47 protein-coding genes and 3 tRNA genes (1 of these 50 running past the window's edge) are annotated in these 57,671 nt (G+C 48.1%); 21 read left to right on the forward strand and 29 right to left on the reverse strand.

Translation table 11 applies throughout. The features are described from left to right. The 3 genes from QL234_RS24905 to QL234_RS24915 form a co-directional block, all read right to left on the reverse strand. A tRNA-Glu gene (locus QL234_RS24905) sits at positions 1 to 73 on the reverse strand. A 37-nt stretch (positions 74 to 110) separates the two neighbouring features. Continuing rightward, positions 111 to 186: transfer RNA gene (locus QL234_RS24910), tRNA-Glu, on the reverse strand. Between the two features lie 44 nt (positions 187 to 230). After that, a tRNA-Ala gene (locus QL234_RS24915) sits at positions 231 to 306 on the reverse strand. Between the two features lie 690 nt (positions 307 to 996). Between QL234_RS24915 and QL234_RS24920 the strand changes: the two genes are divergently transcribed. Then, positions 997 to 1,914, forward strand: a complete 918-nt coding sequence (locus QL234_RS24920; RefSeq protein ID WP_281560466.1) for a gluconeogenesis factor YvcK family protein — start codon at positions 997 to 999, stop codon at positions 1,912 to 1,914. Between the two features lie 199 nt (positions 1,915 to 2,113). On the opposite strand, the gene dcd is transcribed toward QL234_RS24920, so the two are convergent. Continuing rightward, the gene (gene dcd, locus QL234_RS24925; protein WP_281560467.1) at positions 2,114 to 2,713 is read right to left on the reverse strand and encodes a dCTP deaminase; all 600 of its coding nucleotides are present in this window, start codon (positions 2,711 to 2,713) and stop codon (positions 2,114 to 2,116) included. Positions 2,714 to 2,769: 56 nt separating this feature from the next. Beyond that, complete coding sequence (gene apbC / locus QL234_RS24930) at positions 2,770 to 3,879, reverse strand: iron-sulfur cluster carrier protein ApbC (RefSeq protein ID WP_281560468.1); 1,110 nt, start codon at positions 3,877 to 3,879, stop codon at positions 2,770 to 2,772. Between the two features lie 181 nt (positions 3,880 to 4,060). Here apbC and metG point away from each other — a divergent pair, with 181 nt between their 5' ends. After that, complete coding sequence (gene metG / locus QL234_RS24935; RefSeq protein WP_281560469.1) at positions 4,061 to 6,124, forward strand: methionine--tRNA ligase; 2,064 nt, start codon at positions 4,061 to 4,063, stop codon at positions 6,122 to 6,124. A gap of 62 nt (positions 6,125 to 6,186) precedes the next feature. Here the strand turns inward: metG and QL234_RS24940 are convergent, their stop codons facing one another. The 4 genes from QL234_RS24940 to QL234_RS24955 form a co-directional block, all read right to left on the reverse strand. Next, entirely contained in the window at positions 6,187 to 6,819 is a 633-nt protein-coding gene (locus QL234_RS24940) for a response regulator transcription factor (RefSeq protein ID WP_281560470.1), read from the reverse strand. Continuing rightward, the gene (locus tag QL234_RS24945) at positions 6,812 to 8,785 is read right to left on the reverse strand and encodes a histidine kinase (protein ID WP_281560471.1); all 1,974 of its coding nucleotides are present in this window, start codon (positions 8,783 to 8,785) and stop codon (positions 6,812 to 6,814) included. Before QL234_RS24945 ends, QL234_RS24940 begins: the two co-directional genes overlap by 8 nt. Then, positions 8,757 to 9,935: a sugar ABC transporter substrate-binding protein gene (locus QL234_RS24950; protein ID WP_281560472.1), complete on the reverse strand. Its 1,179-nt coding sequence runs from the start codon at positions 9,933 to 9,935 to the stop codon at positions 8,757 to 8,759. The genes QL234_RS24945 and QL234_RS24950 overlap by 29 nt, the downstream gene beginning before the upstream one ends. 440 nt (positions 9,936 to 10,375) lie before the next feature. Further along, on the reverse strand, positions 10,376 to 11,239 hold the full coding sequence (locus tag QL234_RS24955) for a hypothetical protein (RefSeq protein WP_281560473.1): 864 nt from the start codon (positions 11,237 to 11,239) through the stop codon (positions 10,376 to 10,378). A gap of 315 nt (positions 11,240 to 11,554) precedes the next feature. Between QL234_RS24955 and QL234_RS24960 the strand changes: the two genes are divergently transcribed. The 9 genes from QL234_RS24960 to QL234_RS25000 all read left to right on the forward strand — a co-directional run bounded on the left by QL234_RS24960 (position 11,555) and on the right by QL234_RS25000 (position 20,322). Then, positions 11,555 to 12,550, forward strand: coding sequence for a rhodanese-related sulfurtransferase (locus QL234_RS24960; protein WP_281560474.1), 996 nt, complete (start codon positions 11,555 to 11,557; stop codon positions 12,548 to 12,550). Positions 12,551 to 12,641: 91 nt separating this feature from the next. After that, positions 12,642 to 12,911 (forward strand): TfoX/Sxy family DNA transformation protein, encoded by a 270-nt coding sequence (locus QL234_RS24965; protein WP_281560475.1) that lies wholly within the window; start codon positions 12,642 to 12,644, stop codon positions 12,909 to 12,911. A gap of 398 nt (positions 12,912 to 13,309) precedes the next feature. Continuing rightward, a complete protein-coding gene (locus QL234_RS24970) occupies positions 13,310 to 14,833 on the forward strand; it encodes a pre-peptidase C-terminal domain-containing protein (RefSeq protein ID WP_281560476.1) in 1,524 nt (507 codons plus the stop codon). Between the two features lie 231 nt (positions 14,834 to 15,064). Beyond that, positions 15,065 to 15,271, forward strand: coding sequence for a hypothetical protein (locus QL234_RS24975; RefSeq protein ID WP_281560477.1), 207 nt, complete (start codon positions 15,065 to 15,067; stop codon positions 15,269 to 15,271). Between the two features lie 326 nt (positions 15,272 to 15,597). After that, positions 15,598 to 15,804 carry a hypothetical protein gene (locus QL234_RS24980; protein WP_281560478.1) on the forward strand — a complete coding sequence of 69 codons (207 nt, stop codon included), beginning with the start codon at positions 15,598 to 15,600 and terminating at the stop codon, positions 15,802 to 15,804. Between the two features lie 205 nt (positions 15,805 to 16,009). Then, entirely contained in the window at positions 16,010 to 18,136 is a 2,127-nt protein-coding gene (locus QL234_RS24985; protein ID WP_281560479.1) for a cation:dicarboxylase symporter family transporter, read from the forward strand. A 103-nt stretch (positions 18,137 to 18,239) separates the two neighbouring features. After that, positions 18,240 to 18,641: an Rcs stress response system protein RcsF gene (gene rcsF, locus QL234_RS24990; protein ID WP_281560480.1), complete on the forward strand. Its 402-nt coding sequence runs from the start codon at positions 18,240 to 18,242 to the stop codon at positions 18,639 to 18,641. Next, positions 18,642 to 19,361 carry a tRNA (N6-threonylcarbamoyladenosine(37)-N6)-methyltransferase TrmO gene (tsaA, locus tag QL234_RS24995; RefSeq protein ID WP_281560481.1) on the forward strand — a complete coding sequence of 240 codons (720 nt, stop codon included), beginning with the start codon at positions 18,642 to 18,644 and terminating at the stop codon, positions 19,359 to 19,361. A 37-nt stretch (positions 19,362 to 19,398) separates the two neighbouring features. Further along, positions 19,399 to 20,322, forward strand: a complete 924-nt coding sequence (locus QL234_RS25000) for a DMT family transporter (protein WP_281560482.1) — start codon at positions 19,399 to 19,401, stop codon at positions 20,320 to 20,322. 39 nt (positions 20,323 to 20,361) lie between these two features. On the opposite strand, the gene QL234_RS25005 is transcribed toward QL234_RS25000, so the two are convergent. Further along, on the reverse strand, positions 20,362 to 21,540 hold the full coding sequence (locus QL234_RS25005) for a GNAT family N-acetyltransferase (protein ID WP_281560483.1): 1,179 nt from the start codon (positions 21,538 to 21,540) through the stop codon (positions 20,362 to 20,364). A gap of 11 nt (positions 21,541 to 21,551) precedes the next feature. Further along, positions 21,552 to 22,811 (reverse strand): amidohydrolase family protein, encoded by a 1,260-nt coding sequence (locus QL234_RS25010; RefSeq protein ID WP_281560590.1) that lies wholly within the window; start codon positions 22,809 to 22,811, stop codon positions 21,552 to 21,554. Positions 22,812 to 23,155: 344 nt separating this feature from the next. Here QL234_RS25010 and QL234_RS25015 point away from each other — a divergent pair, with 344 nt between their 5' ends. Genes QL234_RS25015 through QL234_RS25025 form a run of 3 tightly spaced genes read left to right on the forward strand, consistent with a single transcriptional unit; the run spans position 23,156 to position 27,867 of the window. Next, complete coding sequence (locus QL234_RS25015; protein ID WP_281560484.1) at positions 23,156 to 23,911, forward strand: transporter substrate-binding domain-containing protein; 756 nt, start codon at positions 23,156 to 23,158, stop codon at positions 23,909 to 23,911. Positions 23,912 to 23,948: 37 nt separating this feature from the next. Next, positions 23,949 to 25,208 (forward strand): urea ABC transporter substrate-binding protein, encoded by a 1,260-nt coding sequence (gene urtA, locus QL234_RS25020; RefSeq protein ID WP_281560485.1) that lies wholly within the window; start codon positions 23,949 to 23,951, stop codon positions 25,206 to 25,208. Further along, positions 25,201 to 27,867 carry a hybrid sensor histidine kinase/response regulator gene (locus QL234_RS25025; protein ID WP_281560486.1) on the forward strand — a complete coding sequence of 889 codons (2,667 nt, stop codon included), beginning with the start codon at positions 25,201 to 25,203 and terminating at the stop codon, positions 27,865 to 27,867. Before urtA ends, QL234_RS25025 begins: the two co-directional genes overlap by 8 nt. Positions 27,868 to 27,901: 34 nt before the next feature. On the opposite strand, the gene QL234_RS25030 is transcribed toward QL234_RS25025, so the two are convergent. The 16 genes from QL234_RS25030 to xdhA all read right to left on the reverse strand — a co-directional run bounded on the left by QL234_RS25030 (position 27,902) and on the right by xdhA (position 45,264). Then, positions 27,902 to 28,654, reverse strand: coding sequence for a transporter substrate-binding domain-containing protein (locus QL234_RS25030; RefSeq protein ID WP_281560487.1), 753 nt, complete (start codon positions 28,652 to 28,654; stop codon positions 27,902 to 27,904). Positions 28,655 to 28,769: 115 nt separating this feature from the next. Continuing rightward, entirely contained in the window at positions 28,770 to 29,486 is a 717-nt protein-coding gene (locus tag QL234_RS25035; protein ID WP_281560488.1) for a M15 family metallopeptidase, read from the reverse strand. A 69-nt stretch (positions 29,487 to 29,555) separates the two neighbouring features. Next, positions 29,556 to 30,167, reverse strand: coding sequence for a DUF3750 domain-containing protein (locus QL234_RS25040; RefSeq protein ID WP_281560489.1), 612 nt, complete (start codon positions 30,165 to 30,167; stop codon positions 29,556 to 29,558). Next, positions 30,136 to 30,603: a PaaI family thioesterase gene (locus QL234_RS25045; RefSeq protein ID WP_281560490.1), complete on the reverse strand. Its 468-nt coding sequence runs from the start codon at positions 30,601 to 30,603 to the stop codon at positions 30,136 to 30,138. The genes QL234_RS25040 and QL234_RS25045 overlap by 32 nt, the downstream gene beginning before the upstream one ends. Before the next feature lie 180 nt (positions 30,604 to 30,783). Next, positions 30,784 to 31,809 carry an adenosine deaminase gene (locus QL234_RS25050; RefSeq protein ID WP_281560491.1) on the reverse strand — a complete coding sequence of 342 codons (1,026 nt, stop codon included), beginning with the start codon at positions 31,807 to 31,809 and terminating at the stop codon, positions 30,784 to 30,786. A gap of 108 nt (positions 31,810 to 31,917) precedes the next feature. Continuing rightward, positions 31,918 to 32,544 carry a TetR/AcrR family transcriptional regulator gene (locus QL234_RS25055; RefSeq protein ID WP_281560492.1) on the reverse strand — a complete coding sequence of 209 codons (627 nt, stop codon included), beginning with the start codon at positions 32,542 to 32,544 and terminating at the stop codon, positions 31,918 to 31,920. Positions 32,545 to 32,722: 178 nt separating this feature from the next. After that, positions 32,723 to 34,903, reverse strand: a complete 2,181-nt coding sequence (locus tag QL234_RS25060) for a malate synthase G (protein WP_281560493.1) — start codon at positions 34,901 to 34,903, stop codon at positions 32,723 to 32,725. Positions 34,904 to 34,983: 80 nt separating this feature from the next. Then, complete coding sequence (locus QL234_RS25065) at positions 34,984 to 36,183, reverse strand: urate hydroxylase PuuD (protein WP_281560494.1); 1,200 nt, start codon at positions 36,181 to 36,183, stop codon at positions 34,984 to 34,986. 132 nt (positions 36,184 to 36,315) lie between these two features. Next, positions 36,316 to 37,614, reverse strand: coding sequence for a guanine deaminase (gene guaD, locus QL234_RS25070; protein ID WP_281560495.1), 1,299 nt, complete (start codon positions 37,612 to 37,614; stop codon positions 36,316 to 36,318). A 138-nt stretch (positions 37,615 to 37,752) separates the two neighbouring features. Then, entirely contained in the window at positions 37,753 to 38,253 is a 501-nt protein-coding gene (locus QL234_RS25075; protein WP_281560496.1) for an ureidoglycolate lyase, read from the reverse strand. A gap of 29 nt (positions 38,254 to 38,282) precedes the next feature. Next, on the reverse strand, positions 38,283 to 38,624 hold the full coding sequence (gene uraH, locus QL234_RS25080) for a hydroxyisourate hydrolase (protein ID WP_281560497.1): 342 nt from the start codon (positions 38,622 to 38,624) through the stop codon (positions 38,283 to 38,285). 10 nt (positions 38,625 to 38,634) lie between these two features. Continuing rightward, positions 38,635 to 39,144 (reverse strand): 2-oxo-4-hydroxy-4-carboxy-5-ureidoimidazoline decarboxylase, encoded by a 510-nt coding sequence (gene uraD / locus QL234_RS25085; RefSeq protein WP_281560498.1) that lies wholly within the window; start codon positions 39,142 to 39,144, stop codon positions 38,635 to 38,637. A gap of 37 nt (positions 39,145 to 39,181) precedes the next feature. Beyond that, positions 39,182 to 40,213 carry an allantoicase gene (alc, locus tag QL234_RS25090; RefSeq protein WP_281560499.1) on the reverse strand — a complete coding sequence of 344 codons (1,032 nt, stop codon included), beginning with the start codon at positions 40,211 to 40,213 and terminating at the stop codon, positions 39,182 to 39,184. 289 nt (positions 40,214 to 40,502) lie between these two features. Continuing rightward, a complete protein-coding gene (gene xdhC / locus QL234_RS25095; protein ID WP_281560500.1) occupies positions 40,503 to 41,426 on the reverse strand; it encodes a xanthine dehydrogenase accessory protein XdhC in 924 nt (307 codons plus the stop codon). Positions 41,427 to 41,429: 3 nt separating this feature from the next. Further along, the gene (gene xdhB / locus QL234_RS25100; RefSeq protein WP_281560501.1) at positions 41,430 to 43,811 is read right to left on the reverse strand and encodes a xanthine dehydrogenase molybdopterin binding subunit; all 2,382 of its coding nucleotides are present in this window, start codon (positions 43,809 to 43,811) and stop codon (positions 41,430 to 41,432) included. Next, complete coding sequence (gene xdhA, locus QL234_RS25105) at positions 43,804 to 45,264, reverse strand: xanthine dehydrogenase small subunit (protein ID WP_281560502.1); 1,461 nt, start codon at positions 45,262 to 45,264, stop codon at positions 43,804 to 43,806. The genes xdhB and xdhA overlap by 8 nt, the downstream gene beginning before the upstream one ends. A gap of 404 nt (positions 45,265 to 45,668) precedes the next feature. Between xdhA and QL234_RS25110 the strand changes: the two genes are divergently transcribed. Beyond that, positions 45,669 to 46,877 carry a phosphopentomutase gene (locus QL234_RS25110; protein ID WP_281560503.1) on the forward strand — a complete coding sequence of 403 codons (1,209 nt, stop codon included), beginning with the start codon at positions 45,669 to 45,671 and terminating at the stop codon, positions 46,875 to 46,877. A 214-nt stretch (positions 46,878 to 47,091) separates the two neighbouring features. Beyond that, the gene (locus QL234_RS25115) at positions 47,092 to 49,329 is read left to right on the forward strand and encodes a TonB-dependent receptor (RefSeq protein ID WP_281560504.1); all 2,238 of its coding nucleotides are present in this window, start codon (positions 47,092 to 47,094) and stop codon (positions 49,327 to 49,329) included. 294 nt (positions 49,330 to 49,623) lie between these two features. Here the strand turns inward: QL234_RS25115 and aroG are convergent, their stop codons facing one another. Next, a complete protein-coding gene (aroG, locus tag QL234_RS25120) occupies positions 49,624 to 50,682 on the reverse strand; it encodes a 3-deoxy-7-phosphoheptulonate synthase AroG (RefSeq protein WP_281560505.1) in 1,059 nt (352 codons plus the stop codon). 212 nt (positions 50,683 to 50,894) lie between these two features. Between aroG and QL234_RS25125 the strand changes: the two genes are divergently transcribed. Both QL234_RS25125 and deoD read left to right on the forward strand, forming a co-directional pair. Continuing rightward, positions 50,895 to 51,065 (forward strand): XapX domain-containing protein, encoded by a 171-nt coding sequence (locus QL234_RS25125; RefSeq protein ID WP_281560506.1) that lies wholly within the window; start codon positions 50,895 to 50,897, stop codon positions 51,063 to 51,065. Positions 51,066 to 51,192: 127 nt separating this feature from the next. Beyond that, complete coding sequence (gene deoD / locus QL234_RS25130; protein WP_281560507.1) at positions 51,193 to 51,897, forward strand: purine-nucleoside phosphorylase; 705 nt, start codon at positions 51,193 to 51,195, stop codon at positions 51,895 to 51,897. A gap of 89 nt (positions 51,898 to 51,986) precedes the next feature. On the opposite strand, the gene QL234_RS25135 is transcribed toward deoD, so the two are convergent. Continuing rightward, positions 51,987 to 55,166: a TonB-dependent receptor gene (locus QL234_RS25135; RefSeq protein ID WP_281560508.1), complete on the reverse strand. Its 3,180-nt coding sequence runs from the start codon at positions 55,164 to 55,166 to the stop codon at positions 51,987 to 51,989. 379 nt (positions 55,167 to 55,545) lie between these two features. Between QL234_RS25135 and udk the strand changes: the two genes are divergently transcribed. The 3 genes in view from udk to deoC are tightly spaced (at most 16 nt apart) and all read left to right on the forward strand, a layout consistent with a single transcriptional unit that may run on beyond the window. After that, on the forward strand, positions 55,546 to 56,208 hold the full coding sequence (gene udk / locus QL234_RS25140; protein ID WP_281560509.1) for a uridine kinase: 663 nt from the start codon (positions 55,546 to 55,548) through the stop codon (positions 56,206 to 56,208). Between the two features lie 16 nt (positions 56,209 to 56,224). Further along, entirely contained in the window at positions 56,225 to 57,472 is a 1,248-nt protein-coding gene (locus QL234_RS25145) for a NupC/NupG family nucleoside CNT transporter (RefSeq protein WP_281560510.1), read from the forward strand. A 9-nt stretch (positions 57,473 to 57,481) separates the two neighbouring features. Beyond that, a protein-coding gene (gene deoC / locus QL234_RS25150; RefSeq protein ID WP_281560511.1) for a deoxyribose-phosphate aldolase crosses the window boundary here: on the forward strand, positions 57,482 to 57,671 show its start. It continues 581 nt past the right edge of the window; only the first 190 of its 771 coding nucleotides appear in the window; it begins with the start codon at positions 57,482 to 57,484; its stop codon lies beyond the right edge, outside the window.

Consider the following 57,671-nt stretch of genomic DNA (forward strand, 5'->3'; position numbering starts at 1 on the left):
CATCCCTAAGGGGATTCGAACCCCTGTTACCGCCGTGAAAGGGCGGTGTCCTAGGCCTCTAGACGATAGGGACACAGCTATTCAATGCGTACTCGTTTCGATTTAAAAGTTGGCATCCCTAAGGGGATTCGAACCCCTGTTACCGCCGTGAAAGGGCGGTGTCCTAGGCCTCTAGACGATAGGGACACAGATGACACTTTTAAATCTAAACACCTTATCAAAAGATAAGATGGTGGAGCTATGCGGGATCGAACCGCAGACCTCTTCGCTGCCAGCGAAGCGCTCTCCCAGCTGAGCTATAGCCCCGTTTTCTTGCTTAGCAAGTTGACCTACCTACTTGCTGAAAACGAGGCGCATTCTAAGCAGAGGCCTGCTTGGTGTCAACACTTATTTCAAAAAAACAGGGAAAAATATCAATCTTTTGGTTTGAGTGCTCAGTTAAGAAGCATCTTGATTATTTTTTGTATAATCAAGCGCTTATGTGTATGATTTTTATACTCACCCTTGCCGGGTTTGTCCTTTCTCCTTAGTAAAACCCGCTGTTTAAGGCCGCTTTTAACTCAGATGAAAATAAAACAAAGACAACCGCTATTAAAATAACAATACTAAGCTCTTCATTTTTAACTTCTTTACCCTTGTTATTACCCCCTACGCTTTATTGGCAGACAAATATCATAATAAGCACGCATGCATAACAATCGATACCGCCCTGCCCCATAGCCGCAACTTCCTCAGTCTTTCCCCCTGAATATGGAAAAGCTCTTTTCAATATTAAGCGGCTATACTTTTACTACTTGTAGATATTTTTAAAACGCGTTAACCCGCCTTATCCCTGTTTAAGTAATAAAGCATCAGTTCATGGGTAAATTCTCGCCGTGTAATATGCTGTAATCCGATGTAAGGGTTCTTTGCTTTATTTTTATAGCGGTTACAGGTAAGGTTGACTCTTATTTTTGACGGGTTAAACAACCTCATTGAGCACGTAACAACTATTATATGCAGCTAAACAAGCTAAATATTGTCGCCATCGGCGGAGGCCATGGATTAGGGCGGGTGTTATCGACACTTTCATTTATGAGGGATCAACTAACAGGTATAGTCGCCACCACAGACAACGGCGGCTCCACCGGGCGTTTAAGAAAACGCAGCAGTTCCATCGCCTGGGGCGATTTGCGCAACTGCCTGACCCAACTGGTAGAACACGACTCTGTCGGCAACCAACTCTTTAACTATCGTTTTGACGGCCAGGATGAACTGGGCGGCCATAACCTGGGTAACCTGATTTTATACGGTCTCGACCAGGTGCAATCGCGCCCGTTAGACTCTATTAAACTGGTGCGTCGTCTGCTCAGGGTGAAAACCCAGGTATTTCCGATGTCGGAAACCCCGACAGATTTAATGGCCTTTTACCCACAAAGACGCTGCCGTGTCGGCGAGCTCTCGGTGGACGAAATGCCGATCATGCCGAAAAACCTGATGCTGGCGCCTCTAGTGAAATCCCTGCCCCAGTGTATTGAAGCCATTGAAAATGCCGATTTGATCATTCTCGGTCCCGGCAGCTTCCTTACCAGCGTGATCCCGCCGCTGCTGGTACGTGATATCGCCAATGCCCTGTGCAAAAGGCGCGGCCACAGTGTTTTTATCGAAAATATTGTCGCCGAGAAAAGCCCGGCGGCAGCCTTGTCTTTGCCGGAGAAGCTGGACTGGATAGAAACAAATGTCGGTTGTTTGCCGATAGATACCGTGATTTGCCAGGATAAGGAAGTATACTCTCCCCGGGTGAATATGATTTACCGGGATCTGACCTGTGATGCCGTGCCCCATCATCACGATAAGGAAAAGCTGGTGGCGGCGTTAATGGAATGTGCCAGCCAGTTGCCGGAAACAACCCGGCTTAAAGCAGCTCAGAGGTAAATCTGTCATGCCTGTTCATCCATGAACCCATGACATACATTACATCCTGAAATCGTCATTCCTGTTCATCCATGAACCCATGACATACATTACATCCTGTAAATAAAAAGAGCCGGTCAAAGCCGGCTCTTTTTATTTAGACATTTTATTTTGCCATCACCGGCTATTGTGCCGTTAAAGACTACTCAGCCGTTGAGGACTACTCAGCCGTTGAGGACTCATCCTGACTGATACGGCTGGCAACAGCGCCCATTTGTCCCTTGTACTTGGCATCGTTACGCTTATTATAAGGGTGTAATGCTTTAGACGACATGGTTTCAAAGTTCAGCGCGGCAATCTTCATCTTAGGTCTTAATGCCAGCGGCAATTTACCGCTGTTATAAAATTCTAGTACGATCTGTCCGGACCAGCCGGGATCGATACGGTGCGCAGTTACATGCACCATAAGACCTAAACGCGCCAAAGAAGAGCGGCCGTCTAACCAGCCGACAATATCATCGGGTAAAGTCACCGACTCATAGGTGACGGCAAGCGCCAGTTCGCCGGGATGAAGAAAGAAGGCTTCACCGTCGGGGATAAAGATTTCTTCACTCATCACCGAATTCATCGCCTTTTGCATTTCTTCTCTGGGCCCGCTTAAATCAATATAAGGCGCGGTATGATCCTGAAAAACGCGAAATTCATTGCCCAAACGAATATCGACACTGACCCCGGAAATCATGCTGGCACTTGGGGTCGGCGAAATTTGAATTTTACCGTCTTTAATATGTTGTTCTATGTCCTGATCACTTAATCTCATAAGGTCTTCTTCTTGGTTTAATCCCTATTTATACTTTAATACCCGAAGCCTGCCAGCTAAAGCGTGACGATTTCTGCGGTATTCGGGCTACGGCTGTCTAACTGATAAAATAACTGCGCCGCCATATTGCGGGCTATTTTACGGTAAAGCAGGGCAATTTCACCAGCGCTATTTTCTATTATCTCAGATTTCCCCAAATCGGCATCTTGCCTGATGGCAATATCCAAAGGTAACTGACCCAATAACCGGGTTCTATAGCTGGTGGCAATATCGCCTCCCCCGCCCTGGCCGAACAGGTGGGATTTTTCGCCGCAATGCTCGCACAGGTGATAACTCATGTTCTCCACCACGCCAAGCACCGGCACCTGCACCTTATCAAACATCACTATGCCCTTGGCGGCATCGGCTAAGGCAATATCCTGGGGCGTGGTCACCACCACAGCCGCCGCTACCGGTACTTTTTGCGCCAGGGTCAGCTGGATATCACCCGTACCCGGCGGCATATCTATCAGTAAATAATCTAAATCAGACCAATCGGTTTCATTCAGCAGCTGGCTAAAGGCGGAGCTGGCCATGGGGCCGCGCCATACGGTGGCTTCTTCATCCGGCACCAAAAAGCCGATAGACATGGCCTCTAAACCCTGTGCGTTAAGCGGGGTCATGAGTTTGCCGTCTTTGGAAGTGGGCTTTTCGTTTTTCAGCCCAAGCATAGTAGGAATGGAAGGGCCATAAATATCGGCATCCAATATCCCCACTTTCGCCCCTTCCGCCATCAGCGCATAGGCGAGATTGACCGTGGTCGTCGATTTCCCGACACCGCCTTTACCCGAGGCAACAGCGATAATATTACCGACATTGGCAATCTCATGGCTTCTTACCGGCCTCACCTGCAATTGAACATCAAAAATAACCTCGGTCTGCAGCGCTTCACTGAGGTTATCCGCCACCTGGGCCAGTTCAAAGGTACAGGGAAATGGCACCGTCAGCGCCACGGTGATTTTTTTCCCCTTGCCGGGCAAGGAAATATTAAAGTCCGTGCACAGGGACAAAATGCCGTCTGGAAAAATGTCTGAGCGATACTCAGCCAAGCTATCCGCAATAAGTTGCTTGATCTCATCGCTGCTTAGCGCTGTTTCTGCTTTACTGGAAAAAAACTTACCGAACAATTTAACCCACCGAGAATAGGTTCTATTCAGCCTTATATCCTATGTAGGGGCAATACATTTAACCGTGATCACCACAGGCATAAGAAAGATTGAATAAAACGTAATAATTATTAATGAAAATAGACCTTAAATTCTGTACCATTCCCCCCACGATTACCATCAAAATAATATTAACCTTTATATGTCAGTAGAAAAGACTATGGAACAGCCGTCAACATCAACGCCGGCAAAGCGTAAAATACTTGCCACCTGTGCCCTGCCCTATGCCAATGGTTCTATTCATTTAGGCCACATGTTAGAGCATATCCAAACCGATATCTGGGTACGCTTCCAGCGAATGCGCGGCCATGAAGTCTATTTCGTTTGCGCCGACGATGCCCACGGCACGCCGATCATGCTTAAAGCCCAGGAGCTTGGCATGACCCCGGAAGAGATGATTGCCGGTGTGCGTGAAGAGCATATGGCGGATTTTAACGATTTCTATATCAGCTTTGACAATTATCATTCCACCCATTGCGACGAAAACCGCGAGTTGTCGGAAGAGATATATAACCGCCTGCACGCCAAAGGCCATATTAAAACCAAAGTGATCTCCCAGTTGTACGATCCGGAAAAAGGCATGTTCCTGCCGGACCGTTTCGTGAAGGGCACCTGCCCGACCTGTAAAAGCGAAGATCAAAACGGCGACAGCTGCGACAGCTGCGGCGCTACCTATTCGCCGACAGAGGTGATCAACCCGCGCTCTGTGGTTTCTGGTGCGACGCCGGTATTAAAAGATTCCGAGCACTACTTCTTCGACCTGCCGGCTTTTGGTGAAATGCTCAACGACTGGACCCGCAGCGGCTCGTTGCAGGACGAAATGGCCAACAAACTTGGCGAGTGGTTCGAGCAAGGCTTGCAGCAATGGGACATCAGCCGCGATGCCCCTTATTTCGGCTTTGAGATCCCCAATGCCCCGGGCAAGTACTTCTATGTCTGGTTAGACGCCCCTATCGGTTATATGGGCAGCTTTAAAAACCTGTGTGACAAGGCCGGTATCGACTTTGATACCTACTGGAAAAAAGACTCGGATGCCGAGCTTTACCACTTTATCGGTAAAGACATCATCTATTTCCACAGCCTGTTCTGGCCGGCTATGTTAGAAGGCGCCGGTTACCGCAAGCCGACTTCGGTTTACGCCCACGGTTTTGTTACCGTAAACGGCGCGAAAATGTCTAAATCCAAAGGTACCTTTATTAAAGGCCGTACCTATTTAGAGCATTTAAACCCGGAATACCTGCGTTATTATTATGCCGCCAAGCTCACCAGCCGTATCGATGATCTGGATTTAAACCTGGAAGACTTTGCCCAGCGGGTAAATTCAGATTTAGTCGGCAAGGTGGTTAACATCGCATCCCGTTGCGCCAGCTTTATTACCAAGCGCTTTGACGGCATGTTATCCACCAACATCGACAATCAGGCACTGGCAGACGAAGTGATGGCCGCCGGCGACAGTATCGCAGCCCATTATGAAGGGCGTGATTTTGGCCGGGCAATGCGTGAAATCATGGCGCTTGCCGATAAGGTCAACGAATATATTGCCGTAAAAGAGCCGTGGCAGCTGGTGAAAGATGAAAGCAAGCAGCAGGAAGTACAGGATATCTGCTCGCTGGGCATCAATATGTTCCGTACCCTGATGACCTATCTTAAGCCGGTACTGCCTAAGCTGGCCGAAAGCACCGAAGCTTTCCTGAACGACACCCTTGTCTGGGAAGGCCATAAAACCCTATTAACAGATCATAAAATCAACAAGTTCAAAGCCTTATTGCAACGAGTTGATATGGATAAAGTAAACGCCATGACAGAAGCATCAAAAGAAAGTTTAACCGTTGAGACTAAAGCGCCGCTAACCGGCCCGTTAGCCGACGATCCGATTAGCGAAGAAATCCAGTTTGACGATTTTGCCAAAATCGATTTACGTGTCGCGAAAATCGTCAAAGCCGAGCATGTCGAAAAAGCCGATAAATTATTACGCCTTGAACTGGACTTAGGCGGCGAAACCCGCCAGGTATTTGCCGGTATCAAGTCTGCCTACCAGCCGGAAGATCTTGAAGGTAAGATGACGGTCATGGTGGCCAACCTGGCACCGCGTAAAATGCGTTTTGGCATGTCCGAAGGCATGGTGTTGGCCGCCGGCCCCGGCGGTAAAGATTTATGGATCTTAAATCCGGAAGAAGGCGCCCAGCCGGGTATGCGGGTGAAATAACCCCAGAACCCTTTAAAAACTCTCAGGCGAGCTTAGGCTCGCCTTTTTTATTTCATATTGCTTTAGCCAAAACCATTTTTTACCGCATAAATCGCGGCCTGAGTCCTGTCGCTTAACTCCAGCTTCGCCAGCAGGTTACTGACATGTACTTTGACGGTTTTTAAACTGATGAAAAGCTCATCGGCTATCTCCTGATTGCGCAATCCCTGCCCCAAAAGCGCCAGAATTTCTACTTCCCGCCGGGTCAATGCCTCCCCTTTGTGTTTTTTTGTCAGCCCAACCGCCAGCTTTGCTGCTACTTCAGCTTGAATATAGTGCTCACCGCCGGCAACTTTACGCACCGCAGCGACCAGTTCATCACCGTCTATATCTTTGAGCATAAACCCTAAGGCACCAGAGGCAATCGCCTGATTAACTTTAAGCTCGCCGGAAAAGCTGGTCAGTATCGCCACCCGGGTAGTTAATCCCCTGCTTTGAATCTTATTCAGGGTTTCCAGACCACCTCCCCCGGGCATGCTTAAGTCCAGTAAAGCAACATCCGGAGCATATTTTTCAATTAACTCGAATGCCAGGCGACCATTGTCGGCCTGAGCAACGATGGCGATATCATCTTCCAGCTCCAACAGGCGGGCTATGCCCTGGCGTACCACATGGTGATCATCGGCTATCACTACACTTATTTGCTTATCAGGCATTTAATATTTCCTTTGTTGACTGGCTCAGGAGTGTTTTCCCGCTCATGGCCAGCTGCCAGTTCAAATTAATCTCGCTGCCCTGGTTTTGGACACTGACGATGGACAGCCCGGCATTAATGTCACTGGCACGCTCTTTCATCATGATTAACCCCAGCGAGCTGTCATGGCATTGTCCGGGCTCAAAACCTATACCATTATCTTTGATCGTCAGGCTCAATAAATTATCCTTGATGCTCAAGGTTAAATTTACTTCTGTAGCGCCTGCATGTTTGACTATATTGTTAAAGGCTTCCTGGGCAACCCGGTAAAAAGTAAGCCTGACATTATCCGGCAACACAGGCTGCGCTGTAATAGCGCTCGAAAGAGTAAAATGCTTTCTTTTTTCAATACGTTTAACCAAGCGGGCCAACAAAGTCGGCAGATCGTAGCTGGCAGACAAATCCGGCCTGAGTCCGCTCAGTACGGCGCGCATTTCAGACAAGGCCGACTGGGTCAGAGCGCCCAATTCATCCAGGTATCGACGCGCCAGTTCCGGATCTTTGTGCCATAACTTACCCGAAGTTTTCGCCATCAGGTTGACTGAAAACAGGGTTTGGCTGACTTCATCATGTAAATCCCGGGCAAGCTGTTGCCGCTCTTTCAGGGCTATTTGCGATTTATCGCGGATAAAACGCTCCCTGGTAGCCACAGCCAGCGAAACCTGGTGATTTAAAGCCGATAACGTAGAGAAATCAACTTCCTCTTCTATCTGGTCAATATCGGGGACATAGACCTCTACCAGCGCCAATAAGCGGCCATTTTCGGTTAATGGCAGCAAAAGAAAGTCATCGCAAATATATTCACACAAGCTAGATGCTTGTGCCGCGCTTGCCGCCCGGAGACAATGAAATTGCCGGTAATATTCCCCGGCATGCTCCGTTAGTCTGTCAAACAATCGGGTGCAGAGATCACTTGCTGCTTTGATATCGGGCAGCTCGTCAGTATAAAGTACAACCGCCACTTCCCTGCCCGGAAACAGTTTTTGATATTGCTGCACGATCAACGGGTAAAAGTTAGCGGCATACAACCGGGTCATCAGAGTTTCACCCGCCAGAGCCACCAGCTCCAGCTGCCTTATTTGGCTAACGGATGCCAACAGGCGTGCTCCGGATTCACTTTTCGATCGTGACAAACCTTCCTGCATATGATTGACGGAAAGCATTAGGGTCGCAAGCTCATCTTTGCCCGAAGACGGTAACCGGACACTGAAATCTCCCCGGGAAATCCTCCTGGTGACACCCAACAATTTATCGATAGGGATCAGTAAACTCTGGCTGACCTTGATGCCCGCCAGGGCACTGAAGAAAATCATCAAGCTCGCCAGCAAGGCGGCAATATAGAAGGCAGCTCTTTCTTTACTCCTGGCAAGTTCGGCATGCACACTCGCTTCATTCTCCAGAGTCGCCGTTAATGTTTTAATCACCGACAGAATATCCGCCTTATATGTTTTACTTTTCTTCTCCCACAAAAATAAGGCGCTGCTGGGGAAACCATGACTGAGCAAATTAAAATATTGCCGGGTTTCCCCGATAAATAAATCATGCCCGGCAACCAGATGCTGCAGCTGCCGGCGGATATCCGGGCTTAACTCTCTGGCAGATATGGCCGCCACGCTATGCTCGAACTGCCCCAGCACCCGGGAATATTGTTCCAGATAAAGCGGATCTTGGCCAATAAGATAGGCACGTATCAGTTCATTTTCTTCGCTAAAAGCCACATGTAGCTGATGTATCTGCTTGTGCAGCTGGTGATCTTGCCGGGCCACAACCACATAATGCTGATGCACCCGGCTGACAAAATATAAACTGGACAAGGCGATCAGTAACGACAGCAACACCGACAGCATAAAGCCGTAGCGGATCCGGGCCCGGATAGACAGCCGGTGATCTAAAAAACGGTTAATCCCCCCCATTGAGCCCTTCAACATCTTGTTTTACCTGCTGCATTGCCCGGTCAAAATCACCTTTGTCCAGCAAAACCTCATTGAGATGCCTGCTGAGGATATCGTCAATTTTCCCGTCATTGACATAATCGACTTTCTTTATTCCCAGCAAGGTTTCCTTGATAAAAACCCGGGCATGGGCAGGATCTTTTAACTGGCTGAACACACGGGAGCGACTAACCGATTGACGTGAGGGCATCATGGCCCCTGATTCGGTAAAAATGGCCTGACCTTTCTGACTCGCCAGCCATTTCAAAAAACGCCAGGCGGCGGCCTTTTTCGCTGATTTTTCACTGATAACATAACCGGCACCGCCAATTTTATTCACCCGCACCTTTCCCCTGGGTAAACCCGCCACTGCCCAGTTAATTCCCCGATACTGCAAAAGCTCGGGCACTACGGCATGATTACCGAACAGCATGGCAGCCTGTCCGCGGGTAAAATAGCGAACCGCCTCGGACGTGGTGACATCAATATACTGCAACGGGCTTGTTTGCCGGATAAGCTTAACAAACCAGGCAAGCGCGGCAACACCTTCGGGGGTGTTCACCATATGTTCACGGGAGTAAGGCTGCTGATCGGCAGCACTCAGGGTGTTTTGCCACATAAGCATAGGCAACCAGTCGCGGGAATGAGCCACTCCATATTGCTGCTCCCCCGGCCGGGTTAATAAATTGGCCGTGGTAAAAAACTCATCCCAACTCCAGTTATCTTGCGGATAATCCAGCCCGGCCCGATCAAAAAGGTTTTTATTATAAAAAATGACCTTAGTATCATTATCCCTGGGAAAACCATAAAGCTCCCCCCGATACCGGAACAAGGATAACAACTGCGGATAAAAATCACCGGTATCGTAACCATCTTCTGCGATCAAGGGCTCAAGAGAAGCCAGATATCCCCGCTCAATATAACGTTGAACAGAGGTAAGAAAAAGCACGTCAGGCGGATTATCCGATAGCAACCAGCCATCGACATGCTGAAAATATTCTGACCAGGGCTTATGCAGGGAGTTAACCTTGATATCCGGGTTTTCTGATTCAAAGACTTCTATGATGCGTTCATTGACCCGCACTTCCCAGGGGTTGCCCCAGTAAGACCAGGTAATGGAAACCTGTGCTGTTTTTTGCCCGGCCATGAGCGTGCCGGGCAGCAGAGCGGTCAAAAACAACACGGCAGTAATCACTGCCCGGATAAAAAATCTCCCCTTTGTAAAAGGAACCAATGTTAAAAATAAGAACCTGACCACAGTCCTTCCCTGAACCTACTAGCATAATGAACAGGCATCTTATGCCAGTTGTACATATCGTGCAAGATCATCGAACTTGTATAGCATCATAGCGGTAAAGAGCGCATAACATACAGGGGAAGGAATAAAAATAAGGGAGAAAAAGCCCCAACAAGGCAGTAACAGTTACCGGCCTTGCAGGCACTAAAAGCCACCAGGGAGAGGTAAGCTGTGCCTGCGAGGCCTGTAAACCTCCTCAGGGGAGATGGCTTGTGACATCACAATAACAGTCAGGTAGCACATATCCGGTGGCCCGTTTTAGGGAGCAGGCTCACCGGGTTTGCCCACGGCTATAAAAGCCTGGTGTCATAATTATGACTTAAGCTCCACACCGGCCAGCCACCTTGCGCCACTTTTACCGCTATCATATACGCCACTTCCCGTTCAGAGCGCTGCGCAGAAGAAGAGCTTTTCCACTCATTTTTAAAATGTCCCGGGGTAGAATATTTGGTAATATCCCATTTGTCGCAAATATTATGGCTGGTTGAAATGCCAACCGCCTGCGCTGTTACCTGCAGACTTACGGTGGAACAATTACCGACATCCAGATCGGCTCTCGGATTCCAGTCGACCCATTGCATGCTGTCGCTGTTAGAAGCTTTGCTTGCTTCCAGTGTTGCACTGGTCAAGCCCCAAATACTTTTCCCTTTCGCGGTGGCATAGTGCTCCAGCTGAAAATAATCGTAATTACTGTCACCGTCCCCGCTTAATTTATGCACTTTATAACAACTGTCAATCCAGCCGGTACTGCCCTCATAACGGGAGAAACAGTTATGTGCCTGCATTCCCCAGCTGCCTGCCTGTATTTGCCGGAGTGCTCCTTTTGAGGCTTTATCCGGTGTTTCTACAACTAACTGAAATTGCGAACCGCTTTCACCGGCCTTACCTGTGTCATAGGTATCAAATGTCATCGATTTCACTGACTTTGGTGTCTTGGTGACCAGAATACTGCCGTCGGCAAGCCTTTTGGCTTTAATGTTATTGACGTCGCCATATTGTCCGGTTAACTCGAACCAGCGCTCATTGGCCTGACTTTTAATATCAAGCATATCCGCCGGCAACCGCGCGCCATTGCTATCGGACAAGGATTCATTCGCCTGAACTGCAAAACAGCTAAGCATGGCTACCGTCACTGGCAATAATGTGTTTTTCATTCTCTTTCTCCTTTTGTTGTCTATGGTTATGGGCGCTTGCCCAATGCAGTCATTGTCACAAAAGCCAAACTATCCGGGATCTGTCTTCGGACCGAATTTATCTAGGCCTTGAGACCTAGATAAAATAAACCGGATAACAAAAATAGATTTTGCCGGAAACTCGTCCGGGCTGTTGCCTTACGATAAACACAGACACACAGGAAAGGTGTTATTAGCAAAGATTTTTTCGGCCTGTACACTTAATAATGCCTGGGCTATAATGCGCGCCGAATTTTTAGCACCGGATTTACGATCCGATCAGCAGTAGGAAAAAAGATGTCACAATATGTAGTATCAGCCTTATATAAGTTTGTTACCCTGGAAAACTTCGAACAAATGCGTCAGCCGTTATTAGCCGTTATGGAAGACAATGAAGTACGCGGTACCCTATTACTTGCCCTTGAAGGTATCAACGGCACCATCGCCGGACCTCAGGCCGGTATCGACACTGTGCTTAACTGGTTAAAAAGCGACGAGCGCTTAGCCAACCTGGTACACAAAGAGTCTTACAATAACATTTGCCCGTTTAAGCGCAGCAAGGTCAAACTGAAAAAAGAAATCGTCACTATGGGTGTGGAAGGCATAGATCCGAAACAGGTCGTCGGCACCTATGTTAAACCTAAAGACTGGAACGCCCTAATCTCAGATCCGGAAGTTTTCCTGGTTGATACCCGTAACGATTATGAAATTGAAATCGGTACCTTTGAAAATGCGGTAAACCCTAATACCGAAACTTTCCGCGAGTTTCCACAGTATGTCAAAGACAACATGGATCCCGCCAAACATAAAAAAGTGGCCATGTTCTGTACCGGCGGCATCCGCTGTGAAAAATCAACCGCTTATATGAAAGAGCAAGGTTTTGAAGAAGTTTATCACCTTGAAGGCGGTATTTTAAAATACCTGGAAGAGGTACCGGAAGCCGAAACCATGTGGCAAGGAGAATGTTTTGTTTTTGACGACAGGGTTGCCGTTGACCATCAGCTGAATAAAGGCCAGTACGACCAATGTCATGCCTGCCGCATGCCGATCACCGAAGCAGACAAGACCCGTGAAGCTTATCAAAAAGGCGTCAGCTGTCACCATTGTATCGATAAGGTCAGCGACGAGCAGCGTGCCCGTTATGCCGAGCGTGAAAAGCAGATGGAGCTGGCCAAACAACGCGGTGAAGCCCATATCGGCAGCGATGCCAAGAAAAGCCTGGCATTAAGAAAAGAGGCGAAAAAAGCCAAGATAGCCGAACAGAAAGCCCAGCAACAGGCCAAAGCCGGCTAGTAGCGCTTTCCAGGGTAAGGTAGCAGCACCACTGTTGCCTTACCCATTTTTATCCCCCAGCACTTAGTTTTTCACTTTAGCTATCAAAGTTATGGTAAAAAGATTAAGGGATCTCAAAGGTTTTGGTCCCAAAAGTGAAGCAGTTCTGGCACAAGTCGATATCCACAACGTTGATGACTTTATGGCCACCGATCCCTACCAGCTCTATAAGCAGTTAAAAGAAACCGTTGAAGGCACAGGATTAAACTTCCTTTATGCCATTATCGGTGCCCGGGAAAATTGCCACTGGCAATCAGTAGCTAAAGAACAAAAAACCGCCATTTTACTCCGCCTCGAAGACATGGGCCTGGCGCCTAAATAACCATGAGCAGAGAGCTTATGATCAAATTATGCTCAGGCAGTTTTCAGACAAATCGCATAAATAACGCCAAAACCCGACATTTTATTCAGACATTTCCCTGAAAAACAGAAAATATTCTTGGCAAAATATTCCTTATAAACAGCGGCTTTCAGCCTGGTTCAGCATTTTCGTGTCGCTTTAGCGCGAAATTTTGTCGCCTTTTTGCTAGTCATAAATAATCAACAACTTATCGTAATAAGCGCTGCCGGATGTTAACAGGCTAAATCATTTTTATTACATTTTGATTAAACCTACATGAATATCCGGAAGCAGGTTGAGAAGCCACTGCTTGACGGTGGCAATTAAGAATATCCAAAAAAATAAAAACTCAGGATAGTTGTTATACAAAGGAAGATAAAATGAACAAATTTAAACTTAGTGTGATCTCAGCAGCGTTACTGACCATGGGCATGCAGGCCCAGGCAGCGACTGACTTATTCTCTCCAGCAAGCAATGCCGAAATGAATGCCGTGCAAACATTAAAGGCAGATGTTAACAAGCGCAGCCTGTTTCACATTAACAAAGGAGCTTTAAAGCAAAGCACTAAAAGCTTAAATATCCAGCTTGATGACCAGCTCAATATCGAGTTCGACAGAACCAAGGCCAACATGAGCAAATCCGGCTCCATGATTTGGCAAGGTGAAGTTTCTTCAGAATTTTTAAGCCTGAACAGCAATGCCGATGCATTAACCAAGCAGCAAAACTCTGCTATTTTAGTTGAGCGTGACGGCACAGTGACCGGTACTGTACGCTATGAAGGTAAATTATACCGCATCCGCTCAGTAGGCCAGGGCAATCACTCGGTTGAGCAAATCAACGAAGACGTCTTTAAAGATCACGCCGATGATTATGTAGAGCCGGCAAGTGCCAGTTTCGATGCTTCTTCACAGCCCACAACCTTAGCCGCTAACCCGGTTATCGACGTGCTGGTCGTCTATACCTCAAAAGCCGCCAGCCTGTCCGGTAACATTTCGGCTTTGATTGATCTGGCTGAAACAGAAACCAATAACGGTTACAGCACCAGTGGCGTTAACGCCAGCGTCAATATCGTGCATACCGCGCAAGTCAGCTATACCGAGCACAGCAATTCAGAAACCGACTTAAACCGTTTAGCCGCCACCAACGACGGCTACATGGATGAAGTACATACCATGCGTGACACCTATGGCGCCGATATGGTGGTATTGGTACATGACACCAATGGTTACTGTGGCCAGGCAGATGCCATTTATGCCAATGCTTCAAGCGCCTTTGCCATCGTCGATTATGACTGTGCCACAGGTTACTACTCTTTCGGCCATGAATTAGGTCACCTGCAGGGTGCCCGTCATAACCCGGAAAATGATCCGACAAATTCCCCGTTCTCTTACGGTCATGGTTACCAGGATCCAAACGGCAACTGGCGTACGGTGATGGCCTATAACTGTAGCTCAGGTTGTACCCGTCAGTTATTCTGGTCTAACCCGAACAAAACTTACGGCGGCACAGCCACCGGCACCAGTTCGCGCAGTGACAATACCCGGGTATTAAATGAAACTGCAGCCACCATGGCGGCCTTTAGAACTGCCGGTGCGCCAAGTGACTGGACCACAGTAAGCCACAGCAATTTATCTGCCAGCAGCAAAAACTGGGTACGTTTTGAGCAAGAGATCCCGGCAGGCACGACTCAGCTGGTAGTGGATATTACCGGCGGTAGCGGTGATGCCGATCTGTATCTGCGCAGCGGCAGCGCCCCGACCACAAGTTCATATTCTTGTCGTTCATGGGATTACGGTAATACCGAAACCTGTACTATCAACAACCCAAGTGCAGGTACCTGGCATATCGGCATTCATGCCTACTCAGCCTTTAGCGGTAACAATATTACCTGGAAGTACAAATAAGCTTGTTTGCACAAGTTTTAAGTTAACTAAGACTTAAATGAAGCAAAGCCGGACCTTCGCTGTCCGGCTTTTTCTCTCGCCTCCCCCAGGCTTTACGCTTAACCCCTCACCAAATAACACAACCTAAAAACACTATGGCTACAAATTAAAGACAATATTTACACATGGTTAATGTCTGTTATGATGCCAAAGGTGTATTATTTACACGATTTAATAAAAAAGGAGTTAACAATGAAATTATCATTAAATAAAAATAAATTAAAAACCCTTTCTCAGGACAAAAACGTTTTACCTGCCGAAGCGACCATGCAAATAGGCGGCGCTGCGGTAACGGTTTGGACCCGTGACGGAGGCTGTGAAGGTCCTTTCACCGGTCAATGTACTGACACTTGCCAGGGCAGTGTTGGCGCTACCTGTGCTACCTCTAACCAGTGTTAATAGCATAATGCTTTCGGCTCTAAACGGTTTTCGTTTAGAGCCAACGACAGTAAAATCAGCCACACCGCAAACCTTAGTCCCCTTTTCGCTAGCAAGTAGAGATAAAGCCGCCCTTATTTTTCAATATGTTTCATCACTGTAAACAACCGCCCTTAGCACTAACTTTATGAACCAGGGAGCTGGTCGGATATTATTAGCCCTGTTTTTTCTTTTGCACCAGCTATATAGAAAAACAAATAAGCAACACACCATTTACATGGTATTAATTTCTGCTATGATGTTTCCGTGCATTTTTTACACGGTTTAACATTAAAATGGAGTTAACAATGAAATTAACCTTGAATAAAAAAAAATTAAAAACCCTTTCCAAGGATAACAATGTTTTACCTGCCGAAGCGACCAGACAAATCGGCGGAGCTGCAGTAACGGTTTGGACCCTTGATGGTACCTGTAATGGCCAGTTTACAAATCAATGTACTGACACTTGTCAGGGCAGTGTTGGCGCTACCTGTGCTACATCAAACATGTGCTAATTAACACTTTCGGGTATATACGGTCAAAACGTATATACCCTTTTTGCGAAGCCTTAACTAACAAGCACAAATCCCTTCTTTTCCTGAAACACACTACTATTAGTTCTCTCCTGTTTTTAAATCGCCCGGTTTCAGGGTAATTTACTGGTGTATTTCCCTTTTTTCTTTTAAGGTTCACTGTATTGTTACCTATTTCAAGCTGGTTATGCCGTTAAGCTCTCTTCCCCTGTCTGTTAAAATTCTTTTCACCATGGCATTGGGCCTGGTTATCGGCGGCATTAGCCAGACCGAAGTGCCGGCTATCGGCGCGCTGGCCGACACCTTTGTAACTTTATTGCAAATGACCGCCTTGCCCTATATTGCCCTGTCCCTGATTGTCGGTATCGGCGGACTATCGCCCTTGCAGGCGGGTAAAGCCTTTAAACAAAGTCTGCTCATTTTGGTCCTGCTGCTCTTTATTGCCCTGATCTTTATCTTTTTAACGCCGCTTGCTTTTCCAAACTGGCCAAATGCCGACTTTTACAGCCCGGGGGCGATAAAAGCACCGGACGAATTGGAGCTGATCGCGTTATTGATCCCCGCCAACCCCTTTTATGCCCTGGCCCATACCATAATTCCCGCGGTCGTGCTGTTCAGTATTTTTGTCGGTATCGGCCTGATGTCGGTGAAAGGTAAAAGACATACTTTGTCGGTATTAACCAGCTTACAGGCGGCGGTCGCCAACATCAGCAATATGGTGATGCGCTTTGCCCCGCTCGGGGTCTTTTGTATCGCCTATCGCGCGGCGGCCACCATAGAGGCAGCACAAATTGACGGCTTGTTTGTTTATATCATCAGCTCCACCCTGGTAGTCGCGCTATTGTCATTTGCGGTATTGCCCGCCACCGTTGCCCTGCTTACCCCTTTTAGCTACCGCCAGCTGGTCAAAGCTTTTCGGGAAGCCATGGTCACTGCTTTTGCCACCGGCAGTTTTTTTATTGTTATCCCGGTGCTGATCGAAAAGACCAAAGCACTGCTGGCACAAAACCAGGCAAGTTCGTCATCGACCAGCCATAACGCCAATATTGAAAAAGTGCCCGGTATTTTAATCCCGATTTCCTTTAGCCTGCCGGTGGGTGGGAAATTACTGGCAATTCTCTTTACCCTGTTTGCCGCCTGGTTTTCCGGCGCCTATATTTCATCGGGGGATTACCTGATGCTGCTACTCGCCGGTTTACCCCAGTTATTTGGCACCAGTACCTTGGCCATGCCTAAGTTGCTGGAATTATTTAATGTGTCCGCCAGCATGTTTGACTTTTTCATCGTTGCCGAAAACCTGATCATCGGCCGTTTGTCTGCGGTTTTATCTGTGAGCTTCGCCACTTGCCTGCCGCTGCTGCTCGCCTGTGCCATGAATAACACCATCAAGGTAAAATGGCGCTATCTGGGCCGCAACCTGATGATTATTCCCGCCGTTTCCATCGTGTTATTTTTATCCTTACGCTTTGGTTTTAATGAAATCGGCCACCAGTACCAGGGTTACGACAACTTTATCAACCGCGATTTTTTGCACCCTGAGGTCAAGAGCCGCAATCTCCCACAGGCACAGGAGCAGCTGTTAAATGCCCGGCCTTTTACCAGCGTATTAACCCGGATCAAGCAAAGAGGTTTTATCCGTGTCGGTTATTTCCGTGACGATCTGCCCTACGCCTTTCACAACGGCGAAGGCAAATTGGTGGGCTTTGATATTGAAATCATGCACCTTTTGGCAACCGATCTCCAGGTAGAGATAGAGTTTGTTAAAATTTACCATCACCAGGCGGCTGCCCTGCTTGCTTCCGGCTACCTGGATATCACTTCAGGGATCCCGGTGATCCCGGATAACCTCAGGGAATTTACCCTGACGGCGCCATACAGCCAGCAATCGCTGGCGTTTTTGGTTAAGGATGAACGCCGCAGCGAATTCGTCCGCTGGCAGGACATTACCGCACGGGAAGATCTCACCATAGGCATACCGGAAACCTTCTTTTATCAAAATGCCGTACAAAGATATTTTACCCGGGGCAAGGCCTGGGAAATCGCCAGCCCGAGGTTATTTTTCCGCGATCAATATCAGCATATAGACGCCATGTTATACGGCGCTGCCGCCGCATCCGCCTGGACTTTGCTCTACCCGGATTATACCGTGATAGCCCCCAAACCTGTGCTGCCGCCTTTGGCCATGGCTTTTCCCATCAATAAAAACGATCAGGAATTTGAGCTCTTTATGCGTAACTGGATAGCCATGAAGCAGAAAAACAATAGCCTGGCAAGGTTATTCGATTACTGGATCGGCGGTAAATCCCCCAAGTAACCTACCGCCGGGATCATGACCCCCGGCGACAAAAGTCCGTAGCGGTTTTTTCGCGGCAGAAAAACCTGTAAACTAGGGCCTTAAATTATTTAGTAGGTTATTTATGCTCTCTCGGAAAATACCATCTCGGAAATTGACCGTCACCTTTAGTTTCCTTGCCGCGGCCCTGCTTGGCGGATGCAGCAGCCAATATCAAGTGTCCACCAACCTGGATGAGGAAAACTTTAAAGAATACTTCTCCCCTACCCGGGTTAAAATTTACCAAAGTGAGCAGGAGTTTCCCGGGGACCACAGATATATCGGCCTGGTGGAAGGCCAGGATTGCCAGCTAAAACCCCATCATGCCGCCGCAGATGAAATCAACGCCCGTACCGAGGCAAGACGTCAGGCAGATGAAAAAAAGGCCAACGCGGTGATCTTTACCGGCTGCACCGACATAAAATCGGCACAATGCATCAGCTTACGGGTATGTTATGCCAAGGCTTACCAGGTGCTCGGACAATAAATGAATCAACAAATTACCCTGGATATCATAGGTTACGTCAGCTCCCCCTATAAAGAAAAATTTGCCATCCCGCGCCAGCCGGGTATTGTCAGCGCAGCCAAGGGCCATATCGAGTTAACTGGCCAGGCCAATAATATCGAACTGGTGCGCGGACTGGAGCAATTTAGCCATCTGTGGCTGATGTTTATTTTCCACGGCACCTCGGCGCAAGGGTGGAAGCCGCTGGTGCGGCCGCCGCGCCTGGGGGGCAATAAAAAACTCGGCGTGCTTGCCACCCGCTCGACCTTCAGACCAAATCCGGTAGGCATGTCTGTGGTGAAACTCGAAGATATCCGGTTGGATAACAAAAGCGTAAAACTCGAGATCTCGGGGTTGGATTTGCTGGATCAGACGCCGATCATTGATATCAAGCCTTATGTGCCTTATTCCGATGCCCTGTATGAGGCCAGTGCTGGCTTTGCCCAAGACTCCCCTGCCGATAGCCTGAGCATCAGCTTCTCAAGCCAGGCAAAGCAAGATCTGGCGAAGTACCACAAGGCTTATCCCGAACTTGAGCAGCTGATCAGCCAGGTATTGGCTCAAGATCCGCGCCCGGCCTATAAAAGCGGCCAGGCAGACGACAAGCGTTATGGCATGCATTTACACCAGTTTAATATCCTGTGGCAGATGACGGATCTGACCCGGGCAGAAGTTATCGCCATAGAAAAAATCGCCGGTTAAGCCGACTGATAAGCCGTATTTAAAAAAGAAACAAACCATGAAAACATCCCAAGGTATACAAGCCAGACAAGGCTTAGAATTAATCTTGCTCGCCTCGATCTGGGGCGCTTCCTTTATGTTTATGCGTATCGGCAGCCCGGAGTTCGGTCCTGTGCTGTTTATGGCGATGCGCACCCTGATCGCCAGCTTATTGTTAGTGCCGTTATTATTTCTTTATCGCCAGCAAAAAGCGCTGAGCGGCCAATGGCCGAAACTCTTTATTGTCGGGGCGCTCAATACCGCGATCCCTTTTGTGTTATTCGGCTATGCCACCTTAACCCTGTCGGCGGGGCTGACCTCTATTTTAAATACCACCACCCCCATGTTCGGCGTGCTGGTTGCCTATTTATGGTTTAAAGACAAACTCAGTCTCAATGCTGTCTTTGGCATCATACTCGGCTGCCTTGGGGTTTATTTACTTATGTATGACAAGATAGCGGTCACGCCAAATCCGGGGGAAGAGAGCAATATCCTGTTACCGGTACTGGCGGTGATGGGAGCCGCTTTGTGTTATGCCATCTCGGCAAACTTTACCAAAAGGTACTTAAGCCATATCAAACCCCTGGCCCAGGCAAGCGGCAGCCAGCTGGCGGCAACAGTTTTATTGGCGCCCGTCAGTTTATTTTTTCTGCCGACAAGCATGCCCTCGCCTTTGGCCATTACTTCGGTGGTGCTGCTGGGTACCGTTTGTACCGGCATCGCCTATATCATCTTTTTTAGGTTGATCGCCGCATTGGGGCCGGCCAATGCCATGTCGGTAACTTACCTTATTCCCGTCTTTGGCGTATTCTGGGGCGCATTATTTCTTAATGAAGTGGTCACCACCTCGATGTTGCTTGGCGGTGGCTGTATTTTAACCGGGGTTGCGCTGATCACCGGGGTGATTAAGCTTAGCAAGAAAAAATCGGCTGCCAAGGCTTGATGCTATAAGCCCGCCTTCCTTCTTCGGCTTAGCACCGGGTTATTTTGCTTTAAAAGGTAACCTGGTGTGCATCAGCTGATAATACCCCTCAAGGTAGGCATCTTCCTGCTTGAGAAAATCGCCGATGGCGGCATTAAAGTCCGGCCGTAATATCTGGTAAGCACCATAAGTAAACACCGGGGTAAATCCCCGGGCCACCTTATGCTCCCCCTGGACCCCGGCGTTAAACCGGTTGAGCTTATGCCGGATACAATAGTCTATGCCCTGGTAGTAACAGGTTTCAAAGTGCAGGAAATCAAACTCCTGCTCGCAGCCCCAATAACGTCCGTAAAGGGTTTGCTGATCGCGAAAAAACAGCGCCGCGGCAACGATTTTATCCTGCTGTTTGGCAAAGAGCAGCAAGAGATTGTCCGCCATGGTTTCGCCAAGCACAGTGAAAAAGTCTTTATTTAAATAACCATAGTGGCCGGAGCGTTTAGCATAGGTTGCCTGGTAAAAACGTAAAAACTGCTGCCATAACCGGGCATTCATTTCTGCACCGCTGAGCCAATGAAAACGGATCCCCGAGGCAAACACCTTATCTCTTTCTTTTTTGATATTTTTACGCTTACGTGCACTCATTGTTGCAAGATAATCATTGAAACTGGCGTATTCCCTGTTAAACCAGTAAAACTGGACATCCCGTCGTGGCAGCCAGTTATTTGATTGCAACAAGGCCCTGGTATGGGCTTGCTGCGGGTAAAAGAAACATTGCACGGTTTGCGCGTTAAGCTCCCGGGCTTTATCCAGCAGGGCCCGGGTTACCTGTTGGGCAATTTGCTGATGGTAAAGCCGGTAATCATCAGCAATAGCCAGGCGTTCACCCGCCACCGGAGTAAAGGGGATGGCACTGACCAGCTTAGGGTAATATTCAAAGCCGTATCTTTGATAAGCCTCGGCCCAGGACCAGTCAAACAGATATTCGCCAAAAGAATGAGACTTGATATAGAGCGGCATCAATGCCGCTACAACGCCGTCCTGGCGACTTTTAACCACCAGGTGTGAAACCTGCCAGCCAGTGTTAGCACCAACACAGTCTGACTGCTCCAGCGCCGATAAATAAGCATGGCGTACAAAAGGATCCCGGCGCTGAAAAAGGCCATCCCAAATATCTGCACTTACCCGGGAGATAGCGTCCAGATATAAAATATCAAAACCAGTTTCTTGCTCAACAGCCATGGCAACGGGTGCTAGCTTTTCTCATGTGCTTTGACCACTTTGCCTGCTTTCATCACAAAATCAACACTGAGCAAGGCGCTGATGTCTTCAAGCGGGCTGGTGTCCGTGGCGATAATGTCTGCCAGCTTGCCTTTTTCAAGCGTCCCTAAGCTGTCCTGGTAACCGATCAATTTGGCCGCATTAACCGTCGCCGACTTTAAGATCTCCGCGGCGCTCATACCGCCCTCAAACATCAGCACCGCTTCTCTGGCATTCTCGCCATGCCTGGAAACGCCGCTGTCGGTGCCAAAGGCAATATTGACGCCTGAGCGCTGCGCCCGGGAAAAGTTCTTCAACATGTCACCGCCGACACGTATCGCCTTGGTTTTAATGTCATCAGACATAAAGTCAGCTGTTTTCGCCATGGTCACCACAGTATCCCCCGCCAGCAAGGTCGGCACCAGGTAGGCGCCGCTTTGCTTAAATAAGCGGATGCTTTCTTCATCGGCATAACTGCCGTGTTCTATGCTGTCGACCCCGGCACGCAGCGCCGCATTGATGCCCGCTGCCGCATGGGCATGGCTGGCCACTTTTCGCCCTAAACCATGGGCGGTTTCCACCACTTCTTTCAGTTCACCATCCGTCATCTGCACCCCGGTGCCGGTATTGGTATCGGATAACACGCCGCCGGTTGAGGTAATTTTGATCAGATCCGCACCGAACTTGATCGCCCGGCGGGTGGCCCGGCGACAGTCAAAAGGGCCGTCACAAACGGTTTTGGCGGTAAATTTCTCTAATAAGTCTGCCCGCATACCATCAACATCGGCATGACCGCCGGTGATAGAAACCCTGCCGGCGGCAATAATTCTCGGACCGGACACCCAGCCTTTGTCAATGGCATCCCTGAGGGCATAAATTTGCTCGGGTTTGGCACCAAGGTCACGTACAGTGGTAAAACCCGACATCAGGGTTTTCTCGGCAAAAAATACGCTTTTCATGGCAACATCGGCATCGGATAAACGTAAGGTTTCACTGTCATTATTCGGCCCTAACTCCCCCTGGAGGTGGACATGCATATCCATTAATCCCGGCATTACAAAAGCCGAAGATAAGTCGATTAAGTCGGCATCATCGGCAAACTTGTCCAGAGATAAATATCCCGGAAAAACCCCGGTGATTTTACCGTCCGTCACCACTAAGGTTTGCTGCTTTAAAGGGTCCTGCCCCGGCACAGCCAGTAATTGCCCGGCATGGATCACCTTCACTTGCGCCAGACTGGTGGCCGGTAACATAGTGAACAATAGACAGGCTGCCGCCGACAGCAGAGATTTACCTGGAGATGAAAAAGCTAACATCAGTATTCCTTTAACCGCTTATTTGTTGATTAAGTCCCCAAGATAACAAGATTTTAACTAAATAAAAAGCCAAAGCATTTGGCTGTAGCCTGCCCCGGGCATCAGCGCTAAAAAACGGTTTGAGGCGCACCTTAACCTGCCCCTTTGAGTGAAACCGCTGGTTATAATATTCGACTATACTCTAGAGGAGTAAACGCCAGGTACAATCAGGCGCAGCAATCCCAGTCATTTAAGGGATCAGAGTCGGGATATGCGAGCCAGAAATTTCAAAGGGCAAACCCATGTTAAAACAACTCGTGATCCTACTGATATTACTCAGCTCCCCCAGCTATGGCGATGTTGTCACCATACGCGCCGATGAATGGTATCCCGTCAATGGCAGGCCGGGCGCAGCAAATCCCGGTTATATGATTGAAATAGCAAGAAAGATCCTTATCGAAAATGGCCACAGCCTGGACTACCAGACCCTGCCCTGGCGCGGCAGCTTAAAAATGGTGCGTAAGGGCCGCTATGACTGCGTGGTCGGCGCCGATCACAATGACGCCCCCGACTTTGTCTTTACCAAAGAACCCTGGGGCTTTATCAAACCGGTGTTCTATATCAAAAAAGAAAGTTCCTGGCGTTACCAGGGCATAGACTCCCTGCGCAATATCCGCCTCGGGGTCATCGGCGATTATGCCTATACCCAGGTACTCGAAGACTATATCGCCCGCAATAAAGATACCGACAAGGTGCAGATTGTTTTTGCCAATAAGGCCTTAAGGCAAAATATCGGTAAGCTGATGTCCGGCAGACTCGATGTTGTTATTGAATACGATATTGTCATGGATGCGAAACTGCGCGAACTCGGCCATGATAAGGATATTATCTCCGTGGGCAGTATTACCGATGGCCAGCCTCTTTATATCGCCTGCTCTCCCAATAAAGCCAACGCCAGGGAATACATCCGGTTATTTGCAGAGGGCTTCAGCAAAATGCGTAAAAATGGCGAATTAGCCGGCATTTTACAAAAATACGGTCTCAAAGACTGGCAGTAATCAGCAAATAGCCGGCAACTTCCCGGTGGCAGCAGCAATGCAAAAGCACAGACAAATAACAACATTCATCCTGTTCACGCTTGTTTCAATAAGCACCCTGATACTATCCTGCAGCGATGATAGCGGCCAACCAATCAAAGTCGGTATTCTCCATTCCCTGACCGGTACCATGGCCTTTAGCGAAAAAGACCTGGTTGATGCCCTTACCCTGGCGGTAGAAGAAATTAACCGTTCAGGGGGCGTGTTAGGACAGCCATTACAGCCGGTGATCGCCGACGGTGCTTCCAACTGGGATCAATTTGCCAGCAAGGCCAAGCAGCTGATTGTCCAGGACCAGGTGCCGGTGATTTTCGGCTGCTGGACCTCTGCCAGCAGAAAAGCGGTAAAACCTGTGGTAGAGCAATATCAGCATTTACTCTTTTATCCGGTGCAATATGAAGGGCTGGAGCAATCCCCCAATATTATCTATACCGGTGCAGCCCCCAACCAGCAAATTATCCCCAGTATCCACTGGGCGCTGGAAAACCTGGGGCAAAGAGTTTACCTGCTCGGCTCTGATTATATTTTTCCCCGGGCCGCCAATATGATCATCAAAGATTTATTGAAAAAACGGGGGCTCACTCCTTTGGCCGAAGTCTACCTGCCCCTGGGTTCAAACGATGTTTCCTCGGTCATCAGGGATATCCGGCAGCTAAAGCCTGATCTGATTTTTAATACCATCAACGGCGACAGTAATATTGCCTTTTTTACCGCCCTGAATAACTTAAAACCTGCCGATAACAAAAGTACCTCGCCGGAGCACGATGTCACCAGGCCTACCGTGGTCTCTTTCAGCATTGGCGAACCCGAAGTTAAAACCATCGGCAGTAAGTTGCTGGCGGGTCACTATGCCGCCTGGAATTATTTTCAAAGTATTAACAGCCGGGAAAATATCAATTTCGTTCACGCTTTTAAAAGCCGCTTCGGGCAGCACAGGGTCATCAATGATCCTATGGAATCTGCCTATATCGGACTTTATCTCTGGGCTCAGGCGGTCACGGCAGCCGGTACCACAGATCCCAAAAGTGTCAAAGCCGTTATGGCCTACCAGAGTTTTAAGGCACCGCAGGGAGTGGTATCCATTGATGCCCCCACCCAGCATTTATGGAAAACCGTCAGGATCGGCCGGGTACTTAACGATGGCCAGTTTAAAATCGTCTGGTCAAGCAAGACCCCGGTAAGGCCGGCGCCCTTTCCTTCTTATTACAGCAAAGACCAGTGGCGAAAACGCCTGGCCTTACTTACTGCCAATGAATAAGGTTCCGCTTTCCTTTAAACTCTTCTCCTGGCTGTTGATATGCGCCGTCATACCCACCAGTTTGCTGGCGCTGTTATACTTAAACTCTTTTGAACAGGCATTTTTGCAGCAAAAACAAGAGAATTTATCCCAGATGGCGGACCAAAAAGTTCGTCAGATAGAAAATTATATCGCGGGAAAAATTGGCGATGCCAGTATGCTGGCGCAGTTGCCGCAAACGGTCAATATTATGCTCAGCCCGCAGCACTTAAAAGGCAAGCAGAGCTTAGATAAAGCCATATTAAACGACTTTTACCAGCAATTTCTCCAGCGCGGTTACCTCAACCTGATGCTACTCTCCCCTGCCGGCAAGATAATTTTAAACTTGCAGGACCGGCAGCTAACGAAAAAAAACATTGATTCGGATTTACTTAATAACAGTGCTTTGGCCCAGGTATTCCAACGGGCGACCTATTTTCTTGAGTCCTCTTCTTCCTCGTTTGAATTTCTCCCCGCCAGCAAAAACTCGGCGGCTTTTATTGCCGCACCGATCTTATACCGGGAACGGTTATCCGGTGTTTTGGTGTTGCAAATCGATAACCGGATCATTGATCAGGTAACAGCAGATGTCAGCGGCTCAATATTAAGCCGGGAGGTTGTGGTAGCAGCCCGCGACCATGATTTTTTTTCATTTCAGTTACCGGTAAAATACGATGAAAACATCCTGGTGGGGCAAAAGTTGCGCATTGCCAAGGCTACATTTCCCCTGAAAAAAGCCATGGATGGCATAAGGAGTGTCACAGTAACCACAGATTATCGCAATGTTAAAGTTATCGCCGCTTCCCGCTATATACCATCGATACACTGGGGCCTGGTATTAAAAGAAGATCTGGCAGAAGCCATGGCGGTTTTTCAACAGATGCGTACGCTTGCCCTGGTGATCCTGCTGCTTATTTTGCTCAGTGTACTGGTGATCGCCGGTTACCTGGGGCGGTCAATTGCCAAACCGTTAACTGCCATGGCCGAGATCAGCCGATCTATTGCCTCAGGCAATACCCGGATCCGGGTTGAGCCTCAGGGCTTCAAAGAAAACTATGAACTGGCATTATCTTTTAACCACATGTCCGATCGCTTATTCAATGCCCAAGATAAGCTCGAGCAACAAGTTCAGGAGCTTAATCATTTAAACCGGCAACTTTCAAAAGAAATTGATGAGCGAAAATTTGCTGAATTGGGATTAGTCCAAGCCAAGGAAAAAGCAGAGTTATCTAAAGAGCAGGCCGAACTGGCTCAACAGGAAGCTGTCGCCGCCAATAAGGCAAAATCTATTTTCCTGGCCAGTATTTCCCATGAAATCCGCACCCCGATGAATGCGATTTTGGGCTACACCCAGATATTGCAGCGGGATCAGGGATTAAATGTTGACCAGCGCCATTCCTTATCCGTGATCAACCGATCAAGCGATCACTTGCTGGCCTTGATCAATGATATTTTAGACCTGTCAAAAATCGAAGCCGGTGCCGTTGAAACCGTCAGCCAGGTATTTGACCTGGTAGAGCTGATCCAAACCCTCAGTGATATGTTTAAACTTAAAGCCGAACAAAAAGGGCTTCACTGGCAGGTAGAGACAGATTTTTCGCTGGAGCAACTGCCGGTGATCGGCGACCAGGGAAAGTTACGGCAAATACTGATCAACCTGGTGGGCAATGCCCTTAAATTCACCGATAAAGGATTTGTCCAGCTGGCAGTATACTCGGTTGAAAATGATCGCTTTAACTTTGAAGTCAGCGACAGCGGCGCCGGCATTGAGGGCAAAGATCATGAGGCAATATTTGACGCCTTCAACCAGGGGGATAAAAGTGAAATTCAGGGAGGCACGGGCCTTGGCCTGACCATTTCACAAAAATACCTGAAAATCATGGGCAGCAAGCTGATGCTGGATTCCGTGGTCAACCAGGGATCCCGCTTTTATTTTCAACTACCGCTCCCCGTCTCCAGGGAAAATATCCGGCTTGAGCCAAAAAGCCAGGTATTAGCACTCAAACCCGGAGATCAAAAAACCATACTGGTGGTAGATGATGTTGATATTAACCGCACCATTTTAAACCGCATGTTATCGGATGTCGGTTTTCTGGCCTTTGAAGCCGCCAATGGCCGTCAGGCACTGGACTTGTTAGCACAACAAGATATTGACCTGGTTTTTACCGATCTTAAGATGCCGGTGATGGACGGCTTAACCCTGCTTCAGCATATCAAAGCCTTTGATAGCACTATCCCTGTGATTGCCATCAGCGCCTCAAGCTTACAAAATGAAGTACAGCATTATATTCATTTAGGTTTTGAGAATTATCTCTCTAAACCTTTCCATTTCGAAGAAGTGTATAAACTGCTGAAAAATACCCTGGGAATAGAGTTTATTTACCAGCAAACCAGCAAGGCCAAACCTCAACAGATATCAGATGAGGAATTACGGCAGCAATACCGCCAGGCTCGCGAATTAATTGAGAAAATCATACAGGCCTGCGACCGTTACCGGGTGGATGAAGTCGAAGCATTATTAAATGAGCTAAAAAGCAATTACCCCGACAGCCGGGGTTTAGCCGACAAACTTAACGAATATGTCAGTCGCTATGAACTCGACACTTTGAAAAATTACCTGAATGAGTTAGACAAAGATTAGCAATTGAAGGTGAGTGCGACCAGCAACTGACTTTTTATTGCAGGAAGTCATACTGCTGCAACAGCAGCTGGTATTGCTCGGTATTCCTGAACTTTTGCCAATGTCTATCAAAATCCTGCCTGAGGCTGTCATCCAGGAAACCCAAACGATAAGGGTTGGTTGGAAAAATCTTATGGACATCAACATTTTCCATATGGCTTTTGCCGAGAAATTCCTTACTTAAATAGTTAAAAATATTAACGTCCATCACCACCACATCGGTTCTGCCTTTGAGTAACATTTCCACCTGTTTTTTCTGCTCAGGCAGTTCGACATAAAAAGGACTGGACTGCACCGCTTTGCTGTATTGCTCCCCTAAAATGAAATTGGCATTTTGAAAACCGACGATAGAATACCTTTGTAACTCGGAAATTTCCTCTATGCTAATGCCACGCCCTTTAAGGCTTATCGCGACATTTTGGTAAATAATATAAGGTTCGCTGAATTTGGCCGGAGAGATATCAAGCTTGCTGCTTAAGGTCATGCCGACATCTACCTTGCCCAGTTTAACTAAATCGTAGGAACGGCCAAAAGGTAAGTAGATAAAATTTAATTGATAACCCATTTGTTTAAAAATGGCCCGAATCAATTCTATTTCAAATCCGGTATCGCCCTGCTCAATTACGTAAGGAGGTTTAGTCCAGCCGACAGTCACATCCAGCCGTTTCGCCAGGGCATAGTCACTAGCCACAACAAACAAAAACACCAGGAAAACCTTTAACAAAGCCACCGGCAAAGACCTGATCATAGCTTTCACACCTTCACGTAAATTACTCTTTAATTACTATAGCCAATCACGGCGTTTTTTATCCGCCTGGCAACAAGTATTTGCCCCCGGCTGAACTACCTGAAACAAACGTAACTTATTCAATAACAAAATCAAAATATTGTTCGCTGAAAGGCTCATCTTTTAAAGTGAAATGCCACCATTCTTCTTCCAGGAATTTAAAGCCCTGTCTGAGCATCACTTGCTGTAATAACATACGGTTCGCCCTTTGCTGCGCACTCAGCGCCAGGTTGGCGGGCCAGGATTTGACACTGAAATAATCCCAGGTCGTGCCCATATCCAGCTCGGTTGCTTTCCCCCCGATCAGGGAAACTAAAGTCACATCGACGGTACTGCCACGCGAATGACCGGATTTTGCCGCGATATAACCATGCCTGAACAGATCTTTTTTAGCGACTTGCGGGTAGTAGTGCTGTTTCATCTTAGTGTCCTTGAGATCCTCTGCCCAGCGGACAAAAAAATCTACTGCCCGTTGCGGCCGGTAGGCGTCATAGACCTTAAGCCCCAGCCCGAATTTAAGTAATTCCTCTTGCGCCTGTTTTAAGGCCGTTGCGGCTTTTTTGGTCAGTATCGCCTTGGGCTTGTTATACCCGGGGATGGCCTCACCGACAAAGTTGTCTTTACCGTAATATCTTAACTCTACCTCCAGGGTTGGTATAAGCTGTTCAAGGTCTACAAAGCCAGGGGGTATGCCCGATTTTTCCTGCCCGGCCGATACCGTAAAACAAATGCAGGAAAACACCAGCATCAATGCCTGCCGGCCAAGGTTAAAATATCTGCGTGGTTTAACCATAGTTTTCCCCGTCAAAGCCCTTTATTCTTAATATCGCCATTGCCAAAAAACTTGCCATATCCTGTATTATTATCTGTTTTCATTTTGCTGCCATCTTAATCCGGGGTAAACCAGCCGAAAAGGTTTGAAAGTCCAGCCAAAAGGCAAAGTGGCCAACTGGAAAGTTACATATTTGCCCCAAACAAAATCAGCACCGATAACCGGGGTTGATATTAAGATCCCCTGCCGGGTTAACTTACTTCCTATTAAACCCAGATAATCTTTACCTATGGCGCTGGGGCCGGGTATTTCCGTGATTTTTGCCTGATCGAGTATCCATTGAACATAAGTATTACTGTTAGGGCCGGGCCAGTATCGGTAAAGGGCCAGATGAGGATATTGCTCCGGTGACGCTTCTATCACCCGGATCAAGCTTACCGCTTTTGCTCCGCGCCAGCGGTACTCTACCCGGCTCGGCCCGTTACCCACTCCGCTTTCGCAATCTTTCAGGTTTTTATGAAGATAATGCCAGCTTTGCCCGCCGACATTTTTGTGCTGCCAGACTTCCCAGCGCTGTTTGTGGCTATTCCCGCCTTTATCAATCACAAACCAGTAATGATCGGCAATAATCCCCACAGCCCCCGGGATTTTTGCCGCCCTTAACTCAACGCTAGCCGCTGTGGCTTGTGTTATCACCGTCATCTGATAAATATCCCCTGGCATCCGTTAACGGTAATTTTCCCCGGACAAAGATACCATTGCCACGCCCGATCTCCTTATCCTTTTCGTCATAAACCACGGCTTCGGCGATAAACTGGCTTTTATTGCTGTTGACCACTTTGCCTTTGGCGGTCAATTTTCCATAGGCCACCGGACGGGTCAGGTAAGTAGTAAAACTCGTGGTTAAGACAAAAACTTTATCTTCGAGGGAGTTGGCGGCAAAGAATGCGGCATCGTCGAGCATTTTAAAATAAACAGAGCCGTGCACGCCCCCGCCTGAGTGGTGGTGTTTTTCATCCACGGCTATGGTGATATTCGCTTCGCCCTCGCTCACCTGCATCTCTGGCCGGTAAAATTCATTGATGGGGGCCGCCTGATACATGCTTTCCAGACGGCGAAAATGTAACGCTTGGGTCATAGCCTTTCCTGTAGGTTCACCTTATGCAAGCTTACGGCGCTTAGCAAAAAGGTAACGGCGCCAGAGAAAACTATACTTGTTTAAAGTGGTTGATAAAAAGCCATCTTAACGTTCAACGTGCCCAAAGTTAACCTCTTTGTGAAGTTGCCGGAAAGTTTACCCCCTCAATAACCAGCCCTCTTAGTCAGTGGACGGCCACCGGGCGACAAAATCATCCAGCCGGGTTAATAACGCCTGTTTTTCTTTATCCGCCAGAAAACTTGCATTAAAGCTGTTTTGCGCCAGCTTAACCGCCTGGATCCGGGTCATGGCCAATCCCTGATATAAGGCAACAAAATTCTCATTCACATAGCCGCCAAAATAAGCGGGATCGTCGGAGTTGACCGTTACATTAAGTCCCTTATCCAGTAACTCAAGGATATTATGCTGCGACATCTGCTCAAAAACCTTAAGTTTAGTGTTAGAGAGCGGACAAACGGTTAGCGGAATATGGTTATCCCGTAACATAGCCACCAGCTCAGGGTCTTCCACGCACCTGACGCCATGGTCGATACGTTTTACTTTCAGTAATTTCAGGGCATTCCAGATATATTCTGCCGGTCCTTCCTCACCGGCATGGGCAACCGCGGGCAGACCCATTTCAGCTGCCATAGCAAAAACCTGGCTAAACTTCTCCGGCGGATGGCCGAGCTCAGAGGAGTCCAGCCCGACACCGGCCAGTTGCCCTTTATAAGGACCGGCCGCAACTAAAGTCTGCATTGCCTCTTCGGCGCTAAGATGGCGCAAAAAACACATGATCAGCAAACTGCTGATGCCAAGCTGCGCTTTGCCGTCCGCCAGTGCCCGGCTGATACCGTTAATCACGGTCTCAAAGCGGATCCCCCTTTGGGTATGGGTTTGCGGATCAAAAAAGATCTCGCTATGGACAACATTTTGCTCGGCACATTTTTCCAGGTAGGCCCAGGTCAGATCATAAAAGTCCTGCTCCGTTATCAGTACCGCCGCGCTGGCATAATAAATATCGAGAAAGTCCTGCAGGTTTTCAAACTGATAGGCCTGCCTGACATCATCGAGGCTGGCATAAGGTAAAGGAATATTATTACGCTGCGCCAGTGCAAACATCAATTCAGGCTCTAAGCTGCCTTCGATATGAAGATGTAACTCGGCCTTGGGCATCTTAGTTAAAAAATCAATCATCTTTGACATGACTTGCTCCTTTACTTTTTATTGTACTCAATCTAATTAAAGTATACCTTGAGTGCAAACGGACGCCGCTATTTTTTCGTGCCGGCAGCTACTGCCATAATATTACCGTTATTTTATGCCGCAGCCGCACAGGATGATGGAGGTCAGTGAGCTGACAACATCTTCATAATCGTCATTGGACATTTCCTGTTTATCCATGGCGGATAAGACCTGAACATTAAAGTCGGCATAATGCTGACTCGCCCCCCAGATCAAAAACAGCAAATGATAGGGATTGACCGGATTGATTTGTCCCTGATCTATCCAGGACTGGATCACCGCGGTTTTTCCCTGTACCCATTCTTTAAACTCTTTAGCAAGATAGGATTTTAAATGCGGGGCGCCATGAATAATTTCACTGGCAAAAATACGAGAGGCATCGGGATCTGTTTTTGAGTACATCACCTTGGCACGGATATAGGCGGTTAACGCCTCCTTGGCATTATCTTCTGCCGTCAAGGTATCAAACCTTTGGTTCCAGGTTTCCAGGATATCATTAAGCAGTTGCTGGTAGAGATCGATTTTATTCTTGTAGTAATAATGAATATTGGTTCTGGGAATATTGGCGCGCTCGGCAATACGTTTAATCGATGCCCCTTTAAACCCGTAAGTGACAAATTCTTTTTTCGCCGCAGTTAAAATCAGGGCTTTGTTTTTTTGCCTGATATTACCGTCTTGTGACTTGGCTGATGACAACGCAATAACTCCTTAATATAGCAATTGATTAGTATATAGGTGCAATCGCCGGTTTTTAAAGGGGTGAAGCATGTAAATGGCAAAGTTTTCTTTGCCCTGGCAAGCGATAGCACACTAAACCCGCCGCAGGGGCGAGTTTAGTGGCTATTATACAAACATTGCCGTGTATTTTTTTGATCTATTTCGCTTTAACCTGACGTCTGCTTTGGTGCAGTAAAGGTTCGGTATAACCGCTCGGCTGTTCTTTACCTTTAAAGATCAAATCGCAGGCCGCCTGAAAAGCAATGCTGCTCTCAAAATCAGGCGCCATATTGGTATAAGCATCGTCACCGGCATTTTGCCCGTCGACCACTTGGGCCATGCGTTTAAGGGATGCCATAACTTGCGCTTCATCTAAGATGTTATGCGCTAACCAGTTACAAATATGCTGGCTGGAGATCCTTAACGTCGCCCTGTCTTCCATACGGCCGATATCATCAATATCCGGCACCTTAGAGCAGCCTATACCCAAGTCCACCCAGCGCACCACATAACCGAGCAGGCCCTGGACATTATTATCCAGCTCCGCCTGTATCTCATCTGCAGTTAGGCTTTGCGGATCCGCCAATAACGGCAAGGTCAGCAAATCACTTAAATCATCTTTTGCCGCTTCCTGCATCAGTTGTTGCTGCACCTTGGCAACATTGACCTGGTGATAATGCATCACATGCAAAGTGGCGGCAGTCGGTGACGGCACCCAGGCACAATTGGCCCCGGATAACGGATGGCCGATTTTGCTATTGAGCATATTGGCCATTTGATCCGGCACCGCCCACATGCCCTTGCCGATTTGCGCTTTGCCCTTAAGCCCGGCCGCCAGGCCTATGCGAACATTTCTGTTTTCATAGGCAGAAATCCATTTCTCATCCTTCATCAGCTCTTTGCGCACCATAGGGCCCGCCAGCATGCTGGTGTGGATTTCATCACCGGTTCTGTCTAAAAAGCCGGTGTTGATAAAGGCAAGGCGGGTTTTCGCCGCGCGGATACATGCCTTTAAATTTACCGAAGTGCGGCGCTCCTCGTCCATGATCCCCACTTTAATGGTATTTTCCTCAAGGCCAAGCACCTGTTCGATACGGGAAAATAACCGGCAGGTGAAATCCACTTCTTCCGGGCCGTGCATCTTAGGTTTTACGATATAGATACTGCCGTGGCGTGAGTTTTTAAAGGCCGAGTTACCTTTAAGGTCGTGCAGGGAAATTAAGCTGGTGATCATGCCATCCACCAGGCCTTCCGGCACTTCGCTGTCATCACTGGCCAGTACCGCATCCGTGGTCATCAAGTGGCCGACATTACGGATAAACTGCAAGCTGCGCCCCGGCAATACTAACGCCTCGCCGCGGGCATTAAGATATTGGCGATCGGCATTTAAGGTCCGGGTCAGCTGACGGCCATTTTTTTCCAGGGTTTCACTTAAGTTGCCCCGCATCAGGCCAAGCCAGTTGCGGTAAACCGCGGTTTTATCTTCGCCGTCCACGGCGGCAATCGAGTCTTCACAATCCTGTATCGTGCTTAAAGCCGACTCCAGGATAATATCTTTGATGCCGGCATTGTCGGTTTTACCGATCAGGTGCTGGTCGTCAAACTGGATCTCTATATGCAGGCCATGGTTTTGGCATAATACAGAAGCAGGTTTACTTTGCTCGCCGTTAAAACCGACAAACTGGCTTTCATCTGCCAAATGGGTATGTTCACCGTCGGCGAGTACCGCCACCAGCCTTTGGTTTTCAATATAATAATTTTGGGTTTGCTTATGGCTGCCGCTAACGAGCGGTAAGGTTTTATCAAGGAAGTCCCGGGCAAAGGCGATCACTTTATCGCCGCGGCGGGCATTATAGCCGCCGCGGCGCTCAGCGCCATCGGATTCATCAATCACATCCGTGCCATACAGGGCGTCATATAAGCTGCCCCAGCGGGCATTGGCGGCGTTCAGGGCATATCTGGCATTCATCAGCGGCACCACCAGCTGCGGTCCGGCGATGGTGGCCACTTCCGCATCGACATTAGCCGTGGTAATGCTAAAGTCTTCTCCTTCAGGCACGATATAGCCGATATCCGTTAAAAAAGCCCGGTAAGCACTGGCGTCAAAGTCTTTATGGTTACGGTGCCAATCATCTATTTGCTGTTGCAAACTGGCCCTTTTTTCCAGGAGCTCGCGGTTTTGCGGGATAAAGTCCGACAACATATCACTAAAAGCCTGCCAGAAGCTTTCATTGTCCAGCCCTAACCCCGGCAAGACTTCCTGCTCCACCAGCTCGAATAATGCCGGGTGGATTTTATAGCCATGTTTGATAACACGGTTAACTGTATTGTTTTGCATAATTTCTGTACCTTATTCTTTTCATTACCCGGGGTTGGCTTTATTAACGGCCCTACCGGCTATTACCTGGTAACTAGCTGCTAATGAATGGGCGCCCCTTTGGCAATCCATAATGCCAGGTACTCACGCTCGTCCTGGGTCATCTGGGTTTTATTCATAAAGGGCATATCCGGGGCATCTATGGTCCGGGCCTTGATCCGCGGCGCCCATTGCTGGATGGCTGTAAGCTCATCAAACATCACGCCTCCCGGGGCCGCCTTAAAGACATCATCGCTGGGACTGGCGCTATGACAAGTCACACATCGGCTTTGTATGATGGTATTCACCTTGGTGATATCAACCCCCTGCTGCAGTTGCTCGGCACTCGGCTCAAGGTTTTTCGGGGCGATCAGGTACGCCAGTACCACAATGGCCGCCGCAGCACCTGCCAGTAATACCGGTTTATTACTGCCGAAATGGCGCAGGACAAAGAACTGGCGGATCACTGCAGTGATCACTATCACCGCCACTAAAATTAACCAGTTATATTCATGGTTATAAGTGATCGGATAATGGTTGCTGATCATCATAAATAAGATCGGCAAGGTGGTATAGGTATTATGGGTCGAGCGTACCTTGGCATTAAGGCCGTAGGCGGGATCCGGGCTGGTACCCTCTTCTACCGCTTTTACCAGCGCCCGCTGGGACGGCATGATGCCGAAAAACACATTACCCGCCATAATAGTGCCGATAATGGCCCCCATATGAATATAAGCACCGCGGGCGCTAAATACCTGGGTCAGGCCATAAGATAAGGCCGTGGCCAGGGCCAATAACAAGATCCCCAACAACAGGCCGTGCTCTCTTAACTTGGTACGTACCATCACCTCATAACAGCCGACGCCGAAAACTATGGAGCCAAGGCCAATGGCAACCGCCTGCATTTGCGTTAAATCCGCCACTCTTTTGTCGATAAGATAAGACTCGGCGCCGACATAAAACATCAAAGACAATAATAGGAAACCTGTGATCCAGGTGGTATAGGCTTCCCACTTAAACCAGTGCAGGGTTTGCGGCATTTGCGGCGGCGCCAGCTTGTATTTGGCGACTTCATAAAAACCACCGCCATGTATGGCCCAGAGATCCCCCTTGATGCCTTTTTCTTCTTTCCACGCCGGTGGTTTTTCCAGGTGGTTATCCAGCCAGACAAAATAAAACGATGCGCCGATCCAGGCAATACCCGTGATTAAATGGGCAAAGCGCAAGATCAGGTTGAGCCATTCAGTAATATACGGATCCATAAACTTCCTATCAAATGAGTTGTAAATTAATACCGTCACCGGGGCGGATACCGGGCTTATATTTATATTGTTTGCCCTTCGCTGTTCCCGTGACTTAGGTTTACAGCCGGGGATTTCTCCCCGGCTTTTCTGTTAAGCTTTACCAGTAACCCTCTCACCCAGCACATGAGTGGCACAAACATTACGCTCATCACCTAACATACTCAGGACAAAGAGTTTTTCATGTAGAGTTTTACATTGCTTGATACGGCGATCCATCAATGGCGTGGCGTTATAGTCAAGCACAATGAAATCGGCTTCTTTACCCGGCGCTAAATTACCGATTTTATCTTCTAAGTCCAGCGCCACCGCGCCCCCTAAGGTAGAAAGATAGAAAGATTTAAACGGCGTTAATTTCTCTCCTCTAAGCTGCTGAATTTTATAGGCTTCATTCAGGCTGCGCAGGATAGAAAAGCTGGTGCCGGCGCCGACATCTGTACCCATACCGACATTGACATCATATTCTTCTGCCTGCTTTAAGTTAAACAAGCCGCTGCCGAGGAATAAATTGGAGGTCGGACAAAAGGCGATAGCCGAGCCGGTATCGCTTAAGCGCTGGCATTCTTCATCATGCAGGTGTACGCCATGGGCAAAAACACTGCGGCGGCCAAGTAAGTTACTTTGATCGTACACATCCAGATAACCGTCATTTTCCGGAAACAACGCCTGTACCCACTCGATTTCTTTTTTGTTTTCACAAAGGTGGGTATGCATATAAACATCCGGATACAGGGAAAGTAATTCCCCGGCTTTATCCAGTTGCTCCCGGGTACTGGTGGGGGCAAACCTTGGTGTCACCGCGTATTGCAGGCGATCGGTATTGTGCCATTTTTCAATTAACGCCTTACTGTCGGTAAAACCGGTTTCGGCAGTATCGGTTAAAAAGTCAGGACAGTTTCTGTCCATCAGCACTTTACCGCAGATCATGCGCAGTTTTTTCTGCTGCGCCACGGTGAAAAAGGCATCTACGGAAGCCTTGTGCACGGTACCAAAGACCAGGGCGGTGGTGGTACCGGCATCGAGTAGTTGATCCAGGAAAAACTCGGCCACATCTTTAGCGTAGGCTTCATCTTCAAAGCGCCTTTCTGCCGGGAAGGTATAATTTTCCAGCCATTCAAGCAGCTGCTCGCCATATGAAGCGATCATTTCCGTTTGCGGGTAATGGATATGGGTATCAATAAAACCCGGCATGATCAGGCCGTTTTGATAATGGGTCACTTCAATATCGCCCGGTAAAGTCGCTAGCAGCTTTGATGCCTCCCCCAGCTGTTTTACCTTGCCGTCTTCAATCACCAACAAACCGTCGGCAAAGTGCTGGTAACTTTGCTCCAGTTCCACTTTGGCGGGGTCCGCCAGGAAGTGCAAGATTTCACCACGATAAACTTTTAACATAACACTTTATTCTCTATAAGATCGTCACCCCGGCGCGTGCCTTAATTTTTGGATGAAGATAGAATTATTCAATATAACCGGGCCGGATGTCCTATCAGCACAGGTTATATCACCTCAACTTCTTTACGCTTTACTCAATCATTTTTGCGTTGCTATTATTTTACTGCCATCGAGTTCAACCACATCGCAGTTGTCCCCTTCTCCGCCCCGGTCAACCACCAAGAAATCGCTTTGCTGGTGCAATGCCAGACAATAGTGATGCCAGGTGCCGGCATGGTAATTGACTCCCTGGTTGCTTTGGGCGATAAAGACCTCTATGGCGCTTAAATCTAAGTCACCTTTGGGAGCGACCACCACTAAATAAGGTTCATTGCCCAGGGGAATAAAGGCCTGGCTCGACAGCGGATGACGCTCCATCATTTTAATCGCGATCGGTTGCGCCAAAGGGGTCGAGCGAAAAATATTGATCAGGGTCCGGCCGTTATTTTTTTCAACATCCACGGTGGCCAAATCATGATAACGCTCGGTAAAGCCGTCATTGATGGTAAAATGCTGCCTGTTCTCATCCACTTCAATCACATCACCAAAGGGGGCAAAGGCTTCACTGGTTAAGATCTTAGGCACGATTTGTTCAGTCATATTATTCAACTCAGCTGTTGCTATTACCACTAACTACCGCGGTAGGTAGAGTAACCATAAGCCGTCAACAATAACGGAATATGATAGTGATCGCCGCCGGCGCTTAATTCAAAAACAATATCAACATAAGGATAAAAACCTTTATCCCCCATGCGCTCGAAATAAGCGTTAGTATCAAAATGCATACGGTAAATACCGGCATCCAGAATACGATCATCGGCCAATAACCCGGCAATACGGCCGTCATCGTTGGTAATACCGCTGGCAAGCTGTTGCCAGCCTTCAGCTGTTTGCTGATATAAAGTGATCGGGATCTCTGCCCCCGGCTTGCCGCGGGTGGTATCTAAAACATGGGTGGTAATTTGACTCATAGTGATTTCCCTAAACTTTATCTAAACATTTATCTAAGCGAAGATGAAAAATTTTTCGCTGCTCTTCAGCGGCATTAACTAATTCCTGTGCCCTGTCATTGGGCAGGCGCGCCTGTAATAACGCCAGCATTTGCTCCGCACTTTTGCCGGTGGCACAGACAATAAAAATAAAGCCAAACTTGGTTTCATAATCGCTGTTGCCTTTAGCAAGGTCGTTTAGTACCTGCTCGGACGCGACATTGACCGCACTTTGCTCGCCGCTGGCCAGGGCCTTGGTATTGGCGTATTTGGCCCTGAGGCTGTTGACGTCACCGATTTTCGGATGGCCTTCGAAGGCTTCAAGATAATCGCTTTCACTCAAGCCTTGCCAATGCTGATCCGCCGCCTGGTATAACGCCGCTTCATCTGCAAACGGCCGGCTTTGCACCATAGCCTTGACCCAGGTACTTGCGGTGCAACACTGCATAAACGCATGGCTGGCATCACTTTCGGGCAACAAATTTAATTCTTGTAAAGTCACTTAACTGCTCCTGTTGGTCCTGCTCATTGTTGCCCGGTTACTTATCGACGCGGTGGCCAAATACCCGCATCCGGCTGACACCGCCGTCGGGGAATATATTTAGGCGCACATGGGTAAAGGCCTGGGCCTTATCCGCAACGATTTCTTTTAAAAACAGGTGCTCACGGTGGGCATATAGCTTGGTTTTTTCTATAATCGGCTGCCAGTTGACGTTTTCACCCGAGGTGAAATCATCGCTGTCAGAAACCGTTCCTTCGAGGGTAAAATGATCCGGGAAATTGCCTTTAAAGTGATGGGTATCGACGATCACCTTTTGCACATTGCCTTTTGCCGCCAGCTTGATAATCGACCAGTCGGGACCGGGATCACGGCGGCGTTTGGTTTCCCAGCCATCGCCCATGTCCTTGCCGCGTCCCGGCATGATCAAATTATTTTTATCGCTGAAAAACATATCACTGACCAAAAGCGCTTTACCGCCGTTTTTAATGTAGGCCAGATCGATTAATTCGCCGTCAACAAACTCGTTCCAGTTTACTTGTGCTTCACCGTAAACCCTGAAACGGGCAACACCGCCATCGGGGAAAATATTTAAACGCACATGGGTCCAGGCGGTATTGGCGGTTGCACTTGGCTCGATTTCAAAGAAATTCTGGCTATGAGCATCTACCGGGCTTTGAGATAAAATGGTCTGCCACTGAGTTGACGCATCCGGCTGCCCCTCACTGACACACGCTTCTACGGAAACCGTTTGCGGGGCATTGCCCCTGAAGAAGTTAGTATCGACATCCAGGCCATAAATAACACCCGGGATACCTAAACGAATAATACACCAGTCGTACTCCCTGCCGTTATCACGGCCGTAACTGCGGCGGGATTCCCAGCCGTCCATCCATTTGCCGCGCTCTGTATATTTATCGTCAATAAAAATGCCGCGCCCGGGTTTTAACAGATTTTCCATTTCGGCAAAAAAATCATCGCTGCAGGCCAGGGTTTCACCGCCGATACGCTCGCTGGCAAGATCAACATAATGAGTATTGTAATGCTGGGTTAACTCTTCATTTTTAGTCATTATTTATTTCCATTTTCTCAATTAATTGCTGCCCCTGCCTGCATAAAAGCCAAAGGCTGTTTCTTTGTTTTTATCCGCCTGGGTTATTTAAGCAGCGGACCCCCAACAGGGGCTGCGACAAATTCATCATCGCGGTAGACCCGCTGGGCGCGGACACAGGTTTTCTCCACCCGGCCAAGCACGGTCTTTCCTTCATATCCTGAAAAGTCATTTTATTTATGGTGACCGGGATACAATTTAACGACATAGCTACCAAAGTAGTGATGCCGCCTGCCGCGCCTGTTGAGTCTTAGCTGTTACCTTTATCATCTTCAACCAAGAGCAACTGCTTTAGCTCTTTCCAATGTACTCCCTGCTGGGAAGAGGCTTTTTTCGCTGGAGGTGCTTTTTCGGCTTTAGCTCCCGAGTTTTGTTGCTCGATATTTTCCTGGCTCTTTTGATGGTAAAGACCAATCACCTCAGCCGCGATCGACACCGCCACCTCCATCGGGGTTTTACCCGGCACGGCGCTCAAGCCTATCGGGCAATTCATGCGGGCAACCAGTTGCTCATCGATTTCCCTGTGCTTAAACCTTTGCTGGAACCTGCGCCATTTGGTATCTGAAGCGATCAGGCCCAGGTAACGAAAGTCTTGCCGCGCCAAAACCGACTGGCACAGTTCAAAATCCAGCTGGTGGTTATGGGTCATCACTATGTAATAACTGTTGGCGGGCATAGCGGCAATTTCATCACAGGGGAATTCGCTCACTACCTGACTGACATTATGATATTGCTGCATTTCACTCGCGGGAGGGAATTCCTGCTCACGACTGTCCACCCAATGTACTTTGCACGGCAAACCAGCAAGTATTTTCACCAGCGCCTTGCCGACATGACCGGCGCCAAAGAGCATGATATTGACCGTACTGGCGGCAAAGTATTCAAATAGAACACTGGCGGTGCCGCCGCAGCACTGCCCGAGATGTGTGCCGAGCTGAAAATGCTCTAATTGCTGAGTTTCCTCACCGCTGGCCAACATTTTATGGGCATGAGCTATGGTTTTATGCTCTAAATGACCGCCGCCAATGGTGTCGTAAATATTATCGGCGGTGATCACCATTTTCGTGCCGCTGTTACGCGGCGTCGAGCCCGAGACCCCAACCAGGGTGACCAGCACATAAGCTTCACCCTGCTGATTTAACTGATGCAGGGCATTCACCCAGTTGGTATTCATGGCTTAGTCCCCGCTCTTATCAAGTGCGGCTTGTTGCATATCCTGCACCGCCCACAGCACTTTTTCCGGGGTCGCCGGGGTATTTAGCTTAGGACTGACTTTGTAATCGGCAACACTGGCAACGGCATCTTTAATCGCCGACCAGACACTGATCCCGAGCATAAACGGCGGCTCGCCAACGGCTTTAGAGTTGTAAACCGTATGCTCTTTGTTGGGATCGTCTGGCAATAACGCGACATTAAAATCTACCGGTGCATCGCTGATGGCGGGGATTTTATAGGTCGCCGGGTTATTGCTGAGCAAACGGCCCTTGTCGTTCCACATCAGCTCTTCCGTGGTTAACCAGCCCATGCCCTGGATAAAGGCCCCTTCAATTTGGCCGATATCAATACTGGGGTTTAACGACTTGCCGACATCATGCAAAATATCGGCGCGCAGCAGTTTGTATTCGCCGGTCAGGGTATCGATCAACACCTCAGAAACCGCGGCACCGTTGGCGTAATAGAAAAACGGCCGGCCTTTGGCGGTTTCACGGTCAAAGTGAATTTTAGGGGTTTTATAATAGCCGGTAGAAGATAAAGATACCCGGTTCATATAGGCCAGCTGGATCAGCTCGGCAAAGGCCATGGTCTTCTTGCCGACTTCTGCGCCGATATGCACCTGGTTATCGGCAAATACCACCTGTTCTTCTTTAACATTGAAATGTTCGGCGGCAAAGTCCACCAAACGTTTTTTCAAGGTGATGGCGGCATTTTGCGCCGCTTTACCGTTTAAGTCGGTACCGGATGACGCTGCCGTCGGCGAGGTATTAGGCACCTTATCGGTTCGGGTTGCCGATACCCCTATGGTATCAACGTCCACCTGGAATTCTTCGGCAACAATTTGCGCCACCTTAGTAAACAGCCCCTGCCCCATTTCGGTACCGCCATGGTTTAAATGGATAGTACCGTCGGTGTAGATATGCACCAGGGCACCAGCCTGGTTAAGGTGCTGCACGGTAAAGGAAATACCGAATTTTACCGGCGTCAGGGCAATACCTTTTTTCAGTATGGTATTTTCCTTGTTAAATTCGCTGATTTGCTTGCGGCGGGCCTGGTAGTCGCTGCTTTGCTCCAGGGAGTCGATCAGCTTATCCAGGTTATTGTGTTCAACCGTCTGGTGATAATGGGTGATGTTACGCTCGCCATGGCCGTAAAGGTTGATTTTACGGATTTCCAGCGGATCTTTACCTAAGTGACGGGCAATATCGTCCATCACCATTTCTATGGTCATCATGCCCTGCGGGCCGCCAAAACCACGGTAGGCGGTATGAGAAACGGTATTGGTTTTACAACGGTTACCGGTCACCGTGGCATTATCTAAATAATAGGCATTATCGGAATGGAACATGGCCCGGTCGACAATAGCATCGGAAAGATCCGGGGAATAACCGCAATTGCCGTTCACGGTAATATCTATGCCCTGGATACGGCCACTGTCATCAAAACCGACCTGATAATTGTTTTCAAAAGGATGGCGTTTACCGGTTAAGCACATGTCGTCGCTGCGGCTTAATTTCATTTTTACCGGCAATTGGCACTTATTCGCCAGCAAGGCGGCGATACACGCCCAAGGGGCTGCCTGGGTTTCTTTACCACCGAAACCGCCCCCCATGCGCCGGGTATCAACGGTGATTTTGTTAAGGGGGACATCCAAAACTTCCGCCACCAGCTTTTGTACTTCACTGGGATGCTGGGAAGAGGAAAATATCGTCATGCCGCCATCTTCTGTCGGCTCGGCAGTAGATACCTGGCCTTCAAGATAAAAGTGCTCCTGACCGCCAACACTGATCTCGCCGCTTAACACATGTGGTGCCGAGTCGATGGCCGCTGCCGAATCTCCTCTTTGCATGGTAAAAGGCGGACGAACAAAATGTTGTTTTGCCAGGGCCTCTTTTACCGTGAGTACCGGCTCTAATTCTTCATATTCTACTTTGGCAAGCAAGGCCGCTTTACGCGCCAGATCATGGCTGGTGGCGGCTACCGCAAATAACGGCTGGCCCAGGTATTCTACTTCGTCTAATGCCAGCACGGGATCGCCGGGGAAAACAGGCCCGATATCGACATGGCCGGGCACATCTTTAACGGTGATCACCGCTTTGACCCCTTCGGCGGCCTTAACCGCGCTTAAATCCATGCTTTTAATGCGGGCGCGGGCAAACTGGCTTTGCCCTACCGCAGCGTGTAACTGGCCGCGCAATTCCGGCCTGTCGTCAATATAGACCGCTTCGCCGGATACATGTTTATCGGCGCTTTCATGTTTTTTGCTGCGGCCAACGCCGCCCATGCCGGGGTCCTGAATACTTTCCCGGGCGCTTTGTTGCTCAACTTTTTTAAGACTACGCATAATTCACTACTCTTGTTTCAACATGGCGGTTTTGCAGCTCAAGAAAACATTTCTGTAAAAGATTCTGCGCTACTGTCATACGGTATTTATCGGAGGCGCGGACATCGGACATCGGCTGGAAGTCTTGCGTTAACGCCTGTTTCGCCGCATCTATGCTCGTTTGCGTCCACGGCTGGCCTTTTAAGGCTGCTTCACAGGCAGCCGCCCTTTGAGGGATCGCGGCCATGCCGCCATAAGCGATAGACACACTTTTTACGCTATCTTGCTCTATTTCGATGGAGATCGCCGCCAATACCGCGGAGATATCATCATCAATACGCTTAGAAATCTTATACACTTTGCATTCCTGACCGGCTTTAGCCTTGGGAATGGTGATATCCTGGATAAATTCAGACTCGGCAAGATCTGTGACCTTATAACCTTTAAAGTAATCTTCCACCGGCATTTCCCGGGTGCTGTTACCGCATCTGAGGGTCATGGTGGCCCCTAAGGCGATTAACGCCGGCGGCATATCACCGATAGGAGAAGCATTGCCGATATTGCCCCCCAGGGTACCGTTATTGCGGATTTGGGTAGAGCCGATGCGCTCGATCATCTCGCCAAGCTCAGGATATTGCTGATGCAATAACGGGGTGAACAGACTATAAGGCACGGCCGAGCCGACAATAATACTCTCTTCGGTTTCTCTCAGGCCGTTAAGCTCTTTGACATTGCCCAGATATACCAGTTTATCTATGGTATTAAGCTGCTGGGTGACACTTAACGCCAAGTCGGTACCGCCGCCAAGCAAAGTCGCGTTAGGGTGTGCCAATAAGTAATCGGCGAGCTGGTCGATGTTAGTCGGTGAATAAAAATGGTGTCCGGATGCGCTCAGCTGCGCTTCAGACTGTAAATGGATTTTTTTTAGCTCAGCAACCGTTTGATGGTAATGACGGGCAAAACTGTCGGGAGCGGCATCCGCGCTGGAAGCCATGGCCGCATCAATGATAGAGCGATAACCGGTACAACGGCATAAATTACCCGCCAAAGCTTCCACTACCTGCGCCCGGTCCGGACTGCTCACCGCTTTATGCAAAGCAAAAGAAGACATCACAAAACCCGGGGTACAAAAGCCGCACTGGGAGCCGTGGAAATCGACAATGGCCTGCTGCACCGGATGCAATGCTTCACCTTCTTTTAAGTGTTCCACCGTGATCAGTTGCTTGCCGTGCAAACTGCCGACAAATAAAATACAGGCATTGGCGGATTTATAGTTGAGTTCGTTAAACTCCTCTCCCGCCAGCTCGACCAGCACCACGGTACAGGCGCCGCAGTCGCCGGAGGCACAGCCCTCCTTGGTGCCTGACTGAAAACGTATGTCTCTCAGGTATTGCAGTACGGTTAAATTGGGATCGATATTTTCCAACATGATGAGTTCATCATTGAGGAGAAAGCGGATTGTGTTGTCTGTCATGCTTGATTTCCATCAAATACTTGAAAGTTCAATTACTTATTGGCGCTAATGCACACTTTGTTTTATTGACTCATGTTCAAGCTTGCCCGTCTCTAATTTAAGAAAAGCAAAGTTTCACCGAAAGGCAAGTGCAGGGGAAAATTCCCCTGTGCCGTTTTTTAAACTTTTGTCAAGTAATCTCATCTAAAAAATGTCGGGAGATTAATTGTGTGTTTATAAGATATTTAAAACTTGACAGTTGTGTCAAGTTTTAAATATCTTATATGATTAATGTTTATCGAAAGTCGATAAAAGTGTTATCATAATGCCCTGTAGTACCTGAATTAACTGGTTTCGGCTGTTTTTTAGCCTGCCGTGTTGATTTATCGCGCTATTTGGCGTGTTTTTATCTTTTGGAGAATTGAGTGGCTCGAGCAATTATTTTAGTTGTGGATGGTTTTGGTCTTGGCAGTGCCCCTGACGCGGAGCAGTTTGGTGATGTATCGGCAAATACTTTTGCCAACCTTGCCGATGCGTATTTTCAAGAAAAGGGCGTACCGTTAAATATTCCTAACCTTGCCGCCCTTGGTTTAGTAAAGGCGTGTGAGCAGGCATCTAATCGCAGCTTTCCTTATAAAGGTGAAGCACCGAGCAAAGGCGCCTACGGCTATGCCGCAGAAATCAGCACAGGTAAAGATACCCCCAGCGGTCACTGGGAAATGGCCGGTGTGCCGGTCTTGTTTGACTGGGGTTATTTCCGCGATAAAGAAAACAGCTTCCCGCAAGACTTGTTGGAAAAGATTTATCAAAAAACCGGTATCCCGGCTATCTTGGGCAATTGCCACGCGTCCGGCACCAACATTATCGCCGATTTAGGCGAAGAGCATATCCGCACCGGCACCCCGATTTGTTATACCTCGGCGGACAGCGTATTCCAGATCGCCGCCCATGAAGAACACTTTGGCTTAGATAACCTCTATAAATATTGTGAAAATGTCCGAGAAGTGCTTGAAGACATGAACATCGGCCGGGTCATTGCCCGCCCCTTTGTCGGCACCAACAGCGAAGACTTTGAACGTACCGGTAACCGCCGCGATTATTCCGTTTTACCGCCGGCACCGACGGTACTGGATAAGATGGCCGAAAAAGGGCATGTGATCAGTGTCGGTAAAATTGCCGATATCTTTGCCCATCAGGGGATCACGGAAAAAACCAAGGCCAGCGGCTTGCCCGCCCTGATTGATGCCACGATAGATCATATCGAAAGCGCGGATGAGAACAGCATCATCTTTACCAACCTGGTGAATTTCGATCAGGACTTTGGCCACAGACGGGACCCGGTAGGTTATGGCGAAGCGCTGGAATACTTAGATGTCAGATTAGAAGATATCTACCAGCAGCTACGCGATGACGATATCCTGTTTTTAACTTCAGACCACGGCTGCGACCCTACCTGGCAAGGCAATGACCATACCCGGGAGTATGTGCCTGTAATAGCTTATGCTAAAGGTATGCCCTCGGTACCGCTGGGAGAGCGCAGTACTTTTGCCGATTTAGGTCAAACCATTGCCGAGATGTTCGATTTAGAAAAAATGGCATACGGCAATTCGTTCTTAGCAAATATTCGTCAGTAGTGACAAGAATTTAAAAGGTGAAACCATTTTATGGCTTCACCTTTTTTTTGCGCTTTTTTTATCAAAAAAGCAACACTGGTTAGCCTATCAGTGAAAAAACGCAAAAAGGAATAGCAAAGCTTTTGCCAAGGCCGTTGACAGACCGCCTTGGCAAAGATGTAACAACAATAACATTAGACAACTATGACAACATCGTTTATCTAGGGAGATAAAAATGAAAACCATAAAGAAGTCACCGGTCTTTCTGTGTGTCCACGCAGCATTAATCGCCGGTAGTTTAGGTACATCGGCCATCGCCAGTGCTGAAGAAGCACAAGACATGAAATTGGAAGTCATCGAAGTAACCGCACGTAAGCGGGTAGAGAACGTGCAGGAAGTGCCTGTGTCTGTTTCTGCCATGCAGGGTGAAATGCTCGATGTCTACAGCTCAGCGGGTATGGATATCCGTTTTATGAGTGCTAAAATCCCCAGCCTTTCCATTGAGTCTTCATTTGGCCGTACCTTCCCGCGTTTTTATGTGCGTGGCTTAGGTAACACTGACTTCGATCTGAACGGTTCACAGCCTGTTTCCCTGGTAGTAGATGAAGTCGTACAGGAAAACCCTATCTTAAAAGGTTTCCCGGTTTTTGATGTGGAACGTGTTGAAGTGCTGCGCGGCCCGCAAGGTACCTTGTTCGGCCGTAATACCCCGGCTGGTCTTGTTAAGTTCGACTCAAAAAAACCCACCCAGGATTTTGACGGTTTCATGTCTTATTCCTACGGTACCCACAATACCCAGGACTTTAAAGGTGCTGTCGGTTTTGGTTTAACCGATAAGTTATCAACCCGTGTTTCCGTGTTAAAACAAAAGCGTGACGATTATATTGATAACGAAGCCCCGGGTTATGAAGACAATAATGTACTTGGCGGCTATGATGAAACCGCAGGTCGCGTGCAGTTTCTTTGGGAAGACGGCGATTTCACTGCCTTATTGAATTACCACTTCCGCGACTTGGAAGCCAAGCCAATTGTTTTTAATGCCAACTTAATTGAAGCCGGTACCAATAATATCCGTAAAGGTTTTGACGATGAAACGGTTTACCAGGATGCGGCACGGTTTGCCACTCAGGATGTGGAAACCAACGGCGGCAGCTTGAAGCTGGAATATACTTCAGATGAATACGTCTATACCTCAATCACAGGTTATGAAAGTGCGGAAATTTTCTCCCGCGCCGATGTTGATGGCGGTAACCCTGACGGACCTGGCTTTATTCCATTCTCTGCTGAAAGTGCCGATGCTATCCCGGACCATAAGCAAATCACTCAGGAATTTCGTGTCACCAGTCTTTATGACGGCCCTATGAACTTCCAGGCCGGCTTCTTCTATTATATGGAAGATTTGACTATCGAGAGTCTGAGCTACAATACCGCTGATAACAGTGCGATTAACGGTTATGCCGTGCAGGATCAGGAAACCCGTGCCTGGGCACTGTTTGGCTCTATGGATTACCAGGTATCTGATGATCTGAAAATCACCACAGGCCTGCGTTATTCTGCCGACGACAAAGAATTTGTTGCCGAGCGTTTTACCAACCCTACCCCCTGGAACGGCTCTCCTGATTATATGAAGGGTGAAGCCAATCCGGATGACTCCCATGTCAGCTGGGATATCAGCGCCAACTATAAAGTCAGCGATGATGTAAACTGGTTTGGGCGTATTGCCAACAGCTTCCGCGCACCAAGTATCCAGGGCCGTATTTTATTCGGTGATGAAGTCACCGTTGCCGACTCGGAAACCATTACCTCATTTGAAACCGGTTTGAAAACAGATGTGATGGATGGCCGCGGCCGCATCAACGGCTCGGTTTTCTACTATAGCATGGATGATCAGCAACTGACGGCTGTTGGTGGTGATGCCAACTTCAACCGCTTAGTGAATGCCGAAGAAACCACAGGTTACGGTTTTGAACTTGATGCCGAGTTTGTTGTCACCGAAAACCTGCTGGTAACAGGTAACATCAGTTATAACAATACCGAAATCAACGATAACGACTTATCCATCGCGGTATGTGCTCAATGTACGGTTACCGACCCTATCAACAGTGACGGACGCGCCGTGATCGACGGCAACAGCCTGCCACATGCACCTGAGTGGATCGCTAACTTTACCGCCCGTTACGCCCGTGAACTTGGCGACGGTGAAATCTTCATCTACACCGACTGGTCATACCGCAGCGAAGTTGATTTCTTCCTGTACAAATCAGTTGAATTTGAAGGCAAGTCGCTGTTAGAAGGCGGCCTACGCACCGGTTATGCCTGGTCCGGCGCCGATAACGACTATGAAGTTGCCCTGTTCGCCCGTAATATTACCGATGAGCAAGTAGCCATTGGTGGTGTCGACTTTAATAACAATACCGGTATTGTTAACGAAGGTCGCTTTGTTGGTGCAGAGTTCAAGGTTAATTTCTTTTAATTAAGTGAACAAAGCTGTGTATGGCATCCATGTCACCACAGCATTGCCTACAGGGATGTAGGTACTTAACTTACGTCTGGAACCTGTAAGTTGACCGTTCATCCTGAACATAAAAAAACCAGCAACTTGTGAAGTGACCCCCAATAGTTGGACTATCCAATTACTGGGGGTCACTTCACAAGTTGCTGGTTTTTTTTATTATATGGAAATATTTATCCGGCGCTCATATAGCTGTGAAACTACAGAAGGGATTCACTCTCCGAAAAACATCACTTGGCCCATCATAGCCAAGAATTAACGGTTCTCCCGGCGTTTCGCCACCGCTTCACTTAGCTGTGCTAATAACTTTTCACTGTCATCCCAGCCGATACAGGCATCGGTGACACTTTGCCCGTAAGTCAGCTCCTGCCCTTCCACCAGATCCTGGCGGCCTTCAATCAGGTTGCTTTCCACCATGACACCGAAAATAGACTGATTTCCCTGAGCTATCTGCCCGCAGACATCCCGGCAAACCAGCATCTGGTTTTCAAACTTCTTCAAGCTGTTGGCATGGCTGAAATCTATCATAATATTGTTTATCAACCCGGCAGCACTTAACTGGTCGGTGACCGATTTGACGCTTTCTTTATCATAGTTCGGCTGTTTACCGCCGCGTAAAATAATATGGCAGTCCTGGTTACCTGTGGTTTCGACAATGGCGGAATGACCGTATTTAGTGACCGACAAAAAATGATGCGGTGCGCTGGCAGCGCCTATGGCATCGATGGCAATTTTAATGGTACCGTCAGTGCCGTTTTTAAATCCTACCGGGCAAGACAAGCCCGAAGCCAGTTCACGGTGTACCTGGGATTCTGTAGTCCGTGCCCCTATTGCCCCCCAGCACATCAAATCTGCCATATACTGCGGGGTGATCATATCTAAAAACTCACCGGCGGTGGGTAGCCCGATATCATTAAGATCAACAAGCAACTTACGGCCTAAACGCAGGCCATCATTAAGCTTAAAGCTGTTATCCATATAAGGGTCGTTGATCAAGCCTTTCCAGCCCACCGTAGTTCTGGGTTTTTCAAAATACACCCGCATCACCACTTCCAGGGTATCTTGATATTTTTCTCTTAATTTCATCAGCCGCTGGCCATATTCCAGTGCCGCTTTCGGATCATGAATAGAACAGGGACCGATGACGACTAATAACCTGTCATCCTGGTTTTGAAATATCTTGTGGATCGCTTCGCGTCCGGCATAAACCGACTCAGAAGCCCGCTCTGTGGCCGGAAATCGTTCGAGCAAGGCAACAGGGGGTAATAACTCTTTGATTTTGTTGATGCGAATATCGTCGGTTTGGTAAAACATGCTGTTTCTCTTTATTACTTTAATCTATAAAATATTTACGTCTAGACACCTAAATGCTAATCCCGAAGCTAATCTATCAAGGTTAAACCGCTATTAGCAACACATATTAGTAAAAAAGAAAATAAACTGACGTTTATAGCCGGAAAAAATCATCTGAGCATAAAATAACAGGGGAATAAGCTAAAATAAGTGGGACTGATTAAGGAGGATATATGACTGAAATACTGATCGCCCTGGCGGCCGGCACTTTTATCGGCATCGTATTTTCGTTGCTGAAATTACCCATACCCGCCCCTCAGGCGATTTCCGGCATTGCCGGTATTTTAGGCATTTACCTTGGAAGTATCACATACAGCTGGATCATCGAAAGGTTTTTCAGTTAAACTTATCCGTCTGCCTTCTGCTAACAAATAGTTAGAAATAGCAGATTAACAAGAATTCAGTAAAACACCCTTGATAGCACAGGCTTGAAACTTACTGAGACATTAACATTTAAAAAGGTTAACTCTCATGTCAACACCACATATTGAAGCGAAACCCGGTGACTTTGCCGAAACAGTCTTAATGCCAGGCGATCCGCTTAGAGCAAAATTTATTGCGGAAAACTTTCTCGATGACGCCAAATGCGTGACCCGGGTGCGTAACATGTTCGGTTATACCGGTACCTACAAAGGCAAGCCAATCTCAGTGATGGGCTCAGGTATGGGTATTCCTTCAATTTCCATCTATGCCACCGAATTATACAAAGAATACGGCGTAGAAAACATTATCCGTATCGGCTCCTGTGGCGCGGTACGCGATGATATCAAGGTACGCGATATCGTGATCGGTATGGCCGCCAGCACAGACTCCAATGTCAACCGCAGCCGTTTAAACCAGTGTGATTTTGCCGCCTGTGCCGATTTCGGCCTGTTGCAAAAAGTAGTTAACACTGCCGACAAGTTAAATAAGCCGGTACATGTCGGTAACGTCTTTACTGCGGATCTTTTCTATACGCCAAACCCGGAAATGTTTGCCTTAATGGAAAAATACGGCATTCTGGCGGTAGAAATGGAAGCGGCCGGTTTATTCGGTGTTGCTGCCGAGTACGGTAAAAAAGCCTTAACCGTATTGACGGTAAGCGATCATATTAAAACCGGCGAAGTGACCACTGCCGATGAAAGGGAAAACACCTTTAAAGATATGATGGAACTGACGTTGGAAAGTATTTTATAAATACCGACTTACTGTCATTGACCATTAAAAAGAAAAAGGGTTATCAACAAAAGTTGATAACCCTTTTTTATTAGCTGCGGCCTAAACCGTTAAAAACGGTAGCGTATCCCCAACTGGGCTTTCCATACCGAAGGAATTTTTGCCAATGTCGGCGTTGGCTCAGTGAAGTTACTGTAAACATACTGACCATTTTCAATCGCAACATCTACTACCGGCGCATTAAACGGCTGTACAAAAGACTCCGCCCTGCCCCAATCATCGTTGATTAAATTCCCCAGGTTTTCAATATCCAGGCTGATTTCCAGCTTATGCTCGCCACTGATATGAATTTCCTGCATCAACCGCATATCCAGGCGCTGGATCCAGCGGCTGGTACAGGCATGCCTTCTTGAGATCTCACCCCGGCTTAAACAATCCGCACTGTCGATATAATCCCAAAAAGCAGCAGTATCAAAACCGTCGGCATAAGTCACCAGAGGATCATCTGCCCCGTCAGGTACATATAACAGTTGTGAGTTATAACCATCCCAGGTGGCAAAGTCGGCAAAACCGCCGAAGGTACCACTTGATCTCATGGTATGGCTATAATGGCGTCCTTCCCGCGCGGTAAAGGATAAGGCAACCGTGGTCAGGTTATTACCGAAGATCTCGTCACTCCAACTGAAGTTTACCGTCAACCTGTGTTGTACTTCATATTCGGAGTTATATTCATTTTCCGCCTGAAAATCATCATTGGCGGGCATTGAATAGCCCTCAAAAGCAACAAAAGCATTACCGGGATTAATCTCGGTAATATCTTGATAGGTATACCCTATGCCAAAGTTATAAGTACCATGGTCGGTGTAGAAGTTTTTCTCTGCGGCAAAGGTCCATACCTGGCCTTCCCCTTCATCTGTGTTGGTCAAACTGAGATCAAACGGTGCCGGTGAGTCATAAATGGGCCGGCCATCCGGTGCAACAATCACATTACCGTCATCATCGGTAGCAGGCGCCATATTAAGCTCGGTATAAATAGCCGCATCTTTCACCTTGCTGAAAATCACATCAGCGGTCAGCAACCAGGCATCACCGAGGAAGCCTAAATCCTGCCGCCTTTCTATACCAAAATTAAGCTTCCAGGTACTGGGGATATCAAAATCCGGGGCAATACTATTGGTATCGCCATTGCCTCCCCCCGAAGCCAGGCCATCTACAATCGCATCAGGCATGGTGCGGCCATCAAAGTCACAAAGCGGCAAACCAATAAAAGATAATTCTTCTGGCGCACAAACCGCAAAAGTTTTCCTGACACCGTCGTTACCGTAAGAGTTAGACAACCAGACGTTCGGCGCACCGCCGCCAAATAACCCCACCCCAGCGCGGATCACGGTATCGTCATCATAGGTCCAGTTAAACCCTAGTCTGGGTTCAAACAAGTCTAAGCCGTCATAGTTGTTTTGATTGCTGTAGCCATGACGGGTAACGAAGTTGTCATTAAGCACAGGTTTATCATCATTATCATATTCGGTATACCTGAAACCATAGGTCAGGGTAATATCATCGGTAACCGACCATTCATCCTGTAAATAATAGGTGGTCGTGCTGTATTCAAATTTATCTATCGCATCGTTGACATCACCGGTAACAGAGCTTTGGAAAACATGTACGCCGATATTATTTTCGAAATCATCAATACTGGAGAATTCTGTCATGCCCAGCGAGCCGAAGACAAAGGTATTTTCAATTTCCAGGATCTCATGTTCCACCCCGAAGGTGATCAAATGCTCATCGGTAAGATAATAATCCCCTTTAAACTTGAACATATCCCTGTCGTTGGTTAAGGCATTGGCATGGCGGAACTGATCCGGTCCGATATATAAAGAGCCGCCATTGCCGGTATGAATGAGAAACTGGGCAAAATTCGCCCCCAGTAACGGCACCTGCTCGGTTTCCACTTCCTTGCGGGCAAATTTAAATTCACTGGAGAAGTCTTCGGTCCAGTCGGAAAAAACCTGCAAGCTATAAGCCTTTAAAGTTTCGTTCATATTATACCGGTTAGACTCGGCCGTAGCCCAGGTGGCATTAGGAAAGGTTTCCGCCCAATAGTCACGTACCGTATTGCCTTCATTATCCTGAAAGGTAAAAGAGGCCCGGTGATCGTCTGACACATACCAGTCAAATTTGATCAGCAGTTTCTCATCTTCTTCATCCGAGGTGGTATCATAACCGCCGATATCATAATTCCAGCTGTCCTGGGCAATCTGGGAAATACGATCAAAATCCGCCTGGGTAACCCCCATTTTTTCATTGGCTTCCGCGACACCGTTTTCATTATCCAGGGTAAATTGGTAAGGTTTAGTGGCTTCAAATTTTTCATAAGAAATAAAGAAGAACAGAGTATCTTCAACTACCGGTCCCCCCAGGGTAAAGCCATAAGTATCTTCTTCGAAATCACCTATGCTGAGATCTTCTCCCTTGTTATCTTCACCCGCCATACCTTCATCGGAGCGAAAATAAAAAGCCGAACCGTGAAATTCATTGCTGCCGGATTTGGTGACGATATTGACATTTCCCCCCTGGAAATCCCCGTAAGTGACTTCAAACGGCGCAACATTAACCGCCAGTTGCTCGATGGCATCAAGGGATATCGGCGTTCTGCGCCCCGGATAGCCGTTTTTATTGAGGCCAAAATCATCGTTTTGCTTGACCCCGTCCACGGTCAGGCTGTTACCGCGAACACTGCCGCCGGCAATGGAAAGCGCCGGTCCGCCATCGGCTGTGGTATCGACCACCATACGCGAGTCGCTTTTAAGCACCGACTTCAAATCCCGGCTGATGGCCGCGGTATTGGCAATTTCCTGCTCGGAAAATTCTTCACTGGGCCCTTTTTTGTAGGTACCCGCCATCGCCAGCTGTCCCGTAACCTGAATACGCTCAATTTCCTGTACTTGTTCCTGTTTTTCATTGAGTACGACCTTAGAGGTCTGCCCCAGTTGCAACACAAGATCGTCGACCTCCTCAAAGGTCAGCGAACTGCCGCCGGTAACTTTGACCGTATAAGGTCCGCCTATGGTTAAGCCCCTGGCCTGAAAGACTCCCCCTTCCGTGGTTGTTACTGTTTTTGCCGTGCCGGTGGGCCCATGTATGATTTGCACGGTGACATTCGCCTGATTGACACCGTTAGCATCTACTACAAGCCCCCGAATTGCCGATGATGTATCAGAAGCCAAGGCTGGGTTCTGAACCGTTAATGCTGCAAACATCAACATAACCGCAATTATTTTACTCATAAAATAACCTCCCACTCGAATAACAATCAATCAACATCCATTAATCTCAGTCAATAAATGTTGAACTTTGCAATAAATCCCGACATAAAACATGACCATTTGGTCAGGTTATGGTAAATTTACCGAATAAATTAAATTATCCGCCGGATTGCTACCGTTCTTTAATACATAAAATTATTTGTTTTCGGTATAATAGTAGTCTTATCAGTCTTATTGTCCATTTTAGCAGCAACAAATTGACGTCTTGAACTTGAGCAAGTGTCAACCGGGCTGGAATGTGCGAAAAACAAACCGTCGCCAGATAAGCAATTTAAAACTTGACACAAGTGTCAGCTTTTGAATATCTTACTGCTGCGTCAAGAAGCGGATAGCTAACTTAATGAATCAAACTAAGGCAAAAAACTCTGTGCAACACAAAAAACCGACAGTTATAGCAATTGCAGGCGCTTCAGCCTCTGGAAAAACCCTCTTTGCACAGACCATATATGATGAGTTATTGGCGGAATTAGGAGCAGACGGCATCTCCATTATTAAAGAAGATGCCTACTACCGCGATCAGTCTCATATGACCATGAGTGAGCGGGAAAAAACCAATTATGATGATCCCAACGCCTTCGAGCATGAATTGTTATGCAAACAAATAGGAGAGCTCACTCAAGGGAAAGACGTTGATTGTCCTGTTTATTGCTATAAAACCCATACCCGCATTGACGAAACCATCAAGATAAATTCCACCCCTATTATCCTGGTGGAAGGTATTTTGCTGTTTTGTAATGAAGAATTACGCAACAGTTTTGATATCAAGATGTATATGGATACCCCGCTGGACATCTGCCTTATCCGCCGCATCCAGCGCGATACCGTAGAGCGCGGACGCAGCATAGACTCTATCACCAACCAATACCTAGATACCGTACGCCCTATGTACTACCAGCATATAGAGCCATCGAAATCTTATGCAGATATCGTCATCACCCGTGGTGGCAAAAACCGTATGGCAATCGAATTATTAAAAGCAAAAATTCGCCAACTTACAAAATAATAACAATGAGGTCTTCATGGAATTAACGGCATTACGTGGCATGCTCGGCATAGTATTTTTACTGGCCTTTGCCATTTTCTTATCACAGCATCGTAAGGCGATCAACTGGCGTACCGTAGGTCTTGCCTTTACCCTGCAGGTGATATTTGGCGCCTTTGTACTTTATGTGCCTTTTGGTAAAGATGTTTTAGAATCTATTACCGGTGGCGTGCAGCAGGTTATCGACAGCGCCAAGGCCGGTATTGACTTTTTATTCGGCGGCCTGGGCACAGATGCCATGTATTCCAACGGCGTAGGTTTTGTCTTTGCTGTACGTGTACTGCCGATTATTATCTTTTTCTCCTCACTGATCGCCGTGCTCTATTATCTGGGCATTATGCAAGTGGTTATCAAGGTGATCGGCGGCGGCTTACAAAAGCTGTTAAAAACCAGTCAGCCTGAGTCTTTATCTGCCACCGCCAATATCTTTGTCGGCCAAACCGAAGCACCGCTGGTAGTACGCCCTTATATTGCCAAGATGACCCAGTCAGAATTATTCGCCATCATGGTCGGCGGCCTGGCCTCCGTTGCCGGCTCTATCCTGGCCGGTTATGCCGGTTTGGGCATCGAGCTCAAGTACCTGATCGCCGCCTCTTTTATGGCCGCCCCCGGCGGTTTGTTGATGGCAAAAATTATCATGCCGGAAACCGAGCATGAAAAACTCAAAGAAGGCCCGGTAGAGTTTGAAGACAATGTCGACGACAAACCCGCCAATGTCATTGATGCCGCCGCCGGCGGTGCCGCCTCGGGCTTAAAGCTGGCAGTGAATGTCGGCGCTATGCTGCTTGCCTTTATCGGTTTGATTGCCTTATTGAATATGTTGATCGGCGGTATTGGCAACTTACTCGGTTTTGAAGGCATCACCATAGAGTTGATCCTCGGCTACGTATTTGCGCCGCTGGCCTTTATTATCGGCGTACCTGTTGATGAAATGTTACAGGCAGGCAGCTTTATCGGACAAAAAATTGCCGTGAATGAATTTTTTGCCTACGTCAATTTTGTTGAAGTCAAAGACAGCTTAAGTCACCACACACAAACGATTGTGACCTTTGCCCTTTGCGGTTTTGCCAACCTATCTTCTATTGCCATTTTATTGGGTGGTTTAGGCTCTATGGCCCCTAGCAGACGACATGATATTGCCCGTTTAGGCATGCGTGCGATGCTGGCAGCTACCTTAGCTAACTTGATGAGCGCGGCGATTGCCGGTGTTTTCGTCACCTTATAAGGAACCAGAATGAGTAAATTACAAGACTACGCGTTAACCGCGCTGAGTTTAATGGACTTAACCAGCTTAACCGATAGTGAAACCGAGCAGGACATTATTGACCTGTGCCGCCAGGCCAAATCGCCTGCCGGCAATACCGCCGCCATTTGTATTTTCCCGCGTTTTATCCCGCTGGCGAAAAAAACACTGGCCGCCCAGG

The organism is Thalassomonas sp. RHCl1, assembly GCF_947387555.1.
Taxonomy (GTDB): Bacteria; Pseudomonadota; Gammaproteobacteria; order Enterobacterales; family Alteromonadaceae; genus Thalassomonas.

What these genes read in the sequence shown, in the direction of transcription:
- QL234_RS24920 (WP_281560466.1), top strand. Translation starts at nt 997, where the DNA reads ATGCAGCTAAACAAGCTAAATATTGTCGCCATCGGCGGAGGCCATGGA.
- QL234_RS24950 (WP_281560472.1), bottom strand. Translation starts at nt 9,935, where the DNA reads ATGGCCGGGCAAAAAACAGCACAGGTTTCCATTACCTGGTCTTACTGG.
- QL234_RS24960 (WP_281560474.1), top strand. Translation starts at nt 11,555, where the DNA reads ATGTCACAATATGTAGTATCAGCCTTATATAAGTTTGTTACCCTGGAA.
- QL234_RS25125 (WP_281560506.1), top strand. Translation starts at nt 50,895, where the DNA reads ATGACTGAAATACTGATCGCCCTGGCGGCCGGCACTTTTATCGGCATC.
- QL234_RS24955 (WP_281560473.1), bottom strand. Translation starts at nt 11,239, where the DNA reads ATGAAAAACACATTATTGCCAGTGACGGTAGCCATGCTTAGCTGTTTT.
- QL234_RS24940 (WP_281560470.1), bottom strand. Translation starts at nt 6,819, where the DNA reads ATGCCTGATAAGCAAATAAGTGTAGTGATAGCCGATGATCACCATGTG.
- dcd (WP_281560467.1), bottom strand. Translation starts at nt 2,713, where the DNA reads ATGAGATTAAGTGATCAGGACATAGAACAACATATTAAAGACGGTAAA.
- QL234_RS25005 (WP_281560483.1), bottom strand. Translation starts at nt 21,540, where the DNA reads ATGGCTGTTGAGCAAGAAACTGGTTTTGATATTTTATATCTGGACGCT.
- QL234_RS25060 (WP_281560493.1), bottom strand. Translation starts at nt 34,903, where the DNA reads ATGCAAAACAATACAGTTAACCGTGTTATCAAACATGGCTATAAAATC.
- QL234_RS24975 (WP_281560477.1), top strand. Translation starts at nt 15,065, where the DNA reads ATGAAATTATCATTAAATAAAAATAAATTAAAAACCCTTTCTCAGGAC.
- QL234_RS25010 (WP_281560590.1), bottom strand. Translation starts at nt 22,811, where the DNA reads ATGTTACCGGCCACCAGTCTGGCGCAAGTGAAGGTGATCCATGCCGGG.
- QL234_RS25075 (WP_281560496.1), bottom strand. Translation starts at nt 38,253, where the DNA reads ATGACTGAACAAATCGTGCCTAAGATCTTAACCAGTGAAGCCTTTGCC.
- QL234_RS25065 (WP_281560494.1), bottom strand. Translation starts at nt 36,183, where the DNA reads ATGGATCCGTATATTACTGAATGGCTCAACCTGATCTTGCGCTTTGCC.
- QL234_RS24965 (WP_281560475.1), top strand. Translation starts at nt 12,642, where the DNA reads ATGGTAAAAAGATTAAGGGATCTCAAAGGTTTTGGTCCCAAAAGTGAA.
- QL234_RS25050 (WP_281560491.1), bottom strand. Translation starts at nt 31,809, where the DNA reads ATGTCAAAGATGATTGATTTTTTAACTAAGATGCCCAAGGCCGAGTTA.
- metG (WP_281560469.1), top strand. Translation starts at nt 4,061, where the DNA reads ATGTCAGTAGAAAAGACTATGGAACAGCCGTCAACATCAACGCCGGCA.
- xdhB (WP_281560501.1), bottom strand. Translation starts at nt 43,811, where the DNA reads ATGCGTAGTCTTAAAAAAGTTGAGCAACAAAGCGCCCGGGAAAGTATT.
- aroG (WP_281560505.1), bottom strand. Translation starts at nt 50,682, where the DNA reads ATGTTTTACCAAACCGACGATATTCGCATCAACAAAATCAAAGAGTTA.
- QL234_RS25015 (WP_281560484.1), top strand. Translation starts at nt 23,156, where the DNA reads ATGTTAAAACAACTCGTGATCCTACTGATATTACTCAGCTCCCCCAGC.
- tsaA (WP_281560481.1), top strand. Translation starts at nt 18,642, where the DNA reads ATGAATCAACAAATTACCCTGGATATCATAGGTTACGTCAGCTCCCCC.
- QL234_RS25025 (WP_281560486.1), top strand. Translation starts at nt 25,201, where the DNA reads ATGAATAAGGTTCCGCTTTCCTTTAAACTCTTCTCCTGGCTGTTGATA.
- rcsF (WP_281560480.1), top strand. Translation starts at nt 18,240, where the DNA reads ATGCTCTCTCGGAAAATACCATCTCGGAAATTGACCGTCACCTTTAGT.
- QL234_RS25035 (WP_281560488.1), bottom strand. Translation starts at nt 29,486, where the DNA reads ATGGTTAAACCACGCAGATATTTTAACCTTGGCCGGCAGGCATTGATG.
- QL234_RS25000 (WP_281560482.1), top strand. Translation starts at nt 19,399, where the DNA reads ATGAAAACATCCCAAGGTATACAAGCCAGACAAGGCTTAGAATTAATC.
- QL234_RS25045 (WP_281560490.1), bottom strand. Translation starts at nt 30,603, where the DNA reads ATGACCCAAGCGTTACATTTTCGCCGTCTGGAAAGCATGTATCAGGCG.
- xdhA (WP_281560502.1), bottom strand. Translation starts at nt 45,264, where the DNA reads ATGACAGACAACACAATCCGCTTTCTCCTCAATGATGAACTCATCATG.
- QL234_RS25115 (WP_281560504.1), top strand. Translation starts at nt 47,092, where the DNA reads ATGAAAACCATAAAGAAGTCACCGGTCTTTCTGTGTGTCCACGCAGCA.
- udk (WP_281560509.1), top strand. Translation starts at nt 55,546, where the DNA reads ATGAATCAAACTAAGGCAAAAAACTCTGTGCAACACAAAAAACCGACA.
- QL234_RS25145 (WP_281560510.1), top strand. Translation starts at nt 56,225, where the DNA reads ATGGAATTAACGGCATTACGTGGCATGCTCGGCATAGTATTTTTACTG.
- QL234_RS24985 (WP_281560479.1), top strand. Translation starts at nt 16,010, where the DNA reads ATGCCGTTAAGCTCTCTTCCCCTGTCTGTTAAAATTCTTTTCACCATG.
- guaD (WP_281560495.1), bottom strand. Translation starts at nt 37,614, where the DNA reads ATGTTAAAAGTTTATCGTGGTGAAATCTTGCACTTCCTGGCGGACCCC.
- QL234_RS25040 (WP_281560489.1), bottom strand. Translation starts at nt 30,167, where the DNA reads ATGACGGTGATAACACAAGCCACAGCGGCTAGCGTTGAGTTAAGGGCG.
- urtA (WP_281560485.1), top strand. Translation starts at nt 23,949, where the DNA reads ATGCAAAAGCACAGACAAATAACAACATTCATCCTGTTCACGCTTGTT.
- QL234_RS25030 (WP_281560487.1), bottom strand. Translation starts at nt 28,654, where the DNA reads ATGATCAGGTCTTTGCCGGTGGCTTTGTTAAAGGTTTTCCTGGTGTTT.
- alc (WP_281560499.1), bottom strand. Translation starts at nt 40,213, where the DNA reads ATGACTAAAAATGAAGAGTTAACCCAGCATTACAATACTCATTATGTT.
- QL234_RS24970 (WP_281560476.1), top strand. Translation starts at nt 13,310, where the DNA reads ATGAACAAATTTAAACTTAGTGTGATCTCAGCAGCGTTACTGACCATG.
- xdhC (WP_281560500.1), bottom strand. Translation starts at nt 41,426, where the DNA reads ATGAATACCAACTGGGTGAATGCCCTGCATCAGTTAAATCAGCAGGGT.
- deoD (WP_281560507.1), top strand. Translation starts at nt 51,193, where the DNA reads ATGTCAACACCACATATTGAAGCGAAACCCGGTGACTTTGCCGAAACA.
- QL234_RS25135 (WP_281560508.1), bottom strand. Translation starts at nt 55,166, where the DNA reads ATGAGTAAAATAATTGCGGTTATGTTGATGTTTGCAGCATTAACGGTT.
- uraH (WP_281560497.1), bottom strand. Translation starts at nt 38,624, where the DNA reads ATGAGTCAAATTACCACCCATGTTTTAGATACCACCCGCGGCAAGCCG.
- QL234_RS24945 (WP_281560471.1), bottom strand. Translation starts at nt 8,785, where the DNA reads ATGTTGAAGGGCTCAATGGGGGGGATTAACCGTTTTTTAGATCACCGG.
- QL234_RS24980 (WP_281560478.1), top strand. Translation starts at nt 15,598, where the DNA reads ATGAAATTAACCTTGAATAAAAAAAAATTAAAAACCCTTTCCAAGGAT.